General features: G+C 44.1%; 56 protein-coding genes, 1 tRNA gene, 1 other RNA gene and 4 pseudogenes (1 of these 62 only partly in view). 5 read left to right on the top strand and 57 right to left on the bottom strand.

Going from position 1 to position 57,671, the window contains the following annotated elements; translation table 11 throughout:
* From CK1_RS07755 to CK1_RS07660, 24 genes and pseudogenes are all read right to left on the bottom strand, one after another.
* On the bottom strand, positions 1-1,075 hold the 5' portion of the coding sequence (locus tag CK1_RS07755) for an LCP family glycopolymer transferase (RefSeq protein WP_015525708.1). 551 nt of this gene lie to the left of the window's left edge; only the first 1,075 of its 1,626 coding nucleotides appear in the window; its start codon is at positions 1,073-1,075; the stop codon falls past the left edge of the window.
* A 219-nt stretch (positions 1,076-1,294) separates the two neighbouring features.
* Positions 1,295-3,133, bottom strand: a complete 1,839-nt coding sequence (gene glmS / locus CK1_RS07750) for a glutamine--fructose-6-phosphate transaminase (isomerizing) (protein ID WP_015525707.1) — start codon at positions 3,131-3,133, stop codon at positions 1,295-1,297.
* An 80-nt stretch (positions 3,134-3,213) separates the two neighbouring features.
* On the bottom strand, positions 3,214-4,602 hold the full coding sequence (glmM, locus tag CK1_RS07745; protein WP_015525706.1) for a phosphoglucosamine mutase: 1,389 nt from the start codon (positions 4,600-4,602) through the stop codon (positions 3,214-3,216).
* Positions 4,603-4,730: 128 nt separating this feature from the next.
* Positions 4,731-6,431 (bottom strand): AAA family ATPase, encoded by a 1,701-nt coding sequence (locus tag CK1_RS07740; RefSeq protein ID WP_015525705.1) that lies wholly within the window; start codon positions 6,429-6,431, stop codon positions 4,731-4,733.
* Positions 6,432-7,260: 829 nt separating this feature from the next.
* Positions 7,261-8,646, bottom strand: coding sequence for a flippase (locus CK1_RS07735; protein WP_353611229.1), 1,386 nt, complete (start codon positions 8,644-8,646; stop codon positions 7,261-7,263).
* A gap of 73 nt (positions 8,647-8,719) precedes the next feature.
* Positions 8,720-8,848 (bottom strand): annotated as a pseudogene (locus CK1_RS18135) (oligosaccharide flippase family protein); the annotation flags it as partial.
* Positions 8,849-8,905: 57 nt separating this feature from the next.
* Positions 8,906-9,921: pseudogene (locus tag CK1_RS07730) on the bottom strand (O-antigen polysaccharide polymerase Wzy family protein).
* Positions 9,922-9,943: 22 nt separating this feature from the next.
* On the bottom strand, positions 9,944-10,243 hold the full coding sequence (gene wzy, locus CK1_RS18130; protein ID WP_015525703.1) for an O-antigen polysaccharide polymerase Wzy: 300 nt from the start codon (positions 10,241-10,243) through the stop codon (positions 9,944-9,946).
* A 522-nt stretch (positions 10,244-10,765) separates the two neighbouring features.
* Positions 10,766-11,401, bottom strand: a complete 636-nt coding sequence (locus CK1_RS07725) for a glycosyltransferase family 2 protein (RefSeq protein ID WP_015525701.1) — start codon at positions 11,399-11,401, stop codon at positions 10,766-10,768.
* Between the two features lie 133 nt (positions 11,402-11,534).
* Positions 11,535-11,810, bottom strand: a complete 276-nt coding sequence (locus tag CK1_RS07720) for a glycosyltransferase (RefSeq protein WP_015525700.1) — start codon at positions 11,808-11,810, stop codon at positions 11,535-11,537.
* Positions 11,792-12,637, bottom strand: coding sequence for a glycosyltransferase family protein (locus CK1_RS07715; protein ID WP_015525699.1), 846 nt, complete (start codon positions 12,635-12,637; stop codon positions 11,792-11,794). Before CK1_RS07715 ends, CK1_RS07720 begins: the two co-directional genes overlap by 19 nt.
* 86 nt (positions 12,638-12,723) lie before the next feature.
* Positions 12,724-13,929, bottom strand: coding sequence for an ATP-grasp domain-containing protein (locus CK1_RS07710; RefSeq protein WP_015525698.1), 1,206 nt, complete (start codon positions 13,927-13,929; stop codon positions 12,724-12,726).
* A gap of 15 nt (positions 13,930-13,944) precedes the next feature.
* The gene (locus CK1_RS07705) at positions 13,945-14,535 is read right to left on the bottom strand and encodes a sugar transferase (RefSeq protein WP_015525697.1); all 591 of its coding nucleotides are present in this window, start codon (positions 14,533-14,535) and stop codon (positions 13,945-13,947) included.
* Positions 14,536-14,550: 15 nt separating this feature from the next.
* On the bottom strand, positions 14,551-15,750 hold the full coding sequence (locus tag CK1_RS07700; protein WP_015525696.1) for an ATP-grasp domain-containing protein: 1,200 nt from the start codon (positions 15,748-15,750) through the stop codon (positions 14,551-14,553).
* Positions 15,747-16,952 (bottom strand): DegT/DnrJ/EryC1/StrS family aminotransferase, encoded by a 1,206-nt coding sequence (locus tag CK1_RS07695; protein ID WP_015525695.1) that lies wholly within the window; start codon positions 16,950-16,952, stop codon positions 15,747-15,749. The genes CK1_RS07700 and CK1_RS07695 overlap by 4 nt, the downstream gene beginning before the upstream one ends.
* 50 nt (positions 16,953-17,002) lie before the next feature.
* A pseudogene (locus CK1_RS07690) lies at positions 17,003-18,973 on the bottom strand (polysaccharide biosynthesis protein); the annotation flags it as partial.
* On the bottom strand, positions 18,955-19,212 hold the full coding sequence (locus CK1_RS18125; protein WP_015525693.1) for a hypothetical protein: 258 nt from the start codon (positions 19,210-19,212) through the stop codon (positions 18,955-18,957). The gene CK1_RS18125 and the pseudogene CK1_RS07690, both read right to left, overlap by 19 nt.
* Positions 19,213-19,315: 103 nt before the next feature.
* Positions 19,316-19,786, bottom strand: coding sequence for a sugar transferase (locus CK1_RS18120; protein ID WP_353611140.1), 471 nt, complete (start codon positions 19,784-19,786; stop codon positions 19,316-19,318).
* A complete protein-coding gene (locus tag CK1_RS07685) occupies positions 19,705-20,733 on the bottom strand; it encodes a Rossmann-fold NAD(P)-binding domain-containing protein (protein WP_015525691.1) in 1,029 nt (342 codons plus the stop codon). The genes CK1_RS18120 and CK1_RS07685 overlap by 82 nt, the downstream gene beginning before the upstream one ends.
* An 87-nt stretch (positions 20,734-20,820) precedes the next feature.
* Positions 20,821-21,303, bottom strand: a complete 483-nt coding sequence (locus CK1_RS07680) for an immunoglobulin-like domain-containing protein (protein ID WP_015525690.1) — start codon at positions 21,301-21,303, stop codon at positions 20,821-20,823.
* Positions 21,258-21,614, bottom strand: coding sequence for a hypothetical protein (locus CK1_RS07675; RefSeq protein WP_015525689.1), 357 nt, complete (start codon positions 21,612-21,614; stop codon positions 21,258-21,260). Before CK1_RS07675 ends, CK1_RS07680 begins: the two co-directional genes overlap by 46 nt.
* A gap of 51 nt (positions 21,615-21,665) precedes the next feature.
* Positions 21,666-22,400, bottom strand: a complete 735-nt coding sequence (locus CK1_RS07670; protein ID WP_015525688.1) for a YveK family protein — start codon at positions 22,398-22,400, stop codon at positions 21,666-21,668.
* Positions 22,401-22,412: 12 nt separating this feature from the next.
* Complete coding sequence (locus CK1_RS07665; RefSeq protein WP_015525687.1) at positions 22,413-23,129, bottom strand: CpsB/CapC family capsule biosynthesis tyrosine phosphatase; 717 nt, start codon at positions 23,127-23,129, stop codon at positions 22,413-22,415.
* 36 nt (positions 23,130-23,165) lie between these two features.
* A complete protein-coding gene (locus CK1_RS07660; RefSeq protein WP_015525686.1) occupies positions 23,166-23,891 on the bottom strand; it encodes a polysaccharide biosynthesis tyrosine autokinase in 726 nt (241 codons plus the stop codon).
* 298 nt (positions 23,892-24,189) lie between these two features.
* On the opposite strand from CK1_RS07660, the gene CK1_RS07655 reads away from it, so the two are divergent.
* On the top strand, positions 24,190-25,068 hold the full coding sequence (locus CK1_RS07655) for a homocysteine S-methyltransferase family protein (protein ID WP_015525685.1): 879 nt from the start codon (positions 24,190-24,192) through the stop codon (positions 25,066-25,068).
* A 156-nt stretch (positions 25,069-25,224) separates the two neighbouring features.
* Here CK1_RS07655 and ptsP read toward each other — a convergent pair whose 3' ends face one another.
* From ptsP to CK1_RS07575, 16 genes are all read right to left on the bottom strand, one after another.
* Positions 25,225-26,664 carry a phosphoenolpyruvate--protein phosphotransferase gene (ptsP, locus tag CK1_RS07650; RefSeq protein ID WP_306288840.1) on the bottom strand — a complete coding sequence of 480 codons (1,440 nt, stop codon included), beginning with the start codon at positions 26,662-26,664 and terminating at the stop codon, positions 25,225-25,227.
* Positions 26,665-26,666: 2 nt separating this feature from the next.
* Positions 26,667-26,876 carry a phosphoenolpyruvate-utilizing N-terminal domain-containing protein gene (locus tag CK1_RS07645; protein WP_306288839.1) on the bottom strand — a complete coding sequence of 70 codons (210 nt, stop codon included), beginning with the start codon at positions 26,874-26,876 and terminating at the stop codon, positions 26,667-26,669.
* 29 nt (positions 26,877-26,905) lie between these two features.
* Positions 26,906-27,946, bottom strand: coding sequence for a polyamine ABC transporter substrate-binding protein (locus tag CK1_RS07640; protein WP_015525684.1), 1,041 nt, complete (start codon positions 27,944-27,946; stop codon positions 26,906-26,908).
* A gap of 33 nt (positions 27,947-27,979) precedes the next feature.
* Positions 27,980-29,167 (bottom strand): ABC transporter substrate-binding protein, encoded by a 1,188-nt coding sequence (locus tag CK1_RS07635; protein ID WP_015525683.1) that lies wholly within the window; start codon positions 29,165-29,167, stop codon positions 27,980-27,982.
* Positions 29,164-29,787, bottom strand: coding sequence for an ABC transporter permease (locus CK1_RS07630; protein ID WP_306288838.1), 624 nt, complete (start codon positions 29,785-29,787; stop codon positions 29,164-29,166). The genes CK1_RS07635 and CK1_RS07630 overlap by 4 nt, the downstream gene beginning before the upstream one ends.
* A 55-nt stretch (positions 29,788-29,842) precedes the next feature.
* A complete protein-coding gene (locus tag CK1_RS07625; protein ID WP_015525682.1) occupies positions 29,843-30,661 on the bottom strand; it encodes an ABC transporter permease in 819 nt (272 codons plus the stop codon).
* Complete coding sequence (gene potA, locus CK1_RS07620; protein WP_015525681.1) at positions 30,661-31,707, bottom strand: spermidine/putrescine ABC transporter ATP-binding protein; 1,047 nt, start codon at positions 31,705-31,707, stop codon at positions 30,661-30,663. The genes CK1_RS07625 and potA overlap by 1 nt, the downstream gene beginning before the upstream one ends.
* Positions 31,697-32,491 (bottom strand): ABC transporter permease, encoded by a 795-nt coding sequence (locus CK1_RS07615; RefSeq protein ID WP_015525680.1) that lies wholly within the window; start codon positions 32,489-32,491, stop codon positions 31,697-31,699. The genes potA and CK1_RS07615 overlap by 11 nt, the downstream gene beginning before the upstream one ends.
* Positions 32,488-33,342 carry an ABC transporter permease gene (locus CK1_RS07610; protein WP_015525679.1) on the bottom strand — a complete coding sequence of 285 codons (855 nt, stop codon included), beginning with the start codon at positions 33,340-33,342 and terminating at the stop codon, positions 32,488-32,490. Before CK1_RS07610 ends, CK1_RS07615 begins: the two co-directional genes overlap by 4 nt.
* Positions 33,335-33,559 (bottom strand): hypothetical protein, encoded by a 225-nt coding sequence (locus CK1_RS07605; protein ID WP_306289079.1) that lies wholly within the window; start codon positions 33,557-33,559, stop codon positions 33,335-33,337. The genes CK1_RS07610 and CK1_RS07605 overlap by 8 nt, the downstream gene beginning before the upstream one ends.
* 11 nt (positions 33,560-33,570) lie before the next feature.
* A complete protein-coding gene (locus CK1_RS07600) occupies positions 33,571-34,596 on the bottom strand; it encodes an ABC transporter ATP-binding protein (RefSeq protein ID WP_015525678.1) in 1,026 nt (341 codons plus the stop codon).
* A 104-nt stretch (positions 34,597-34,700) separates the two neighbouring features.
* On the bottom strand, positions 34,701-36,011 hold the full coding sequence (locus CK1_RS07595) for an amidohydrolase (protein WP_015525677.1): 1,311 nt from the start codon (positions 36,009-36,011) through the stop codon (positions 34,701-34,703).
* 325 nt (positions 36,012-36,336) lie between these two features.
* Positions 36,337-37,479 (bottom strand): tyrosine-type recombinase/integrase, encoded by a 1,143-nt coding sequence (locus CK1_RS07590; protein ID WP_015525675.1) that lies wholly within the window; start codon positions 37,477-37,479, stop codon positions 36,337-36,339.
* A 458-nt stretch (positions 37,480-37,937) separates the two neighbouring features.
* Complete coding sequence (locus CK1_RS07585; protein WP_015525674.1) at positions 37,938-38,645, bottom strand: CvpA family protein; 708 nt, start codon at positions 38,643-38,645, stop codon at positions 37,938-37,940.
* A gap of 10 nt (positions 38,646-38,655) precedes the next feature.
* Positions 38,656-39,840, bottom strand: a complete 1,185-nt coding sequence (locus tag CK1_RS07580; protein ID WP_015525673.1) for a DUF5711 family protein — start codon at positions 39,838-39,840, stop codon at positions 38,656-38,658.
* Between the two features lie 112 nt (positions 39,841-39,952).
* Positions 39,953-41,233, bottom strand: coding sequence for a LysM peptidoglycan-binding domain-containing protein (locus tag CK1_RS07575; RefSeq protein WP_015525672.1), 1,281 nt, complete (start codon positions 41,231-41,233; stop codon positions 39,953-39,955).
* 256 nt (positions 41,234-41,489) lie between these two features.
* On the opposite strand from CK1_RS07575, the gene yyaC reads away from it, so the two are divergent.
* Complete coding sequence (yyaC, locus tag CK1_RS07570) at positions 41,490-41,975, top strand: spore protease YyaC (RefSeq protein WP_306288837.1); 486 nt, start codon at positions 41,490-41,492, stop codon at positions 41,973-41,975.
* Here the strand turns inward: yyaC and CK1_RS07565 are convergent.
* The 8 genes from CK1_RS07565 to CK1_RS07530 all read right to left on the bottom strand — a co-directional run bounded on the left by CK1_RS07565 (position 41,948) and on the right by CK1_RS07530 (position 49,669).
* Positions 41,948-42,886, bottom strand: coding sequence for a transketolase family protein (locus CK1_RS07565; protein ID WP_015525670.1), 939 nt, complete (start codon positions 42,884-42,886; stop codon positions 41,948-41,950). The two genes, yyaC and CK1_RS07565, sit on opposite strands and share 28 nt — an antisense overlap.
* Positions 42,874-43,713 (bottom strand): transketolase, encoded by an 840-nt coding sequence (locus CK1_RS07560; RefSeq protein ID WP_015525669.1) that lies wholly within the window; start codon positions 43,711-43,713, stop codon positions 42,874-42,876. The genes CK1_RS07565 and CK1_RS07560 overlap by 13 nt, the downstream gene beginning before the upstream one ends.
* A gap of 66 nt (positions 43,714-43,779) precedes the next feature.
* The gene (gene fsa, locus CK1_RS07555; RefSeq protein ID WP_015525668.1) at positions 43,780-44,433 is read right to left on the bottom strand and encodes a fructose-6-phosphate aldolase; all 654 of its coding nucleotides are present in this window, start codon (positions 44,431-44,433) and stop codon (positions 43,780-43,782) included.
* A 274-nt stretch (positions 44,434-44,707) separates the two neighbouring features.
* Positions 44,708-45,826: a LacI family DNA-binding transcriptional regulator gene (locus CK1_RS07550; RefSeq protein WP_059086187.1), complete on the bottom strand. Its 1,119-nt coding sequence runs from the start codon at positions 45,824-45,826 to the stop codon at positions 44,708-44,710.
* A gap of 87 nt (positions 45,827-45,913) precedes the next feature.
* Positions 45,914-46,510: a recombination mediator RecR gene (gene recR / locus CK1_RS07545; RefSeq protein WP_015525667.1), complete on the bottom strand. Its 597-nt coding sequence runs from the start codon at positions 46,508-46,510 to the stop codon at positions 45,914-45,916.
* Complete coding sequence (locus tag CK1_RS07540) at positions 46,510-46,866, bottom strand: YbaB/EbfC family nucleoid-associated protein (protein WP_015525666.1); 357 nt, start codon at positions 46,864-46,866, stop codon at positions 46,510-46,512. The genes recR and CK1_RS07540 overlap by 1 nt, the downstream gene beginning before the upstream one ends.
* A gap of 30 nt (positions 46,867-46,896) precedes the next feature.
* A complete protein-coding gene (dnaX, locus tag CK1_RS07535) occupies positions 46,897-48,519 on the bottom strand; it encodes a DNA polymerase III subunit gamma/tau (protein ID WP_015525665.1) in 1,623 nt (540 codons plus the stop codon).
* A gap of 70 nt (positions 48,520-48,589) precedes the next feature.
* Entirely contained in the window at positions 48,590-49,669 is a 1,080-nt protein-coding gene (locus tag CK1_RS07530) for a 6-phosphofructokinase (RefSeq protein WP_353611228.1), read from the bottom strand.
* A 293-nt stretch (positions 49,670-49,962) separates the two neighbouring features.
* Between CK1_RS07530 and CK1_RS07525 the strand changes: the two genes are divergently transcribed.
* Positions 49,963-50,724 carry a hypothetical protein gene (locus CK1_RS07525; protein WP_015525663.1) on the top strand — a complete coding sequence of 254 codons (762 nt, stop codon included), beginning with the start codon at positions 49,963-49,965 and terminating at the stop codon, positions 50,722-50,724.
* 53 nt (positions 50,725-50,777) lie between these two features.
* Positions 50,778-51,039: signal recognition particle sRNA large type (gene ffs / locus CK1_RS07520), an RNA gene on the top strand.
* A 94-nt stretch (positions 51,040-51,133) separates the two neighbouring features.
* Here the strand turns inward: ffs and CK1_RS07515 are convergent.
* The 3 genes and pseudogenes from CK1_RS07515 to CK1_RS07505 form a co-directional block, all read right to left on the bottom strand.
* Complete coding sequence (locus CK1_RS07515; protein ID WP_015525662.1) at positions 51,134-51,571, bottom strand: GatB/YqeY domain-containing protein; 438 nt, start codon at positions 51,569-51,571, stop codon at positions 51,134-51,136.
* Positions 51,572-51,723: 152 nt separating this feature from the next.
* Entirely contained in the window at positions 51,724-52,254 is a 531-nt protein-coding gene (gene tadA / locus CK1_RS07510) for a tRNA adenosine(34) deaminase TadA (RefSeq protein WP_114001486.1), read from the bottom strand.
* A gap of 245 nt (positions 52,255-52,499) precedes the next feature.
* A pseudogene (locus tag CK1_RS07505) lies at positions 52,500-52,688 on the bottom strand (family 1 glycosylhydrolase); the annotation flags it as partial.
* 350 nt (positions 52,689-53,038) lie between these two features.
* On the opposite strand from CK1_RS07505, the gene CK1_RS07500 reads away from it, so the two are divergent.
* Positions 53,039-53,545 (top strand): radical SAM protein, encoded by a 507-nt coding sequence (locus CK1_RS07500; RefSeq protein ID WP_353611227.1) that lies wholly within the window; start codon positions 53,039-53,041, stop codon positions 53,543-53,545.
* A gap of 55 nt (positions 53,546-53,600) precedes the next feature.
* Here CK1_RS07500 and CK1_RS07495 read toward each other — a convergent pair whose 3' ends face one another.
* From CK1_RS07495 to CK1_RS07470, 6 genes are all read right to left on the bottom strand, one after another.
* Positions 53,601-54,605, bottom strand: coding sequence for a DUF6128 domain-containing protein (locus CK1_RS07495; RefSeq protein WP_306288836.1), 1,005 nt, complete (start codon positions 54,603-54,605; stop codon positions 53,601-53,603).
* A 242-nt stretch (positions 54,606-54,847) separates the two neighbouring features.
* A tRNA-Pro gene (locus tag CK1_RS07490) sits at positions 54,848-54,921 on the bottom strand.
* A gap of 209 nt (positions 54,922-55,130) precedes the next feature.
* On the bottom strand, positions 55,131-55,400 hold the full coding sequence (locus CK1_RS07485; protein WP_015525659.1) for an Ig-like domain-containing protein: 270 nt from the start codon (positions 55,398-55,400) through the stop codon (positions 55,131-55,133).
* Positions 55,349-55,462, bottom strand: a complete 114-nt coding sequence (locus tag CK1_RS07480) for a hypothetical protein (protein ID WP_306288835.1) — start codon at positions 55,460-55,462, stop codon at positions 55,349-55,351. Before CK1_RS07480 ends, CK1_RS07485 begins: the two co-directional genes overlap by 52 nt.
* Positions 55,456-57,411 carry an Ig-like domain-containing protein gene (locus CK1_RS07475; protein ID WP_015525658.1) on the bottom strand — a complete coding sequence of 652 codons (1,956 nt, stop codon included), beginning with the start codon at positions 57,409-57,411 and terminating at the stop codon, positions 55,456-55,458. The genes CK1_RS07480 and CK1_RS07475 overlap by 7 nt, the downstream gene beginning before the upstream one ends.
* Positions 57,408-57,671: hypothetical protein (locus tag CK1_RS07470; RefSeq protein ID WP_353611139.1), on the bottom strand; the 264-nt coding region annotated here is incomplete at its 5' end. The genes CK1_RS07470 and CK1_RS07475, both read right to left, overlap by 4 nt.

Below are 57,671 nucleotides of genomic sequence, written 5' to 3'. Positions count from 1 at the left end.
CGTTCAGGTAGTTCTCTCCCTGATTGAAGTGATATCCTGTCTCATTCTTGGAATCAAAGTCATAGTCAGAATAAACAGTAACTCCGCCAAGCGCATTGATCAGCTGCTCAAATCCCGCAAAGTTGATACGGAAATAATAGTTAATATCCTCATTATAAAGCATTCCCAGAGTATCCATACATACATTGATACCATAGATACCTGCATGTGTCAGCTTATCTCTCTGTCCGCCTGAAATAGAAAGCGGTACAAAATAATCACGAGGTGTGGAAACCAGAAGCACCTGTCTGGTAGCTGTATTTACCGTAGCAATGATATTGGAATCGCTTCGGCTCTTTGCAACAAGGCCGCTGCGGCTGTCGATACCACTGATAAAGATGGTATATATAGAACCGTCATTGGTATTCTCTTCAGCCTTCGCCTCTGTCTCCTGGGGCTCAATGGTAGTCTCCACCTTCTTCACAGTCAGCTCTTTGATCCTGGAAGAAATATCGGAATATCCATCCATCTCTTCAATAACGCTTAAATATGCGCTGTTCAGCACGATCGCACCTGTCTGTCCGTTCAGAAGACCGTCAACCAGCTCTGTAAGTCCTGCATACTCCTGGACCTGCACAGTCTTGCATGTCTCGGAATCCACTTCCTGAATAGCCTTGTCCGAATTGGCTCTGTCAAGATCTGTCAGCACACCATACACATAATCTGCTGTAGCCTCTATGGAATCTGCAGAATCATCTGCACGGACATAAATACCGACCTCCGTAACCTCTGTGTTCACACCGGAGATCCCTGCCAGTGTGGAATGTGTCTTATAAACATACATACTTCCGAGAATGAATACTGCTGCAAAAACTGCTGCCAGGATCACTCCCACTACAAATCTTATCTTACCATCCGTACTCCATACAAGCGCTCCGACGATCACGATCAGGACCAGCATTACCAGTCCGATCACTGCAATGAACTTCGTCGGGATCACCTTCATATTCAGAAGCATGACCGCAAATACGATTGCTGTGATCAGAACCACAAGCGTCACGATCAGCCCTGGGATATGTTTTCCCATTTTTCTCATATGCAATCCTCCATTTTTGATGGTACAGAGAATATTACATATGGACACTCTCTGTACAGATTCAAATATCCTAATCATTTTACGCTTTTTTACTGATAAAAGCAAGAAATATCGTAAATCGCCAAATGCAAAAACAGTTCCGTGATATCATGATCCTTTTATGCTCTCACGATGTCACGGAACTGCCGCTAAAATGTTCCTTCTGTGAAATGGATCTCCTTATTCCACGGTAACACTCTTGGCAAGATTTCTCGGCTTATCCACATCCAGACCTTTATTTACACTGACATAGTAACCCAGAAGCTGCAGCGGGATCACTGCCAGAGAAGTTGCAAAATGCGGATCTGTTTTCGGGATATAAACCGTAAAATCTACAGTATCCTCGATATTATAGTTTCCAAACGTAGTAAGCCCCATCAGATACGCCCCACGGCTTCTGCACTCCACCATGTTGCTGACTGTTTTCTCATAAAGCTCCGGCTGTGTCAGGACACCGATCACAAGAGTGCCGTCCTCGATCAGGGAAATGGTGCCATGCTTCAGCTCACCAGCTGCATATGCCTCAGAATGGATGTAGCTGATCTCCTTCATCTTAAGGCTGCCCTCAAGGCTGATGGCATAATCGATCCCTCTTCCGATAAAAAAGATATCCTTTGCATTGGCCTGCTTGGAGGCAAACCACTGAAGCCTTTCCTTATCCTCGATGATCCTGCCGATCTTGTCCGGAAGTGTCTTCAGTTCCTTAATGTAGGACTCACACTGCTCCTCTGAGATCTTTCCGCGGACCAGTGCCATCTGCAATGCCAGCACATAGGAAGCGATCAGCTGTGTACTGTACGCCTTGGTGGTAGCGACCGAAATCTCCGGTCCTGCAAGTGTGTAGAATACATGATCCGCCTCTCTTGCAATGGAAGAGCCGACCACATTGACAATAGCCAGCGTGCGGATCCCCTTCTCCTTACATTCCCGAAGTGCAGCCAGACTGTCCGCAGTCTCACCGGACTGACTGATGATCACTGCCAGGCCATCAGGATCCAGAAGCGGCTTCCGGTAACGGAACTCCGAAGCAAGCTCCACACGCACCGGAAGACCTGCAAGATCCTCGATCACATACTGTGCAGCCATTCCCACATGGTAAGCAGAGCCGCAGGCCACGATATAAACCTGGCTGATGCTGCGGATTCTCTCATCATCCAGACCGATCTCCGTCAGATCCAGCTTGTCCTCCCGGATAACGGAATTCAGTGTATCTGCGACTGCCTTCGGCTGCTCATGGATCTCCTTCATCATGAAATGCTCAAAACCGGCTTTCTCCGCTGCCTCTGCATCCCACTCAATGATCTTAGGCTCCTTCTCGATCTCCTCACCATCCAGATTGTAAAAAGTGATCTCACCCGGTTTTACACATGCCAGCTCCAGATTTCCGATATAATAAACATTTCTTGTATACTTCAGGATCGCAGGAACATCCGATGCGATATAGGATTCTCCATTCTCCACACCCAGGATCATAGGGCTGTCTTTTCTCGCTACAAAGATCTCTTCCGGATAATCACGGAACATCATTGCCAGCGCATAGGAACCACGGATACGCACCATGGCATGACGCACTGCCTCAACCGGAGATCCGCCGTATTTCTGGTAGTAATAATCCACCAGCTTCACAGCAACCTCCGTATCTGTGGAAGAATAAAAAGAATATCCCCTGCGGAGAAGCTTCTCCTTCAGCTCCTGGTAATTCTCGATAATGCCGTTATGCACAGCTGCCACATTTCCGTTATCACTGACATGAGGATGGGCATTGACCTCTGATGGTTCTCCGTGAGTTGCCCAGCGGGTATGACCGATCCCGCACATACCCGGAACAGATTCACCTGCGTTTGTTTTCTCCAGAAGGACCTTCAGACGGCCCTTCGCCTTAATGATCTCGATATCCTTTTCCCCGTCACGCACTGCGATGCCGGCGGAATCATATCCCCTGTATTCCAGTTTGGAAAGCCCGTCCAGAAGGATGGGTGCTGCCTGATGCCTGCCTGTAAAACCTACAATTCCACACATGATTTTTTCTCCTCTTATTGCATTTTTATATTCTTCTGACTGCTCCGTTCTTCAGACACCTGCGGTCTGCATCCAGGACATCACTCTGCCACATGCCCCTTCTTACGGACGATCTCAACCACCTGGTCCACATATTTTCTGCAAAGCTCCTCACTCTCTGCCTCTACCATAACACGAAGCAGAGGTTCTGTGCCGGATTCTCTCACCAGGATCCTTCCGGTGTCTCCAAGCGCCTCAGCCACACTCTCTACTGCTGCCTGCACATCCACATCTGCCTGCGCTGCTGCCTTGTCATGGACACGCACGTTCTCAAGAACCTGGGGATAGATCGCCAGATCAGCAGTAAGCTCACTGAGCTTTTTCTTCCTTGCCATTATAACTTCCATCATCTTCAGACTTGTAAGGATGCCATCCCCGGTAGATGCATACTTGGAAAAAATAATGTGCCCGGACTGCTCACCACCAATACGGCAGCCATTCTGCATCATATATTCATAAACATATTTATCCCCTACTGCAGTCTTCGCATACTCGATATCAAGAGCATCAAAAGCCTTGTAAAGGCCAAAATTGGACATTACCGTAGTCACAACCGTATTGGTGAGAAGCTTTCCGCGCTCCTTCATATAACGGCCGTACACATAAAGGATCGCATCCCCGCTAACCACATTTCCCTTCTCATCCACACAGAGACAGCGGTCCGCATCTCCGTCGTAGGCAAAGCCAACATCCAGTCCCTTCTCCACTACAAGCTTCTGGAGACCCTCGATATGGGTGGAACCGGCATTGTTATTGATATTGGTACCATCCGGCTCAGCATTGATCACATAAGTCTTCGCTCCCAGCGCATCAAAAACCGCCTTTGCGATATTCCATGCACTTCCGTTGGCACAGTCCAGTCCAATCCGCATTCCCTTAAAGGAATATACTCCCAAGGAGATCAGATATCCTATGTAACGGTTCCGGCCTGCCGAATAATCCACCGTCCTGCCGATCTCACCGCCCTTTGTAAAAGGAATCTCATGCCATTTCTCTCCGAACAGCTGAAGACGGTCATCCAGATAATCCTCCACCAGAGCGATGATCTCCTCCTCCATCTTCTCACCCTGGCCGTTGATCAGCTTGATCCCGTTATCATAATAAGGATTATGGCTGGCAGAGATCATGATACCGCAGTCAAAGCCATCGGTACGGGCAACATAAGCCACAGACGGCGTTGTTGTCACGTGGAGAAGATAAGCATCCGCTCCGGACGCCACCAGTCCGCCAACCAGCGAATACTCAAACATATAGCTGGAACGTCGGGTATCCTTGCCGATCACGATCCTGGCCGCAGCCGTCTCCCCCGCTCTTCTGCGCAGCTCATTATAATACCATCCCAGAAAACGCCCGATCTTAAATGCATGATCCGCCGTCAAAGAAACACCCGCCTCCCCACGGAAACCATCTGTACCAAAATATTTTCCCATTTCTAGCTCTCCTTTGTGTGTTAATATTTATAACTTATCTTATATATTGATGTGTCATACAGATCGATCAGAATTGTTCTTATCTTTCTGTATGAACATCAATAATATTATCTATATTTCCAGCAGATTTACAGCCTCTGAACAGCCACTTTACATCGCTTCTTACAAAAAGCAACTCCATACGCCAGAATATTATTTCTTCCTTCATTACGTAACCGTTCATCGTACCGCTTTTCTCTGATCTGTGCCAGCGCTCTTTCACATGCATTTTGCAATCCTGAAAAAGTCTGAGAATATTTCAACTCGATAACGATCCCGGCATCCGGATCTTCCGGTTCTGCCAGAATATCTGCAAAACCATCTCCAGATTCCGCATTAGACTGAACAAGCCAGTTTGGATCACTACGCAAAAGCCCCAACAAAAGTCCATGATAAAAAATTTCTTTTTCTTCATTTCGTCCTTTTGTATCAAAAATACTAATCGTATTTCCCAGAATCTTTGTAAGGCGTTCCTCAATCTCACCTGCATTCCCTTCATTTATTGCTTTCAGCAGATTTTTCGTCGGCTCCGCCTCTTTCAGCACTGCGCGGTCAAACCATTCCTTTATCTGAAGCACATAAACTTCTCTTATCTCCCTGTTCGGAATGGTCAGACGATACACTCCCCGTTCGGTCTTCCCTGCCTGTGTAAGATATCCTGTAGTAAATAATACACTCCAGAGATTATCCAGACTGTTATCGATTTCATCATAGGTCAACTCCATACGGACCGTTTTCTCAATAGACTCACCTGCGATCAGACGCTCTATCTCATCTCTTGTAGTCTTATCTGCCCTGTCAATAAATCTCCTTACCAGTTCATTCCCACTGGTATTGATCCAGTAAGACAGCGGCTCCGCATCCGGATTCCCACGCAGACAATCTACATGATTGATCACATCCCATGGGCAGTACACATCCGTATTTCCAAAATGATATCCATCATACCATTCCTTTGTTTCGGAAAGATGATCCTCCATGCCATATGCTGTAAGCAATCTGAAGACCTCATCATCTGTGAAACCAAAATGCTCATCAAATCGATGATCCGTGATCGAAAGCACTTTGAAGTTATTAAGTCCTGTAAAAATACTCTCTTTAGACACGCGAAGACACCCTGTTAATACTGCAAAATACAGAGAATCGTTAGTCTTAAGTGCCTGTCCGAACACACCGCGTATCATGAGCACCATTTCTTTATAATATCCATGCTGAAAAGCCTTATCCAGAGGAACATCATATTCATCTATAAGAATGATCGTCTTCTGCCCATAATGCTTATGCAACAGCTGAGACAATATCTGCAACGCAGAAGAAAGAATATTTTCATCCATAGAATATCGGCCATTCTCCACAGAGATCAATGTACGATATATATCTTTATCCGTTTCTGTCAGTCTGTCACTCTCCAATAAAAACAGAAAACGACTGGCCTCTCTGCCTACCAGTTCTGTCAGCTGATAGCGTGCATTCTCAAAGGTAAGTCCATCAACATTCTTCAGTGATAAAAACACTACCGGAAATTTCCCCATATACTGTTCACACAGTTCTTGTTTCCGGGAAATATAAAGACCTTCAAACAGCGCTTCATCTGCCCCGATCTCGAAGAAACAACGAAGCATACTCATATTCAATGTTTTCCCAAAACGCCGAGGTCTTGTAAAAAGATTTACTTTCCCCCACTGATCGACCAGTTGTTCGATAAGCCTGGTCTTATCTACATAATAAAAATCCGCCTGACGAATTTCCTGAAAATTCTCAATTCCCACCGGTAGCTTCGGTCTCTTCATATTCCGCGTTCCACTCCCTTTCAATGCGAAAAAATCACATACAAATATGCCAATTGCCACGTGATTCGTGCTTTCAGAGTAGCACAATACGCTCTTTTTGTCTATTGATTTATTTCGACTCCGTTCGACAAACATATCCGCTTTACCTGCGCAGCTCTGAAGCTTTTTCACAAAATCCTCTTTCCAAAAGGGAAAGCAACAAACTATGTTACCCTGAAAATGGATCAGATGATAAAATAACTCTGATCACATAGCAAGATCGAAGGTGGTGAAACCTATGGGTACAAAGGATACCATCACCAAAGATTACATGGCTGACAACCCACAGAGAAGCAAAACAATGTTCCTCCACATCCGGAAAATATCTCACCGGCTTCTACAAAGATGACCGGCTGATTCCGGTCATCACCGTAGTCGTATACTTCGGCTCCGATACCTAGAACGCTCCCAGAAGCCTCCACGAAATGCTCTCTGTCCGGGACCCCGAGATTCTTTCTCTGGTCCCGGATTACCGGATCAATCTCTTCTCACCTGCCGAGATAAAGGATGAAAAACTTGATAAACTCCAGAGCAATCTCAAAGAAGTCATGCTCTTCATCAAATACTCCAAAGATAAACGAAAGCTTCAGGAGCTCACATCAAAGAACTCCGGCTTCCAGTCACTCGAGCTCAAGGCAGCCCGGGTCATTGACTCCATAACCGGTATCAATTTACGTTTCACAGAAACAGAAGGGAGTGTTAATATGTATCAGGCTGTTCAGGAAATGTGCGATGATGCACGCGCCGAAGGCCTATCCCAAGGTCGCGCCCAGGGTCTATCCCAAGGTCTTCAGGAACATGCTTTACTTACTGCACAGCGCATGCTAGAGGATCCCAGGTTCTCACCCGAGGATATCAGCAGATTTTCAGGGCTGCCACTTGAGGATGTTCTGAAATTGCGGGAGAAATGATGATTTGAGAAAATGCTCAGGAAGTACCTTGCTTCCTGAGCATTTTCATACTCTATTCTAATGTAATTCACTTTTATTTTTTTCTTAAAAAATGCCCATATAACTTTATTTCTCATCAATATAAGACACATTCCATATACAATACACGATAATAATATAGATAATACTAATGTTGCAATACTTGAAAGAGAAAAATGTTTTACAAATTTACAGCTCATCCATATACCAATGCATCCGGCACAAACCGTACAAATATTATATGCTACGCCTGCATTAAGTCGAACAATTTTCCGTCCAACATAAACACAAACAAGCATCATTATAGCTTCTGCAACTATAGTTGAAAAAGCCACTGCATTTTCTCTCCAAAATGGAATACAAACAAAATTTATTGCAATATTTGCTAATGCACTAACCAAGGTTGCTATAAGCACGATTTTTTCCTTACGCGCCGGAATTAATACACACTGATTATATATCCATCCAAAAATACAAAATATAAGCGCTATACTTAATAATTTCAATGAACCTGTAGCTTTTATATATTCTTTTCCAGAAATCAATAATACGACTTCTTTGCTTAATAATATCAATCCGGTAACCGATGGAAACACCAACATAACCAGGACATTAAAAATCTGAGTTAAAATATTTTTATATTCTTCTATCCTTTTTTGTCCCATTAACAATGATAACCGCGGAATTGTAACAATCAAAATAGCCGCCAACATCTGTTTTACGATCCTATATATTTTTGAGGAAACAGAATATATGCCTACTTCGAAATCTGTTCCCATAAATCCTAACATGGTCGTATCGGAATTAATATAAATAGTTGTTGCAACTGTAGATGCAAAAATAATCATAATAGGTTTCAGATGTCTCTTTAATGCCAAACCTATATCAAATTTTAACGAACAATACTTTTTAGCATGAATAAAATTCAATATATTAGATCCTGCATTTGCAAATACTGTTATTCCTGCATATACAATATAGTCATCAGGTTTTTTAACAAGCAAAAACAGCAAGATAATTGAAATTACTTTAAATATAATACTTCGAATCGTTATGTACGCGTATTCCTCATATATAGAGTAAATCCATTCTGTTCCGATCGTTGTAAAAAGAATTTCAATACTAAACACAGCAATTATCACCGCATAATCTTTAAATTTAGGAACAGCTGCAACTGTAAACACTAATAAAATATAAGCTATTATTGTTGATATAATATTAATTGTAAATATTTCATTAGCAAATATACTGAACTTTTTTTATCATCCCGAAATTTTGTTCCTTCTCTAACTGCATATGTCGATATCCCCAATGCGGCAATCAGTAAAAATATTGAATAACTGATAATGCAAAATTATATTTCCCTACATTTTCAACAGAAAGAACTCTGGAAATATATGGAAACGTAATTAATGGAAATAATGTATTCAAAACTGTTCTTATACCATTTAATAATGCATTTAGACCAAGTGACTTTTTTCATATTTCTAACTATTCCTCTTAATTTTAAATTACAATTTTATGCTTCGATTTGGAAGTCAAATAAGCTAATCCCCAAATTATTATTATCGGAGCCCAAAATTCTGGATATAACAATCTTCCAACAAATGCATCAAATGTTGATCGCGGTGCCTGAAATAAAGAATTTAACATAAAAAGACCAACTGCTATCTTCCAAACATTTTTGCCATCAGATATAATTTTGGATAATAATCTAAAAGTCAAGCCGTAAATAATATTTCCTATAAATACACCTATATATCCATAATCAATATACAGTTCTTCAAAGTAACATGAACCGTATCCAGTACCAACTGCATACCCATATGAATTTGCATAGTAGGAAACAAAATCCGCTAAATATGTTCCATGTAAAGCAGTACTTAATGATTGATTTCCAAAAGAAAAATCTAAATTCAAATTAAATAAGCTATTAAATGGACTATTTTGTAGCCATCTCAATATATTATATAAAGAATAGTGTGCTTCAGAATCTAAATTATTTTTATATAACTCAGCATACTTTACTGCATTTACAGATGTACCTTGTCTTACAAAAAAGCCTACAATAGGAGAATAATCATTTGCATGCCCTACATAATTATTAGATCTAATATATTCAAATAAATACATTGCTCCCATAAGTATTGGAACACATAAACATATTGCCCAAATACCTTTTTTCCAATCCACGGTTTTTCACCTGGTTTTATTTTATTTCTACACATTGCATATGCAAAAATTATAAGTAAACTTGTAATAAAATTTACTCTTCGTCCCGTTCCTAAAGATAAAAATGCATATAAAATATATAACATTATTGGAACTTTAGCATCCTTTTTTTCTGGTAATGTTGACAAAAATATATAAAATGCTGTCGGCGCAAAATATCCAATCTGTCGTACATACCATGGTATTCTACTTGAATATGAAATGTAATACGATGTATAACCATAATGTCTTACATATAAAACAACATCTATAACTGTTAATATCCAAAACACATAACAGCCATAATACATTCCTTTGCTGATTTGGATTATATTATTCATATAACCTTTTTATTTTTATATTCAATTTTAGGTATATTATTTTTATTTTAATTCTTTTTCTTGTTACGCCAAAATATCCTATACATAGTCCTACAAGACTAATAAAAATACATACATCCACATGTTTCTCTATTACATCTGGAAAATTATAATAATAAACTTTCATAAAACGATTCAATATCTGTCCACATAATAAAAATGTAAAAAAGCATACAAGAAATGAAAACATAAATATATTTTCATCTATATTTTTTACAGTAAGATAAAAAAAAGCAAATAAAAATAACCGCATTTAATGCTAATATTCCATTTGTATTTCCTATTCCAAAAACAATAACAGATATAATAGAAAATATAATCAATAGTATTATATTATAATATACTTTGTTGCCTGTTTTTGAAGCCATCTTTATTTTCCTTTCCTTTTATATAATTCACATATTTGTTTAATATGTATAATTCCAAAATAAACTCTATATTGATATAAAATACTCTTCATTTTATTTCTATTACTCATATATTTTCTATTTTCTCTATTGCCTGCGAATATCCAGGGTTTCTCCGAATATAATTTTTTCTTGATTATCTTTTTTCTTTTCTACTCAAATCACACTGTGTATTTCCAATATAACAATCGTTAAATTTTTTAGTTCATCCAGAATATGAATACTAAATGCAGATTTCATTGGTTCACTTTCAAAATTTATTTGTTTTCTAATACAAGGCAGCTCTTTTTCTATATTATAAAGCATTTTGGAATTGTACTTATGATTTGCTGAATTGTTATTCACATAATATAAATACCATATTCTTTCTACAAGCATTGTTTTTTACACTTATCTAACAGTTGGAGATTCCATACTATGTCTTCTCCCATTTTTAACTCAGTATTAAATAAAGTATTTTCAGCTATCTCTCTTTTTATCAATCTTGTCCACGGTCCTCGTCCATAATATCCTTTCATATTTCCAAAATATTTTAACTCTCCAACTGAATTACATTTAAAACTTTCTTTTTCTATATCTGATATAATTCTATAATTTATAGGAATCTGTTTTTGCTTTTCTTCATTGAATTCTTCATTATCTAATAACGTATTACCTCCAATAAGAAAATCTACATTTTCTTTTTCACATAAATGTACCGCTTCTGAAAAAAAATATGGCACTAATACATCATCCGCATCTACAAATGTAAGGTATTTTCCTTTAGAATGTTTAATGCCTTCATTCCTTGCAGCGGATACTCCTAAATTGCTTTGTGTTATAACTTTTATTCGTTCATCAAGTCGAGCAATGTCTCTTATTTCGCTTCGAAACGACTCTTCGCTTCCATCATCAATTAAGAGTATCTCATAGTTCATATATTCTTGATTTAATACACTTAAAATGCATCTCTGCAAGATTTCTTTTTCTACGTTATAGCATGGAACAATTACACTTAAAAACATTTTTTTACCTCAATTGCTTATTTCATTTATAAATTTCTGATAGTTGTAGTCTGCATTAAATTTTTTATTCCAAAAATATCTAGCATCATTTCTATTTTTTTATATTGGTATGAATCTAATTTGCAAAAATCTGTTATTTTTTAGTCAATTCATTTGCTGTTATATTCTGAGATAAAAGAACCCCATTTTCTTTATCCCTAATTATCTCCTTCGTTCCCCCTGCATCTGTTGCGATGCACGGAATTCCAAAAGATGTTGCTTCCATAATTGATACAGGAATCCCTTCTGATGAACTTACATTCACGAATACATAGTAATTTTTATCCTGATATTGTTTCATTAATTCTGTGTTACTGACATTTCCTTTAAATTCATACTGAATATTGTCTCTCAGTTTGTCTTTTGCCATTTTTTTATTTCATCCATTAAAATTCCATCCCCATAATGTGTCCACTTAATCGGGATAGCTTTAATTTGGGATAATGCATTTATCAATAAATCTAGTCTTTTTACCTTTGTCACTGTAGAACAGCTGACAATTTCATAACATTTATCATTGAAAAGATACTCCTTTTCTCCATGATCTATTGTTCCTAAGAATCTGGTATGCACTTTCTGTTTATATTGAGGAAATCTTTTTCTCAGATAATCGGTACCATGATCTGAACATGGATATATATTATCAATTTTTGAAAGAATTCCCTCTCTCATTGGTATATAATTCCCTTTATGTTCTTCTTCATAAAGATCATACCGATGTGCCCTGCTTACAATCTTACTGTTCAATTCCCATTTCTTTTTTAATAACATTGCCACATATGGCTGATATTCAAAACGATATGAATAAAATATTGACTCTTTATTCACATGTCCTTTCATTTTTTTATCTATTAGATCTGCTTCATAATGAGAACGACTGAAATAAACAAACATGTTTACAAAATTTCGCACAGATAATCTACGTGATTTCACCAAGCGTGCAAATTCTTTATATAAATTAATATCTGTCAGAGTCCTGAAACTATATAATAAATAGGTCTTATTTGACGCTTTCATAATTGGAATTACTTTCACATTGTTTCCAACAGTTCTTTTTCTTTTTAAGTGTTCTTTTCTGATCTGCAATGCAAAAATATATACTTCATCAAAGTTATCATAATATTTTATTTCTGTTTCCAAATAAGGCTCCCAATCTCCATAAGGAAAGGAATTTGTAAGCAAATACAGCGTTTTCATTAATCTTCCTCTTCTATCTTTTCTTAAAATCGTATACAGCTGGCCATTTATAATTTTTATAAACAGCCAGCTATACTGCAGTTCTCCTATTTGAGTTTTATTTCAATATTACTCATGATTTTATTGATTTTTGCTCTACACTCATCCAATGTAGAGTCTTTTACAATAATCTGGCCAATACAATCTGCTGAAAATACAAATTTTCGAATCTGATCTCCTGGTTTTTTAAAGAATGTTATTTCCAGAATATCTTCATCCATTTCTCCGGTATATTTGATATCTTCTAGGGTTCCACTTTCTTCTGTTGAAAGAATCATTCGTGCCAGTCCTGCCGTTGTTTTGGAATTTTTCTTTCTCCAATACTCCAACGGATTTTCTCCAACAGCCATTGCTGCGATCATTTTGTAATATTCGATTCCAAAGTTTATCTCCACCAGCTCTGGAAGACAGTTGGCGCCTACACGTCCGGTAAGCTCTATGACGTAGACTTTATTATCCCGGAGAATCAGATCCACATTTACTGCACAGTTATTTAATCCCAATGCCTTGATTGCGCTTTTTACTGCTATTTCTGTCTGTTTGTAAACATCTTCATCACAGTCAAGCGGAACATAATGGCCTACCGGTACTGCCGTATGACTCATATAAGTTTCGTCACCATGTGGCATAACAAAAAGCACCTCATTGTTATATACAAATGCCTGCGCACCAAATTCCCATCCTTCTATGAACTCTTCTACAATACAGTAAGATCTTTTTGTTAATCCCATTGCTGCATGAAATCCGTCATAGGCATCTTTTTCTGTTTTTGCTATGTAAATTCCATTGCTTCCTTGTAAATCCGTTGCTTTAATGATCACCGGTAATTTAATCTTATTCAGTGCGTTTTCTAATTCCTCTTCATTGGAAATTTCAAAATACTGTGCTGTACTTACACCATATTCCATAAAAGCTTTTTTCATTTTGGATTTATCATTACACATAATTGCTGCTTTTTCCGGAAGTCCTGTTAAGCCCAAAGAATCACAAGTTTTTCCAAGAGCTGAAATTCCTGTATCCAGACAGCAAGTAGCCACTCCGTCCAATTTAAGATTCGCTGCTTTTTTAGCAACCTCATCAGGATTTGCAATATTCATAAAGCACACTTCATCTGCCAGAGGAATTCCTGGAGGATTATTATCAGGCATGGTTCCTGCAATTGTTGTGATTCCCATCTCTTTTGCTGCTTTATACAGTCCGATCTGTCCTCTTCCAGCACCTAATACTAAAAGTCTTTTTCCTTCAACACCCATTTTTTCTTCTCCCTTCTAATTTGTATAAACATTTTTTCTGCATACTACAGTTTCAATTGTTTTAAAGAAAATCTTCAGATCACCCAGAAATGTTACTTTCTGTGCATATTTTGCATCCAGAGCCAGTTTGTCTTCCTGTGAAATATTATTTCGATAATAGGCCTGTGTATACCCTGTAATGCCTGGTTTTACTTTTAAACGATCTTTTCTTTTCTGGTCATACTCGGACAATGGTCTGTCTGTTGTTACTGGCCTTGGTCCGATCCAGCTCATGTCTCCTTTCAGAATATTAAATACCTGCGGTAGCTCATCAACTGAAATTTTTCTCATTAGCTTTCCGATTTTTGTTACTCTTGGATCATCTGCACTGTTAAAAGTTGAATTATCCTTATTTCTAATATCTGGCGCATTTACCTTCATGGAACGAAGCTTATACATATTAAAGATTGTCCCGTCTTTTCCCCTTCTCTTTGCCAGATAAAAAATCGTTCCCCTGTCCTCTAGCCAGATCAATGTCCCAAAAATAATACAGACTACTAATACGATCGGCAGTGCAATGACTGCAAATATAACATCCAAACCTCTTTTTATGTATCTTTCGTACATGAATTTATACTTCCCTTACTCCATTTCTATTTCTATTAAATCCAGCGCTTTTTCACATATTTCTACAGCCTTTTCAGCTGTATCTGCCTGCGCGATTACAAAGCCGCTACGATCTCCACTACTCTTTATGCCATTCATTTTTTCCCCGATCCCATGTACAACATAAATCTGTTTTACACCTGGAATCCTTCTGGCTTCTTCAAGTCCCCTGATATCTCTGATGAAACCTTGCTCAACTCTAAAATATCTTATAGCAGATGCTTTATGAAATTTAGGCTCTAAGTCTGCAGTTTCACCAAGTGCAATTCGTATACAACTTTCAACCATATCTACACCTGTGGAAAGAGGCGTAAGATAAGTCGTAATATTATCTCCTCCCAGCCGTGCTCCAAGCTCTACAACTTTAGGTCCATCCTTCGTTATTTTGATTTCTGTATGGGATGGTCCATTTGAAATACCAATTGCGTGATTCGCTGCAATAGCCACCTCCGCTATCTGCTTTTTTATTTCTTCTGTATGACCTGATGGCTGTGAATGTCCCATTTCTACAAAATATGGTGCATCTGTTGTCAGCTTATCTGTAATCTGAATAACATGGCATACGCCGTTGACACTTAAAGTTTCTACACTTACCTCTGGCCCTTCCATATACTCTTCAACCATGAGATCTCCGGACCTTGAAGATTCCTTACTGTAGTTATAAGCCTTTTCCACAGTTTCACTGTCATAATCTTTAAGCAGATTGATTCCCCGGCTTCCCGAATTATCTGCCGGTTTTATAATACATCGATAACCTGCTTCTTTTATTTTTCCTACTGCTTCCAAATATTCTTCTTTAGTAGATACTTTGTAAAATACAGGAATCGGAACACCTGCTTTTTTCAGTGCCTTCCGCATTTCCGCTTTATTTGTTGCTTTCACAGCTGTATCTGCACTAATTCCAATCAAATTCATTTCCCTTGCCACTGCTGCCACTGCTCTCATTGGCATATCTGTAGCAAGTGTCATGATTCCATCAATAGAATGTCTTTTTGCAGCTTTCACTATCTCAGGTATATCAATCGTGCTTATGATTTCTTTTTCGATTCCTTCTGTCTGAAAGCCTACTGCGTCGGGATTCATATCGACAACTACAACTTCCAGCCCCATTTCCTTTGCCTTTTTTATCGCTGGAAGCTGTAATATACTTGCTCCCAAAATCATGATTTTTTTCATTTAATATATTCCTTCACAATCCCCAAAAACATCTCAATCACATACTCCACTTCCTCATCCGTCAACTTCGTATGCAGCGGCAATGTGATCTCATTTTCAAATCGCTTATAAGCATTCGGGTAATCCTTGATATCAAATCCCATATTTTTATAAGCAGTCATCATTGGCAGTGGTTTGTAATGTACGTTGCAGGCAACCCCTTTTTCTGCCATTTTGACGATGATCTCGTGTCTCTGCTCCAGAGTGATTCCCGGGATTCTGGTGATGTACAGGTGTCCGGAAGACTGATGCTCTTCGTTGTAATGATCCAGCACTTCGATGTCGAGTGGTTTAAATGCTGCATCATATCTGCTGATGATTTCTTTTCTTCTTGCAAGCAAAGCTTTATACCGTTTCATCTGCGCCAGTCCAATCCCGGCAACTACATCGGTCATATTGCATTTAAACCAAGGTCCGATGATGTCATACTCCCAGGCGCCAAGCTGTGTTTTTGCAAGGGCATCCTTTGACTGACCATGAAGTGATAACAGCTGATACTGATGATAGATTTCTTCATTATCAATTCCTTCGATATCTCTCCATGCCACAGCGCCGCCTTCTGCTGTTGTAAAGTTTTTCACTGCATGGAAGCTGAAGTTTGAAAAATCCGCAATGCTGCCCACTGGTTTTCCATGCCAGGTCGCACCAAATGCATGGGCTGCATCTGCCATTACGATAACTCTTCCGATTGCTTCCTGAAGCTTATTGACTGGATGGAAAAGCTTCTTTTTCTCTTCTACGATAGAGAAGATCCTGTCATAGTCGCATGGCACTCCGCCAAGATCCACCGGAATGATCACTTTTGTTTTCTCTGTAATAGCTTCTGCCAGCTTGTCATAATCCATTTCCAGAGAATCTTCCTGTGTATCAATAAGAACCAGCTTTGCCCCGACATGACACACCACCGATGCACTTGCGGTATAGGTATAAGCGCAAGTGATCACTTCATCGCCTTCGTGGATTCCCAGAAGACGAAGTGTCATTTCCGCACATGCAGTCTGCGAATTCAGGCATACAGCTCTATTGGTGCCGCATAAATCCGCAACTTCTCTTTCCAGTTCTTTTGTTTTCGGTCCTGTTGTGATCCATCCGGATCTTAAAGCTTCTGCTACCTGTTCGATTTCTGCCTCTGTAATATCTGGCGGTGAAAATGGGATTTTCATTTTTTCAACACTCCTTCGTTTTCGTATATATGTAAATTATTGACCAGTTATCAGTTCTTCTCCGCAGCCACAGCCGCCTCACTCATCAGTTCCTCATACACCTTCTTATGCAGCTTCAGGTCGGAATCCGCAGAGTGATAGGTCGGTACGATCGCGGCTACAATGTCGCGGATCTTTTCGCTGTTGGCATAGCCGTATGCTGCCAGGACTTCCAGCTGTTTGAAGAATTCCTGTACGTCCATTTCGATGGGTTTGCCGATGTGGATGAGGTCGTTTGGAGTTTTCTCCATGCCTTCCTCGGCCATCAGCTTTTCTTCGTAGAGCTTTTCGCCCGGGCGGAGACCGGTGTAGGTGACTTTGATGTCTACATCCGGTGTGTAGCCGGAAAGCTTGATCAGGTTTCGGGCAAGGGTGTCGATCTTTACCGGGGCTCCCATGTCCAGGACGAAGATCTCGCCGCCTTTGGCGTAGGTTCCTGCCTGAAGGACAAGGCTTACGGCCTCCGGGATAGTCATAAAGTAGCGGATGATGTCCGGATGTGTGACGGTGACAGGGCCGCCTTTTTCAATCTGGCGCTTGAACAGCGGGATCACGCTTCCGTTGCTGCCGAGAACGTTTCCGAATCGTACAGCTACGAATTCTGTGCCGGTTCCTGTTTTCGATGTATGGTTTGCACTTACATATGCCTGACCTTCGTTGTCGTGAAGTGCATCCAGGGTATCCTTTCTGTGTCCACCAAGTCGTGGCAGCCAGTCGGTGTGTCCGTTGTGGCTGACCATGTTCATGCTCTGGACTACCATTTCGCAGAGTCGTTTGCTGGCGCCCATGATGTTGGTCGGGTTTACAGCCTTATCGGTACTGATCAGCACAAAGCGCTGGCAGCCGTTCATCATTGCCGCATATGCAGTCTTATAGGTTCCTACCACATTGTTCTTGATTGCCTCACAGGGGCTGTTCTCCATCAGCGGTACGTGCTTATGTGCGGCTGCATGATATACGATCTCCGGCTTATAGGTTTCAAATACCCAGTTGATCCTTTTGCTGTCACGGACGGAGCCGATCAGTACCTTCAGGTTCAGGTTCGGATAACTGGCCTTCAGCTCCTGCTCAATGTCATAAGCGTTATTTTCATAAATGTCGAAGATCACCAGAAGCTCCGGCTCATGACCTGCGATCTGACGGCAGAGCTCGCTTCCGATAGAACCGCCGCCTCCTGTTACCAGGATTCTTTTTCCCTTCAGATACTGAAAGATCTCGGACATGTTAACTTTGATGGTGTCTCGTCCGAGAAGATCCTCCACTGCTACTTTTTTCATCTTGCTCAGGGATACTTCTCCGTTTACAAGCTGATATACACCAGGAAGCTGCTTCAGCTCGCAGCCGGTTTCCTTGCAGATGTTCAGGATATCCCGCTTCTGATGCGGTGTTGCCGTCGGGATCGCAAGAAGGATCTGATTGATATGATACTTGTCCACATTGAGAAAAATATCGTCTCTTCCGCCTACCACCGGAACGCCTTCCATGTATCTTCCCCATTTATTCGGATTGTCATCGATCAGGCAGCGTACTCTGGAATTGGTTTCCTTTGCATTCTGAAGCTCCCGGACAATGGTCCTGCCCGCTTCTCCTGCACCGATGATCATCACGTTTTTGCTCCGCTCCTCACGCTCGCTCTTTTCTCTGCGGTTCCGCTCAAGAAGTACAAAACGATAGGAGAAACGTACGCCTACAGTCAGGAAAAACTGCAGCATGATACCGATCAGATAATAGGAAGCCGGCATCCGTCCCCAGAAGATCGTGATACCCACAATATGCAGAACGCCAGTGATCACACTTGCTACCGTGATCTTGATCAGCTCATGGAAGCTTGCGAAACGCCATACACTGTTATACAGATGCATGCATCCGAACACTGCCAGGGTGATAATGGTATAGATTGGTGCAAAACTCCTCCATGCGGCAAAATAGTCTGTGGGGATCGAGGAATACCGAAAATCGAATCTCACCAGCAGCGCCATAAAATAAGAAAATTAACAGCTATCATGTCATAGATGATCAGATATATCGCAATTACTTTCCAATGTTCTAACTTCTTCATACTTCCTCCGGTCTGTCTTACTGTTTCTGCATAATCCCTGATGTATTCTTCCTGCTCTTTGTCTTCTGTCTGCTTTTCCCTGGGACTTTGTTTTGCCAGTGCCAGAAGCAGGACCGAGAATGCAAGAAGCACTACGATCAGCATGATCAATAAAATCTGCATTTTTACTTCCTCTTTTATATTTATAACTTATCTAATTTATTTTTATCCCCGAACTGCGTCTCCGCAGCCCGGGTCATTATATTCGAATCTCAATATGTATGAATCATTTGGCGCCGCTTCCGCGGAAAACGACCATAACTGTCTTAACCAGGATCTCAATATCCAGTTTCAGACACCATTCGGCAATGTACTTTGTGTCAAGCTCTACGACTTCCTCGAAATCCGTAATATCACTTCGACCGCTTACCTGCCACATACCGGTAAGTCCCGGCTTGATGGCCAGACGTTTGCGATGGTGAAGCTCATACTTCTCCCACTCATCCATTGTCGGCGGTCTGGTTCCTACAAGACTCATATCTCCTTTCAGAATATTCCAGAACTGTGGAAATTCATCCAGGGATGTCTTTCGGATAAAATGTCCTACTCCTTTGATGATTCGTGGATCATCATCCATTTTGAACATCATTCCATCTTTTACGTTATTCTGTTTCATCAGTTCTTTTTTGCGTTCTTCTGCATCCATATACATGGAGCGGAATTTATAGATCTTGAACGGACGACCGTTCTTTCCCATTCGGACCTGTGAAAAAATGCAGGACCCGGAGATTTGATCTTGATGGCCGGAACCAGAAAGATCGCTGCGATTCCTGTAAAAAGACAACCTACCAGACCGCCTGCGATATCCATAGCTCGTTTCACAAACATCTGGCGCGGTGTCACAATGTGGATACTGCTGGAAAGCACAGTGTATCCGCCAAGCTCCTCCACCACCTGGTTCTTGCCAAGGGATTTCATAGTTGCCAGTCTCATATGGATGACAACTCCCATTGCAGAGCAATCCTTGATCATCTGCTCCGGGATTGGAATCTCCTTTGGCACTGCAAAAAATACTTCGTCGATCCAATTCTTATGGATATAGGAGATCATATCCTCCCTCCCGGCTACTACCGGTACTCCACAGACGGATGCACCCTTCTTGTCACAATCCATAAAGACGATTCCTGCCAGATGATAGGTTCCGTAATTATTCTTGCGGATGGTTTCCACCACATTGTCTGCATTTTCACTGACTGTAACGATCAGCAGGGATCGCTTCTCGCTTTCTTCGTATCTGTGATCCTTCAGGAATTTCTTCAGTGCCTGTCTGCCGCAGTAGCTGAAGCAGGTATAAAGCACATAGGTGATCAGCAGGATCATTCTGGAATAATTGTTTCCAATTCTTAAAAGAAACATATATGCCAGGACCAGAAGGCAGACCAGTGTACACTGTTCAAAGGTTTTCTTCAGTTCCACCAGCATTCCTCTTCGCAGAACTCCGCTGAAGCTTTCATTAAAAAATGTGACCATCAGCTGGATAAGAAACATCACCACTGCCACATTTCGATACAGCTCTGTCTCGTATGGCTGACCGATCCCGTTTCGGATCCAGTATGCAAGTACAAACGCAAGCTGCAGACACAACATATCGCAAATCGCAAAATCTGCATGTTTTACCCAGCTGCTGTTTTCTTTTTGATACATATTCTTTTCTACGCCTTCCCTCGCTTACATTTTTTGTTGCTTTTATCCCCTCTCCGGTATCTCAGGCACCTAGAGAGGGGATGATATTTATTTCACGACAATGGTAAGTACGGCTCCGTTGGAGCTGTTTCCACTGTTGTCGACTACATAATATGTAAGCTCGTAAGTTCCCGGTACATTTGTATTTACATTACCGTCAATCTGGATAACTCTAAAAAGATCACTTCTTGATTGTGTATCATCCTGGATATCCTTTACATAGCTTAATTTATCCAGCGTAGTTCCTACCGGTACCTCTACGTAATATGTAGTCAGATACATCTTTGGATCCTGCGGAGAAAGCTGCTCGATCTTGTCTTCCTGTGTCTTCTGCGCCTGTTCCTCCGGAGTCAGTTCTCCTTCTGCGGAATCTCCGCTTTCAGCATCTGTGCTGTCTGCTTCTGTCCCATCCTGCATATCTGTCTCTTCTGCAGGCTCTGTGGTGTCTGTGGAATCTCCATCCTCTGTGAGACCGTCATTATCGATCAGTCCCAGCTGCGGATTTTCGGCACTGCCGTCCTGAGCTTCCATGGTAAATTCTTTTTTGTTACATTGTTGTTTTTGTCCTTTGCAACAAAGATAACAGAAACCTGTTTTCCGTCATTCTTCGGATATATGGTTTCTACAGTAAGAGACTCTGTAACATCTCCATCTCTGTCATCCTGTGCCTTTACATCCTTCAGAAGATCCTCTTCTGTCATATCGGATGTATAATTCGTATCTTTTCCCTCTTCAAATGTGATCTTCGGTCCTTCATTATCCTCGGAGCTCTTCATGTATACTACACCGGCTCCCATACCAAGGCAGATGACCACTAATAAAAACACAAAAAATTTCTTCATATTTTTGCTGCTCCCGGCCTTTCCCAACACTTTGATCCGTTGTTGTTATTTTTATGCGTGACGTTTCTTTTTCTTTTTGGATTTCTTGCCCATTTTGGAAGAGTATGGGATTGTACCAAGTACGCTTAATCCAAGATATTTCTCTACGTCTTCCGGTGTCTTTACAGTATCGTTTGTCAGATATACGATGAGCACAACGGCTGCTGCCAGAAGGATACCCAGAAGTCCACCGATCACACCGTTTTTCGGTACGCTTGGGCTTGACGGCTCATCCGGGATGTTTGCTGTCTCTACCACATTTACTGCCTTGATATCCATAACCTGCTGGATATGCTTGGAAGCAATATCTCTTACTGCGTTTGCGATCTGTGCCGCTGTATAAGGATCGGTATCTGTAACTGTGATGGATACTACTCGTGTATCCGTTGGTGTATCTACGGAAAGCTTCTTAAGAAGCTCCTCATGTGTCATATCCAGTTTCAGCTGTGCGATCACACCCTCAGTAACTGTACGGCTCTTGATCAGCTCCGCATAGTCCTTGGTCAGTGATGTACTTGTCTGGATATCCTGATTGGTCAGTGTGCTGCTGTCCTGCTTGGACAGTACCACGATCTTGGTTGTGGATTCATACTTCGGTGTGATCAGAAGCATGGTTCCCATAACAGCTGCCAGGCAGAAAACAATACCGGATAAAATGATAACACCCAGCTTGCTCAGTAACAGGTGAAATACCTCACCAAGATCGATCTCTACTTCGTCGTTGTTGTTAACAGTCTGATTTTCCATTTCTTTTCTCCATTACCCTGTGATTTTCCGGGGATTTTTGATAAAGATCTTCTTTACATATTCGCTCCCCATTGTTTTTTCCATTTTGGCGACACATTTGCCGATCTCCGGGATACGCTCCGTCTTACGGTGTCCGTCAGAACCGACAAAATCCAGAAGCCCATGCTTCATGACTTTCCGTGCAAAGGTTTTTGCCCCGAATCCGTCCTGACCGCTGATGGTATCTGCATTGACCTGGATATGTGCTCCCATATCCTTCAGCTCTGTCAAAAATCCAATATCGTTCCGGGTAGCCTTATAACGTTCCACATGAGCGATGATCGGGATAAAACCATTCATCAGAAGACTTCTGACCCGTTCTTCAATATAATTTTTCTCATCTCCGTTGCTGAATTCCACAAGCACATATCTGGAACCTGCAAGGGTAAGCCGCCGTCCCTTCTTAAGGCATTCCACCATATCCATACTGGAATGGAGTTCACAGCCCAGATAAAGTCTCATGCCTTCATCACCAATATTCATGGCTGCTCTACGCAGCTGCATGAACTGTCTTGTCACAATGTTCATATGCGGCTCAAACATATCGTACCGGAAATGTGGTGTCAGGATCACATGACGTACGCCCTCCTGATACTCCTTATTGAGCATCCAGAGTGATTCTTCCATGTTTCTTGCACCGTCATCCACCCCGGGGAGGATATGACAATGAATATCATAAAGTCCCTTCATTAAAATAACCCACTCATTTCTGTTGTCAATGTTTTTTTATTTACTGCTGCTCTCACCATAATCTCCGTAGGAACCATACTTACCGTACTTGCCGTATTTACCATACTTGCCATAGTGACCGTAATTGCCGGCCTTGCTGTAGTCCACCTTGTTCAGGATGGTTCCCAGGATCGGGCAGTTGCTCTTGGCAAGCTGATCTCTTACTTCCTGTACAAAACGGTAGCTGATGGTACCGGATTCAACGACGATTACAGATCCGTCGCAGGAATCTGCTATGATAGCACTGTCGATGATCAGTCCAAGCGGCGGTGTATCTACAATAACGTAATCATAAACATCTCTTACCACGCGGATCATATCCTTGAAGAGTCTGTTTCCGAGAAGCTCTGCCGGGTTCGGAGGTACGATACCGGAGAAGATAATATGGAACTTCGGAAGTGTAGTGGCACAGATCACGTCAGAAAGCTTGGCCTGCTTGGAAAGATAATGAGCAAGTCCCATTACCTCCTGGTCTACTGTCACACGTCCCATCAAAACGGATTTACGCAGATCGGCATCGATCAGAAGCACTGATTTGCCGCTCTCAGCAAGAGAGGCAGCAAGATTAAATGCCACACTGCTCTTTCCCTCATTAGGAGTACAGCTGGTAAGTGCGATCACTTTCTTATCTGCTCCGCAGAACTGGATATTTGTTCGCAGAGCTTTATAAGCCTCATCCATCTGGTGATCAGACTTCCAGTTGCTCAGTTTAACTTTAATCATAATTCCTTTTCACCTTTACCTTTATGTTCTATCTGATGACAGTCTTGCCCTTTGGGCATGTCTATAGGTTATTATACAATCCTATTTTCTAATACGCAAGTTCTTTATTCGACAGAAAAGTCGTTAAATATGTACAATTTGCCTAATTTTTATTATTTTTATTTCCCGTCCCAGAAACAGGATAGATTATTTTTATTCCCTGTGTTAAAATAAACCCACGGCAATGAGTGCAGCGGTTACAGGAGGAGCCCTATTTTTTGCCAACCGTGATTGGCTGCCATAAGGAGGATATAAACATATGACAAAACAGGAATTTCAGAAACTGACCGAAGATCATGTCCTGCTGCTGGATGGTGCTACCGGCTCCAACCTGATGAAGGCCGGCATGCCGCGTGGTGTCTGCACAGAGAGCTGGGTGCTTGAGCACAAGGATGTGATCCAGTCTCTGCAGAAGGCATACATCGAGGCGGGAAGCCATATCATCTATGCGCCTACCTTCGGAGGAAACCGCATTAACCTCACTATGCACGGACTTGAGGATCAGATTGAACAGATCAATCATACCCTGGCCGGCTATTCAAAGGAGATCGCACCGGAGGGTGTTTTCGTAGCAGGTGATATCACCACCACAGGCAAGATGATGTCACCGGCCGGTGACATGACTTACGAAAAAGCCTTCGAAGTCTATCAGGAACAGATCGGCTATCTCCGTGATGCAGGTGTGGACCTGATCGTAGCGGAAACCATGATCAATATCGAGGAGACACTGGCTGCTGTAGACGCCTGCCAGAGTGTCTGCGAGCTTCCTATCATCTGTACCGTGACTGTAGAAGCAGACGGAAGTATCTTCAGCGGCGGAAATGCCATAGAGGCTGCCATGTCCCTGGAAGCTGCAGGTGCAGACGCTGTCGGCATCAACTGCTCAGTTGGCCCGGATCAGCTGGTATCGGTTATCCGCAATATCAAGGAGAACGTTTCCATTCCGGTCATTGCCAAACCCAATGCGGGAATGCCCCAGATCGATGATCTTGGAAATGCAGTTTACAGCATGACCCCTGCGGATTTTGCAGGTTATATGAAGGTGCTGGTGGACAACGGTGCTTCCGTGATCGGCGGATGCTGTGGTACCACACCGGAGTTTATTTCGGAAACCGCCCAGGTGCTTGGACTTCGATAACTTTAACCGGAACAGATATGCTTCCACGCACTGCTTCAATTTAGAACAGCAATAAGCCGTGAGTGAAAGATTCCGTCAAAAAATTCCTGAGGATCCTATGTGAGATATCAACAGATATCAACATAGAAATTCTCAGGATTTTTATTTTTCCGGATATTATTTCTCTTTTACTGCTTCTTCCGGCCGGTTTGCCTCATCCGCATAGGAGCTGCGGATTGCTTTTCGCACTGGAAGTACACAGGCAGGAACAACGGAAAGGCCGTCCACTCCCATCTGGATAAAAGCTTCTGTAAGATTGGAATCTGCTGCCAGCTCTCCGCATATGTAAACTTCACATCCTGACTTATGTCCTGCCTCTGTTACCATGCGGATCATCTTTACAAGCGCCGGATGATGATCATTGTATTTATCCTTCAAAAGAAGATTCTGCCGGTCCATAGCCAGGGTATACTGGGTCAGGTCATTGGTTCCTAGGCTCAGAAAATCCACACGTTTTCCAAGTTCTTCACTGATCATGACCGCTGCCGGTGTCTCGATCATAATTCCGGTACGGATGTTTTTGTAAGGAATGTTCTTCTCATCCAGGCCCTTTTTTACCTCACGGATCAGCTTCTCGATCTCATCCAGTTCATCCTCGGACGTGATCATCGGATACATCAGGTTGATATTTCCATAGGCACTTGCACGGTAAATAGCCCGAAGCTGCGCTTTGAACATTTTTTTGCGATCAAGGCAGAGGCGGATGCCGCGGTTTCCCATCATAGGATTGACCTCATCAGGAATTGCCATATATTCTGCCTGACGGTCTGCCCCCAGGTCCACGGTACGGATCACTGCCGGACGTTCATCCATATCCTCGGCTACTTTTTTATAGGCACGGAACAGCTCATTCTCTCTTGGATAATTCTCTCTTCCGAGATACTGGAATTCACTTCGAAGAAGGCCGATACCTGCTGCTCCGTAATAAAGAACCGTATTCAGATCATCCAGATTTCCGATGTTTGCCAGAAGCTTGATCTCCTTGCCATCGGCTGTGATATCCTTCTGGTTCCGAAGTCTCAAAAGTTCTTCCCGCTCTTCCTTATCTGCTGCATGACGGATCTCATATTCCTTAAGAAGCTCCGGCTCCGGATCGATATACAGTGTTCCTGTATACCCATCTACAATAGCCATATGGCCATCCCATTCTTTCTGTATCTCCACCTCGACCAGGGTGGGGACTTCCATGGATTTTGCCATGATCGATACATGGGAAATAACAGACCCCTGATGCATGACTACCGCCAGAAGACTGGCTTTGTTCATCTCCAGAAGTTCATTGGGGGAAAGCTGCTCTGCTGCAAGGATCACCGGCTCATCTCCCAGATTGATCCGTGCATGGGAGCCACCCATGGCGCCGATCAGCAGCTCGGAGATCTCCCTGATATTTTCGATCTGTTCTTTGACAGCCTCGTCCTCCAGCTTGCGGAACACATTTGCAAGCTCATCCCTGGTTGTCTGGACTGCGTAAGCTGCACTGACCTTTTCTGTCGTGATCATGCTTTCCACGGCCCGCTGAAAGCTGCCGCCACTTAAGAGCTTCAGCTGACGTTTCAAGGTCAGCTCCTGCTCTTTTGGGAGGGGTGCTCCGTTTTATACATATGCTGGATCTGGTTCTTTACCGCTGTTCTTGCATTATCCAGACGATCCAGCTCCTTTTTTACATTGTCTACCATGGACTGACGGATCTGATATTCGCCTCTGTGGTAATACAGTATTTTTCCAATGGCTATTCCGGAAAAAGCGGATGTGCCTTTGTATATCTCCACCTGAAAAACCCCCTTACTGGTTCGTCTGCTTAATCGCAGGCAGCTTTAAACTCTGTCCAGATCTTATTGTATTCCTGCTCTGCTTCCTGGCTTACATTCTGTACGATCTCACCCTTTGTCACGCTGTCCGGAACAACCAGGCTCTCGTCTACCAGATCATCTGCTGCCTTGTTTGTATTGTAGTATCCGATATAGTTGATGCACTGTGCAGATACTTCCGGCTCTAGGATATAATTGATAAATTCATTGGCAGCCTTCGCATTCGGTGCTTCACTTGGCACAAACATTCCCATAATACCAAATCCAAGACCTTCCTCCGGATAAACCACCTTAAGATCCGGATTATCCTTCAGTGCCTGTGTTACCTGTGATGTATAAAGAAATGCCACGCTTGCCTCTCCGTTGAGAAGGGCATTCTGTGTATTGTCATCCTGGATCATACGAATGTTCGGTGCCAGCTCTTTCAGCTTCTCACCGGTCTTGTCGATCACGGCTACATCTTCTTCGTTCATGCTCTCCCCCATGGAAAGCTGTGTGATGCCACAGATCACGCGGTAATTACCTACGATGGCAATGCTGTCCTCCAGAGACTTATCCCAGAGATCCTTGTATCCTTTAATGTCGATATCTACCTGCTCCGGATCATAAACGATCAGTGGGATTCCTGCTCCGTAAGGTACTGTATATTCGTCATCCGGATCATAAAACTGTCCCTGATAAAGGGGGTTGATGTTCTTAAAATTGGAAACGGTATCCTTGTCGATCTTCTGGACAAGTCCCTCTTTTACCGCACTGTCGATAATGTAATCATCTGCAATTACCACATCGTAATCGCCGCCCTTTGCCTGGGAAAGCTTCTCAAGCATGGTCTCATCGGTATCAAAGTTGGAATATACCACCTTGGTCCCTGTTTCTTTTTCAAAATCATCCAGCACTTCCTGCGGAAACATTCCGTCCCATGTATAAAGTACCAGTTCATCCTTATCCTTTGCACTGACACTGACACCTGTTATCATAGATGTTCCAAGTACCGCACATAACATGATCGCTGCTGCTTTTTTTGATTTCATAGAACCTCCTTCATGTCTCTCTCTGACGTCTTGTTATTTTGCTTTTACCTTTGTCCAAAGCTCTGCGAATTTCTGCTTGATCTTTGGCTTCTGGTATCCGAAGATCTCATTCTTTGGATTGTCGATCTGCGGAATATAGGAAGAAATTCCCTCATAAGTTCCGTTCTTCATCTCCTCGAATGCACTCTTTACAGTAGAAGTATATCCTACTTCTTCGGTATTGGAAAGAGCATTTTCATCATCCAACATAAAATTGATGAACTCATGAGCCAGATCTACTTCATTACAGTCCTTGGTGATGACCATGGCATCATACCAGGTATTGGTTCCCTGCTGCGGAGTATAATAGCCAAGCTCCGGATTTTCGCTGATGATATAGGAAGCATCTCCGGAATAAACAACCGCCATTGCCTTGTTTCCTGAGATCATGTTGTCGATCACATCATCACCTGCATAGATCGGATCCATGGTATCTCTCTGCCGGATCAGCCACTCATAAGCCTGCTGGATCTCATCAAGATTTTTTGTGTTCATGGAATACCCCAGCGCTTTCAGGGCGATCATAAAGGAATCCCTTTCGGAATCATACATATAAAGATCTCCCTTATATTTTTCATCGCAGAGAATATTCCAGCCCTCTTTGTCAAGATCCTCCTGAGAGACTACATTCTTATTATAAAGGATTCCTACAGTTCCCCAGAAATACGGACAGGAATAACGATTTCCCGGATCATAGTCCTTATTCTGTACCTCGGGAAGAAGATTTTTGCTGTTTGGGATCTTTTTCCAGTCAAGGGCCTGAAGATATTCCTCCTTGATCAGTCTTTCGATCATATAATCTGATGGAACCAGAACATCGTAGGTTTCACCACTGGCCAGCTTGGTGTACATCATCTCGTTGGACTCGAAGGTTTCATATACAACAGTACAGTTATACTGCCTCTCAAATTTGTCTAGAAGACTCAGGTCCATATATTCTCCGGCATTATATACACGAAGCACGTGGTTTCCCTGGCTTACGAGCGTCCACTTTCCCAATACCAGAACAACCGCAGCAGCTGTGATAACCGCAACGATCCTTCTTTTTTTCGGATCCATTTTTTTCACGGTGGAGGCCTGAAGCTTCGGCATGATCAGATTTGCAAAAAGAAGCACCAGTACAATGACCACGATCACAATAGTAGAAAGGGCGTTGATGGTGGGATTGATGCGCTTTGTCATATTATATACAACAATGGATATATTTTTACTCCGTTTCCGGAAACAAAGTAGGAAATTACGAAATCGTCAAAGGACATGGTAAAGGCCAGGAGCGCTCCCGCAAAAATCCCTTCTTTGATCATGGGCACGATAACCTTGGTAAGTGCCTGATATGGCGTTGCACCAAGATCCATGGCTGCATTGGCAAGGTTCGGATCCAGGCTTCGTACCTTCGGATATACACTGGTGATCACATAGGGCGTACAGAATGCGATATGTGCCAGCAGCATGGTCAGATAGCCTTTCGTCATTCCCAGCGAAGAAAACAGCAGCATCAGACCAATCGCGGTTACGATCTCCGGATTCAGAATTGGAAAGTTATTGATGGTAAGGACCATCTCCTTCAGCACCTTTCTGGATTTTGAAAGTCCGATGGCTGTGATGGTTCCCAGCACTGTGGAAATAACAGTTGCCAGAATTGCCACTGTGACCGAAACATAAACTGCCTTACTGATCTCCATGTTGTTTATCAGCTCTCCGTACCAGCGCAGGGAAAATCCTGTAAATCTGGTCAGGGACTTGGATGAGTTAAAGGAAAAGATCATGGTCACAAGGATCGGCAGGTAAAAAATGCCAGACACAGCACTACATATAATTTTGAAAATATGGTATTTTTCTTTTCATCTCCTGCCTCCTTTAATCGTCCTGAGTATCCATCTTCTTCATCAGGCTCATAAAGATCAGGATGATCACTGCCAGGATCAGAGAGATGGCACTTCCGAAGTTCCAGTCACCTACAGAAATAAACTGTGACTCGATGAGATTACCGATCAGCATGTACTGGCCGCCACCGAGAAGCTTCGGAATAACGAAGGTTGATATGGACAGAAGGAATACCATCATGATACCATTGACCACACCTGGCATGGAAAGCTTCCAGGTAATCCTCCAGAAGGTCTGGAAGGGATTGGCACCAAGGTCGTTGGCCGCTTCGATCAGTGACTTGTCCATTTTACTTAAGGATGTATGGATCGGAATGATCATAAAGGGCATAAAGTTACAAACAAGGCCCACGATAACGGAAAAATCTGTATACATCATGGTGATCGGTGAGATTCCCAGCATTTTCAGAAGGTTGTTCACCAGACCATTGTCAGAAAGAATGTTCATCCATGCATAGGTACGGAGAAGCATGTTGATCCACATGGGAATGGTGACCATAAGGATCAGAAAGCTCTGCACCTTTTCGGAATATTTGGAGATAATGTATGCCAGCGGATATCCGCAGACCAGGCAGATCAGTGTGGTCAGGATACCCAAGCGGAAGGATTTTAGGATAACACTTAAATATGTAGCTTCCAGAAATTTTGCAAAATTCGCCCATGTAAAATGCAGGGTCAGAACTTCATTTCCATCTGAGGTAAATGCATAAAGCACGATCAGGATCAATGGTACCACGATCAGGATCGAAGCCCAGATGATATACGGCTTGATCAGATGCTTGAACTGTTTCATTAGTATCCTCCCATTCTGCACATAACATGGATATCCTCAGGACCAAACTTCAGTCCCACTTCACGTCCCACTTCTGCATAATCGGTAGTGTGCACCATGTATGTGCGAAGCTCCGTCTCAACCAGGATCTCATAATGCACGCCCTTGAACGTAATGTTCCGTACCGTTCCTCTGATCTTGGCCTGATCCGGTTCCACAATATCCAGGTCCTCCGGGCGGAGAACAACCTCAATGGCTTCGTTGTCCTCAAATCCCTTGTCTACACATTCAAAACGGAAGCCATCAAACTCCACAAGGAAATCCCTGATCATTGTTCCTTCTATAATATTGGACTCTCCGATAAAGCCGGCAACAAAACGGTTCTCTGGCTCATTATAGATATCTGTCGGGCTGCCGATCTGCTGAATCTCACCATTGTTCATGACTACTACCGTATCAGACATGGAAAGTGCCTCCTCCTGGTCATGGGTAACATAGATAAAGGTGATCCCTACCTCTCTCTGGATCTTTTTCAGCTCGATCTGCATCTGCTTACGGATCTTGGCATCCAGTGCGCCGAGTGGCTCATCCAGCAGAAGAACCTTCGGCTCATTGACAAGAGCTCTGGCAATGGCAACTCGCTGCTGCTGTCCACCGGAAAGAAGCGTAACATCTCTTTTTTCGAAGCCTTCCAGCCCTACCATTTTCAGCATTCTTTTTACCTTCTGCTCAATAACAGATTTATCTACCTTTTTCAGATTCAGGCCGAAACCGATATTGTCCATAACATTGAGATGCGGAAACAATGCATATTTCTGGAATACCGTGTTGATCTCTCTTTTATATGGAGGCAGCTTGGAGATCTCAATTCCGTTAAACAGTACCTCTCCGCCGCTTGGCTCCTCAAAGCCGGCAATGATCCTTAAGGTTGTTGTCTTTCCACAGCCGCTGGGTCCCAGAAGCGTAAGGAATTCGTTTTCGTGAATGTCCAGATTAATGCCCCGGAGCACCTGCTGGTCATCAAAGTTTTTTGTGAGATTTTTTAACTCGATCAGTTTATTGCTCATCTTTTATATTCCCCTTCCCGCGTTTTCCTGCGATCAGATATACTGCCAGTACCAGAAGGATCACTCCCAGCATTATGGTACAAAGTGCATTGATCTCCGGCGTAACGCCTGTTTTCATCTGTGTGTAAACTTTTATCGGCAGCGTGGATACACGTGGCCCGGTTACAAAAATACTGATCACCACATCGTCCATGGACATGGCAAAGGCCAACAGAGAGCCGGATATAACAGCCGGCATGATCAGCGGCAGGGTAATGTCCCAGAAGGCCCGAAAGGAACCGGCACCAAGATCTCTGGCTGCCTCTTCCAGGGACGGATCCATTCCCACAAGCCTTGCTTTTACCTCCATCAAAATATAGGGCACGCAGAAAACCGTGTGTCCGATCAGAAGTGTCAGCATTCCAAATGGCAGGTTCAGCATATAGAAAAATGCCATCAGTACCATTCCCAGAATGATCTCCGGGATCATCAGAGGCAGAATAGAAATATACTCCATCACCCCTTTTGTTTTCCAGTGGATCCTGGAAAGTCCTACAGCCCCCAGTGTTCCGATCACTGCAGATACCCCACAGCTGGACACCGCCAGGATCAGACTGTTTTTCAATGCCTGGATCAGATCCCTGTCCTGAAACAGTTCCTGATACCATTTCAGGGAAAAACCGGTAAAGCGTACCGGAAGTCTTGCTTCATTAAACGAAAATACCACTACCACACCAATGGGCAGATACATGAGGAAAAACAGGATCCCCAGATACAGTCCTGAAAACTTTGAGTTCTTTTTCATCCGATTCCCTCCAGTTCCTTCACATTGGTAAGCTTCCGATATAATACGATCATCAGAGTTGTCAGTATCATCAGTACCACAGCCAGTGCTGCGGCAAAGGGCCAGTTATTGCCTCTTGTCATCTGCTCCTGGATCAGACTTCCCACAAGTACGATCTTGTTTCCGCCCAGGATATCCGCAATAAAAAACAGACCCATAGACGGAATAAAGGTAAGTATCACTCCGGAAAGAAGTCCCGGCAAAGTCAGCTTAAAGGTGACGCTCCAAAAAGCCTTCCATCTGCTGGCTCCAAGGTCTCTGGCAGCTTCCACAAGGGACCAGTCCAGCTTTTCCGCACTGGAATATACGGACAGTGCCATAAACGGCAGCAATACATAGATCATACCGATCACGATCGCCGGATAGCTGTACAGGATTTTTAAGGGCTCCTGGATGATGCCAAGCTTCATCAGCAGATAATTCAGAAGGCCCTTTTTCTGGAGAATGATGATCCAGCCATAAAGACGGATCAGGGAATTCACCCAGAAAGGCAGCATCAGGAAAAGCATGGCCAGCTTCTTTTTGCCCTCGGAAAGCTTTGCCATAAAGTATCCGAAGGGGTAGCCCACCAGACAGATGATCAAAGTGCTGGTGAGCGCAAGGCGGAAGGATCCCGTAAAGGTCTGCAGGTATACAGGCTCCAGGATCTGCTTGTAATTATCCAGAGTAAATTTCCAGTTCACGCCGTAGCCGCCGTCTGCTGTGGAAAAGCTCAGTGCAACTACATACAGAAGAGGCAGTGCAACGAAGATCAGTGTAAAAAGATACAGCGGCAGGATCATCCATACGGAGCCTGCTCTGTGCTTACGCATGGGTACCTCCTGCACAGGGACCTGACTGATCCGGCAATACTTCTTCTGATCTTTCTTCCCGATCTACCAGCACTGCATCTGTAGGAAGAAAACAGCAGCGCACCTTTTCTCCTACACTGACATTTGTATCAATGCCGTAACGGCTTGCCACGATTTCCTGACCTTCCGAAGTTTTCAAAACAACACGGAGCTGGCCGCCGGCGAAGGTTTTTTCAATGACTTCGGCGGTTAAGCCATCGCAGCTGTCATCTGTGTTTTTTTCTGCGGGCTCCTGTACACTCTTTTGTGTGTTTTCTGATGTGCAATTCGGCGTGCTTTGTTGTGCATTTTTTTATTTTCCTCAAACCGGATATTTTCGCTTCTTACTGCGATGGTAACCTTTTCTCCTTTTTGTGGGAAATATCCTCTGTCAGATGTAGCTGCGGTATCCATTGATACTTCTACTTTTCCGGCATCAGTTCTTACGGTGATCTGAGCGGAAGTACCGTCAATCTCCTCTTCCGCAATGCTTTCCACAATACCGGTCAGGATATTGGCATTTCCAACAAAGGTTGCCACATAGCTGGTCTTCGGATGATTATAGATCTCATCCGGCGTCCCAATCTGCTCAAAGCGACCGTGGTTCATCACAGCGATCGTATCAGACATGTTGATGGCTTCTTCCTGATCGTGAGTGATATAGATAAAGGTGATCCCCAGCTTCTTCTGCAGGCGCTTCAGCTCGTGCTGCATGGCACGCCTCAGCTGCAGATCCAGTGCACCAAGGGGTTCGTCCAGAAGAAGTACCTCCGGATTGTTCACAAGTGCTCTGGCTATGGCCACACGCTGGCGCTGACCGCCGGAAAGCTCTGACGGCTTACGCCTCTCAAAGCCCGGAAGCTGAACAAGCTCCAGCATTTCTTTGACTCTTCTGCTGATCTCCGCTTTCGATGTTTTTTTCAATTTCAGCCCATATCCAATGTTATCTGCTACATTCATATGGGGAAAAAGTGCATAATTCTGGAACACTGTGTTCACATTGCGCTGATTCGGTTCCAGGGATGTCACATCCTTTCCATCCAGAAAAACCTGGCCGGAATCTGGTTGTTCCAGGCCTGCAATGATCCGCAGTGTGGTGGTTTTTCCACAGCCGGAAGACCCCAGCAGAGTGACAAATTCTCCTTTTTTTGCTGTAAGACAGATGCTTTCCAGGACGTCCTCACCTTCCTGGAAGCTCTTTTTTATGTTTTTCAGTTCTAATGAAATTTCGGACATTTCGTTCTCCTTCTGTTTGCTATGATATCCGCACCCTGCATGGGATTTTCCTGATATAAGATTGCTTATTTTACTCTCGCAGGGGATTCTCCTGATTCGGTTAACTACTCATTTTCATGAAAATTATCTCGTATATACTGACAATAAGTTTCTTTATTAAATACAGGTTTAAATTCCTGACAGATTTTTTTTGCTTCTTTTGCCTGATCACAGAGAAGACGATACGTAGTCAGTGCCAGAAGCTTGGCTGGTTTGATATAAGCCAGTTCTTCATCCATGATCTTAAAATCTGCTCCGTGAAGTTTTCCCGCAAATCCTCCGAATGTAAAATTCAGCACTGGAAACAGATGGGTCAGGTCTCCTACGTCGGTACAGGCGTTGTTAAAATCTGCCGGCTTTGAGCACCGGTACGTAGCGTCCAGAAGCTTTACAGATTCCTCCATCACTTTATCCGCACCTCTGTGCAGGATCGGCATATATCCCTGAAGCGGTTCTCTTTCGATCGTACCACCGAATGCATAGGCAGCTCCGTCATAGGCACGATCCATTTTTTCCTGTGTTGCCCGGATCGCATCCAGAGACGCTGCACGGACTTTTGTTTCGATCACCGCTTCGTCCGGAACTGCATTGATCACATCCCCGGCTTTTCGGATCACGTTGTGAAGACGCACATGGTCTTCCTCCCGGAAGGTTTCCCGCATCAGTCCCATCATCTGGATGGCACTGGAAGTAATACTTAATGCATTGACACCATCCCATGGATCAATGGCTGCATGAGCGGCTTTTCCTCTTACTGTCACTCGTTCTGCGGAAAATCCGTTGCAAGCTGCATTTCCCAGGTAGAAGTCTTCCTCCACCTGCATCATGTGCACATGTGTTGTCATAATAATATCAGAATGGTCAAATTCTCCAAGACGGATCAGCTCGCTTTTTCCGGATGCAGGAAAGCCGATTCCCTCTTTACGAAGCCATGCACGTTTATCTGCATCGATGTATTCTTCCGCCGGAACGGCAAAAAAAGATACGGACCCAGACAGAGAGGCTTGAACCTCCTCATTGGTCAGTGCCAATGCTGCGCCGATCATGGCTGCAATCTGTGCGTGGTGTCCGCATGCATGTGCTGTCCCGTTAACGGGATCAGCCATCGGATGCGACTTACATCCGATGGCGTCAAGTTCTCCGATAATCGTAATGTTCGGTCCGTCCTGTTCCATCCACTCAGCGCGGACTCCTGTGCGTGCAAGTCCTCCATGCACACGAAGTCCCAGGCCACGCAAAAAAGCCGCAACATGTGCGGCTGTTCTCTCCTCGTAAAATCCCGGCTCCGGATGGCTCTGGATATCCTTCGCAAAGGCTATGATCTCATCTCTGTGTTCATCTATAGTCTGAATGATCTTTTCTTCAATATGATTCATGTCTTATAACCTCCATTTTCCGCAGGTTAAGCTATATGATATCATAAAACAGTTGATTTGGAAATAGATATTTTTGGGAGATACTTCCATCACCAAAAACAACTAATCTGTCACATTCCAGTTTTTGTTTTAGCTGCAAAGCAGCCTGCGCTTTGGATGCTTTTTGCGGCATGATCTCCAGCCACTGCTCTCCTGTGTAGATGTCCTTCTGATAAACAACATGATATTTATTTTTATATTTATGTTTGAAAGATTCCCTGCGATCCGTGTAAATTTAACGGTTCTTTCTTCTCTGACGGCGGTTTTTGACGGTTTATAAAAAAACTCAGGCTCCCGGAAATTCTTTTTCCACGGTATCTGCGATCTTTAGTTTTTCCATATTTTTACGTTTCAGATTCATGGATGAATGTACATAACATTCCAGTGTGATCCGTGTGCTGGAGTGCCCCAGGATCTCCGAAAGACTGCGGATCTCAAATCCGGCCTCCACACACCGTGTCGCAAAACTATGCCGCAAAGTATGGAAATGAACATTTTTCAGATTACAATCTTTCGTATATTGCCTCATGCGATACTGCAGGGTTCTGGGCTCCAGGAAATACCCTGCTTTTCCGGTCAGAACATATGCTTCCAGATCATCTGCTCTCCATTTGTTACAGAGCTTTTCAATATCCTGGTTCATGGGGATTATCCTTACCGACCTTCCACTTTTAGGAACCCCGGTTATGATCCGGGTCCTTTCTTCACTTGCAGGATTGAGATTTTTCAGGCGCTGCATGGTATGACGTACAAAGATGACTTTATTTTCCAGAGAAATATCTTCCCATTTCAGAGCACATACTTCTCCGATCCGCAATCCTGTCAACAATGCCAGCAAAACCCCAAATTTACACGGATCCATGTCCTGTAAAAGATATTCCGTAAACCTTTTCTGTTCTTCACAGGTCAGCACACGCATTTCTTTTCGATCCTGCCTGGGGTATACGATATCCACCGGTTTTGCCAGTGGATTCTGCTTTGTTGTATAATTCAGAATGGAATGCAGCACGGAAAGGATATCCCGCACTGTTTTTGGTGACAATCCTCTTTCATGGATAAGCCTGTAGCTGAATTGTTCTACAAGTATTTCTGAAACAGCCTCGGAAAAATACTGCCCGAGATCAGGCTTGATATATTTTTCCAGGATCGTTGTATATTTTACAAAAGTGGATGGTTTCACGCTGCTTCGTTTCAGATACAGCCATTCATTACAGTAATCTGCAAAGCGATTCCGTTTTCCTCTCACGGGCAGAAGCTGATCATTCATCAGCGCATAACGTGCCTGATTGACCTTATCTCTGGCTTCATGATATGTTTTTCCGTAACAGTAGCCATAGTGTATCCTTCCGTTTATCCGATGCTCTTTGATATATCTGGCTTCCCATCGTCCGTCTTTTCTTTTGTAAATGTTTTCTCCTTTTCTGCTCATTGATCTTTCCTCCTGTTATGCTGAATCTTATAGTCTGTTCACAAATAAGAGTTTTTATCCGCCGGTCTTTTATCCTCTGACGATGACACTGACGGCGAATAGTGTCCTTTTTCGGACACCACAATATTTGCGCCCTATATTATCCGTAAAATATGGCGAAAAACCACGATAAAAAAGCCGGTTTTCAGGAACTTGCACCTTGAATTTCCGAAAAATTTATGGTATTTTTATAGAAAACTTTTTATTTTTCTGAAAGCAGATGTATTTATCTGTTTCTTAAAAACAATTTGTTCCTAACAACTCTGATAGAATATCATTTTTTCCATTACCTGTCAACATGTTTTTTACATAAATTTCATTTTTTCTAAAAAACGTATTTTTTCGCCAAAAACCGCATTTCACAGACATGGTCACCACCTGTATCCTGGTGCTTTTCCGTCTGCAAAATGCGGTTTCTTTTACCCACCATAAAATATTCCTGTAAAAATACGGATAAAAATATTTTTATCATAAAGAAAATCCAGTACTGTATCACCCCGGATCAGTCCCAGACCCTTTTGCCCTATTTCCGTGTTGCATAAAATCGTAAGTACCAGCATTCCGACCCATACAAAAACAATACACTTCATGCCTCCTACTACGGCGCCGGCTATTTTGTTGATCCCACGGATGACCGGCAATCTTGCTAGGAGATCCATGGCATACGCCAGCACATGGATCAGGATTGAGGAAAGTATGTATGATACCAAAAAAGAAAGACAGTTCACTGCTACATTGGCCAGATATCCGGAAATATACCCTGCAAATGTATTAACCGCCAGATATTGATACACCAATGCCGTATTATTTTCTGTTATTCCCTTCTGGAGGAGATCCGGAATATCCATGCTGCTGATCAGCTCCTTCTGTTCCTCCTCATCCATGGTTTCTTTTCCATCTGCCAGAGAATCCACAAATGATCCGCTGGCAGTCTGGATTTTTTCATAAACAGACGTATTCTCACGTATGAACTGATTCACATAAGGATTGATCAGCCATACCAGAGCAACGGAGATCAGAACAAGCAATGCAGATACTACTTCTTTTACAAAGCCATGCCTGTATCCATCCACCATGGAAAAGGCAAGCAGGACCAGCACAGCCAGTCCAAGCCATGTCCAGTTCATATCTGCCCCCTTAACTGAATTTTATGGTGCTGACGCCTGTATCCAGTACCATAAGATATTTATTCCATCCGATCTTAAAGAAATCCCGGATCGTTCCATCTACATTTCCGGCATATTTCTGTACGCCACGGTTGTTCATCACGCAGATCTGCGAGCTGTTATACATGATGATATTATCTCCGCTCATTTTTATAGTCGTATATGGAATATTGAAATTTTTACGGAATTTCAGCTGTCCGCTCATACTATAGACTTCCATTGTATACAGATCATCTTTATTATTGTTTTTAAATACCAGGCCAATCCTGTCATCACTGAAAAATGTACTTACGATCTCCTGTTTTACATTGACTGTTTTGCTTTCTTTGGGAATCTGGCTTCCCTGGTAAGTAGAAAATCCATCATCTCGCAAAGCAATATACTTACTGTCACTGATACATTCCACCTGCGGGATCACTACATTCTCATAGGTATAACCACTTACGATCCGATCATCCTCATTCTGCCCTACATCCCCATAATTATAAAATGCCACATAGCTGGTAGTCTTGCTTCCATCAACATACTGGAATGTTACCATCATCACTCCGTTATCAGACACTGCTACATCCATGGGATATCCCGGATCATCGATCTTAGTCAGATTTTCCGCGACCAGACTGCCATCCGGATTATAAAAATTGATCCAGGTATTATCATCATTGTCCAGGATCACTGCAACCATTCCATTCGATGCGATCCGCACTTTTACAATAGCATAAGATGTTGTTACAGTTCCGGTCACACCTTTTTTGTCGCAGATATAAAGCGATGTTCCCTCGCTGTCTGCAACAACCGCCCTGCTTCCATTCACATCTGCAATAGGATTCTGCATTGTATAGGTTTCATTCCAGATCGTATTCATGCTGTTGTCCACAACAGATACTCCATCCGGACTGTATCTCAGGATATCTCCATCCATGTCCACATACTGTGTGGACACAACATCTTCCTGTTCGCTTGTATTTAATACTTTATAGCTGTGATAGCTTCTTTTTTCTGCATAGAGAAAAACCAGGCAGACTGCAGCAGCGATCACTGCCGCTGTGATCACCTTTTTTCCCTTTCTTGAAATCCTTCGGCGATGAGAAGTTCTCCTGTAGTAAGCGCCTTCCTGCGCAGCCTGTTCCTGTGCAAGCCTGGCTTTTTGCCTCATCAGCTTTTTACGCTTTTGTTTTTCTGTATTTTTTTATGATATTCACAACCGTATCCCTTACCTTAAGTATTTTATTTTGTAATTGGTTTTCCAGTTATTATAGCACACTCCATCAGGGTAGTACAATTACCTGCCCGGGATAAATGATCTCATTGGCAGAAATTCCGTTTAATGCACAGATCTGCTCCATCGCCGCTACAGTACCATAGCGGTTGAGACTGATCTGATACAAGGTGTCTCCCGGGCGGATCACATAAGTTTCTCCAGGATTTCCTGCAGCCACTGAAGTCTCTTCTGTTTTTTTCTCTTCTGTTTTATTATCTTTTTTTTGCGTTGCTTCTGAAACAGACTGTTTTTTTGAACTTCGAGGTTCCGGTGTTATTGAGATTTTTTCTCTTTTCTGCGTGGTTTCCGTCGGGACCGGAGTTCCCCGCACAGCTTCCTGCGTCTGTACCGGTTTTTGTGTCTGCACCGGTTTTTGTGTCTGCACCGGTTTCTGCGTCTGCACCGCCTTTGGCGAAATCGATACACTCTGCACCGGTTCTGTTACTGCAGGTGTTATCTGCACCACCGAAGCAGAAGCGGCGCGATAATCTTCCGGAACCTCTGTTTTTTCCTGCTGATTCCGATAAAAGCCCACTCCAGCCACAAGAACTGCCAGTGCCAGACACACCGTAGCCGCATAAGAAAAAACAGAAGTTTTCTCTTCTCCCCGTTCCTCCGGATTTTTACTGTCTATGATCTTTCTGAAATTTCTGACAGCCCTGTCCTCCACTTTCTCGGATGCTTCTCCGCCCTCTTTCTGGCTGCGTTCGATCATATACGTCTGCATCTGAGAATTTTTCTCATAATAAATATAATACCCGCTCAGTTTTGCCATCATGCCGCCATCATAACGGAAAAAGGCATCCTCCCGTTCTCCAGGATCCATCAGCATCAGGATCTTTTCCCCTCCGAAATGTCTGAGATGTACTTTCACAAAAAGCTCCGTGATCTCCATTGCTATCTGAGGCTGTGCAAAAAACCATCCCACGATCTCCTGCTCCGGAAAATACTGATCCTTATCCTCCTGCAGTTTCTGCCAGAGTTTTTCCGAAAAGTCAATATGTTCTGCCGCAGCCTCCATGCCGTCTGCTGCAATGGCACCTTTTATAAAAATACAGGTCATATCTGCAGTCCATTGAATTTCACCTGTAAGTACCGCCACACTTCCCTGGCCTTCCGGCTTTTCATCTTCTGCCAGGCTGCAGAGAAATGTGTATACATAATCTTCTATATAAATCCTGTAATCTCCGTTCGCCAGCCCGATCTGCCTTACATTTCTAGGCATGGAAAACGATTCCTGTGCGGCTTCCTGTTCTGTTGTGTCCTCCTTATAAATGACTTCTATCATCTCATATCACTCCTTCTGTCCAAGCATAGCACAGTAAAAATGCGGATTTTAGCAGAATGTAAGAGTCTGTCCACAGAATTTAGCGACAGATTCCGCACCATGCATATTTTCCTTTTTCAGGATATGATAGAGTGAAAAAAGAATCGAGGTTTCTCATGGCTTTTTACATTGATGCCGGAAAAAGCGGTTCATCCGGCGAGATTGCTTATCTTCTGAAAAATGCATTCTTCACTGTCCCAAGAAATGGACTGAGATCGTGTTTTTATGCATTGGTAGTGATCGTGTTACCGGAGATTGTTTAGGCCCATATATCGGACACCTTCTTCATCCTCATGAAACCGGACATATTTTTGTCTACGGCACTCTTTCCTGCCCGGTCCATGCCCTGAACCTGGAAAAAACTTCATCGCTTATCACAAGGCTTCATCCACACGCCCTCGTGATCGCCATAGACGCTTCTCTTGGACAAAAAAAACACCTGGGCTATGTGACCATTGGAAATGGTGCACTTTACCCAGGTGCTGGTGTTCAGAAAGATCTTCCACCTGTAGGGGACATCCATATCACCGGCATTGTAAATACTGCCGGAATCATGGAGCAGCTTACCCTGCAGACTACCCGGCTCTCCACCGTGGTAGCACTTGCAGATGTGATCGCCTGCGGGATCCTTAAGATACTTCCTGCAGAAACAGACTTATCCCCTGTTGATCTTGATTATGCGAACTCCTTGATCTGCTTATAGATACCCTCTGCATCGAGACCGTATTTATGAAGAAGCTCTAATGCCGGACCGGACTCACCGAATACATCATGGATTCCGATACGTTTAACCGGTACCGGTGCCTTCTCAGCCAGGCACTCGCATACAGCTCCGCCAAGACCGCCGATGATGGAATGCTCCTCAACAGTTACAACCTTGCCGGTTTCTTTGGCAGCTGCAACAACAAGGTCCTCATCCAGAGGCTTGATGGTATGGATATTGATCACTTTTGCATCGATTCCGTCTGCTGCAAGCTTCTCAGCTGCTTCAAGAGCCGGTGCAACGCAAAGTCCGTTTGCGATGATGGTAAGATCTTTTCCCTCGCGGAGAACGATGCCCTTACCAAGCTCAAATTTATAATCCGGTCTGTCATTGATAACCGGAACAGCAAGACGTCCGAATCTCATGTATACCGGTCCCTGATGCTCGTAAGCAGCAGCAACCATAGCTTTTGCTTCGATATCATCAGAAGGACTTGCAACGACCATGCCCGGAATCACTCTCATCAGGGCAAAATCCTCCAGGCACTGATGTGTGGCGCCGTCTTCACCTACAGAAATACCGCCGTGAGTTGCTCCGATCTTTACATTCAGCTTCGGATATCCGATGGAGTTACGAACCTGCTCATAAGCACGTCCTGCTGCAAACATTGCAAAAGTACTTGCAAAGGGAACCTTACCTGTGGAAGCGATTCCTGCTGCAATACCCATCATGTTGCACTCTGCGATACCGCAGTCAATGTGACGCTCCGGGAATTCTTTTTTAAACATACCTGTCTGTGTAGCTGCAGCAAGGTCAGCGTCAAGAACGATAAGATCCTCGTGTTTTTTTCCTAATTCTATGAGGGCACTGCCGTAGCTTGCTCTCGTTGCGATTTTCTTTACTTCTGACATAATGCTTCACCTACCTTCTCCAGATCTTCCATTGCCTGTGCATACTGCTCATCATTCGGAGCTTTTCCGTGCCAGCCTACTGCGTTCTCCATGTAGGAAACGCCTTTACCTTTTACTGTTTTCATGATGATAGCTGTCGGCATACCCTTTGTAGCTCTTGCCTCATCAAAAGCAGCCTTCAGCTGATCCATATCGTTGCCGTCCGCAACATTGATCACATGGAAATTGAAAGCTTCAAATTTCTTGTCGATCGGATACGGGGAGCATACATCTGCAATGTCACCATCGATCTGAAGTCCATTGTTATCTACGATCACAACCAGGTTGTCCAGTTTACGGAAGCCTGCGAACATAGCTGCCTCCCACACCTGGCCTTCCTCGATCTCACCATCACCCAGCAGAGTATATACTCGATAGTCATCATTACTGAGTTTGGCAGAAAGAGCCATACCTGCTGCTGCAGAGATTCCCTGACCAAGAGAACCACTGGACATATCAACGCCCGGAATATGCTTCATATCCGGATGTCCCTGAAGATAGGAGCCCAGATGACGAAGTGTTTTCAGATCCTCTTTTGGAAAATATCCTCTCTCTGCAAGTACAGAATAGAGTCCCGGTGCTGTATGTCCTTTGGAAAGGACAAAGCGGTCACGGTCTGCCTTCTTAGGATCCTTCGGATCGATGTTCATCTCTTCAAAATATAAATAGGTGAACACGTCTGCTGCAGAAAGGGATCCGCCCGGATGGCCGGCCTTTGCTGCATGGACTGCTGTTACGATATCCTTGCGGACTTCGTTGGCAACTTTCTGAAGTTCTAACTTATCCATGTTATAAATGTCTCCTTTTTAGTGCCCTGCTGTTCACAGGGAATTTGTATATAAAAGAGGTTTCGATCACTCACCGAATACTGCCTTGTAATCAGCCTGGAATTTAGCGATACCTGCATCTGTCAGCGGATGATGTGTCATCTGCTCAATTACCTTGAACGGTACCGTAGCGATATCTGCGCCTGCAAGTGCACATGCAGTTACATGCATTGGATGACGAACGCTTGCTGCGATGATCTCTGTCGGGATATCTGCAACTGCAAACATCTCAGCGATCTGCTGGATCAGCTCAACGCCATCTGTGGAGATGTCATCCAGTCTTCCAAGGAACGGAGATACATATGTAGCACCTGCTCTTGCTGCAAGAAGTGCCTGGTTAGCAGAAAAGATCAGAGTAACGTTTGTCTTGATCCCCTCAGAGGAAAGAACCTTAACTGCCTTCAGTCCCTCTGTTGTCATAGGAATCTTAACAACCATGTTCGGATGGATCGCTGCGATCTCACGTCCCTCACGGATCATTCCCTCAGCATCTGTTGTGGTAGCTTTAACCTCACCACTGATCGGTCCGTCAACGATCGTTGTGATCTCTTTGATCACCTCGTTGAAGTCTCTTCCTTCTTTGGCGATCAGAGACGGGTTTGTTGTAACTCCACAGATAACTCCCATGTCATTTGCTTCTCTGATATCCTCTACTTTAGCTGTGTCGATAAAAAATTTCATTGTTTTTTCCTCCTGTTTACGTTCGTTCTTTTTCTTGATGATTCCATTATAACAAACTCATTGCGGGGGTCAAGGCACCTGCTTTTTATTAATAAATCTTTTATTAATAAAATAACATTTTATTAATAATGCCTGTCAATTTTTTCACCCAAAACAGCTTCTTTCCATTTTCCTCAATTCGAATATCGCCGTAATTATCGTAGCTAACAAGGTTTCTATTCAAATGTGTCATGGAAACTCTCTCTATATATTATTATTAATAATTTTTGCGCTATTATTTATTTTTCTGTTCATCAGACTGGTTTCTGTCCAGTCTTGCATACCCCGTCGTGCGGCGCGTGATCAGCTTCGGGGTATATTCGATATTATACAGGCTGGCAGGTCTTTCATCCAGGTAAAATTTATCATTCATGTCGATCTTACGGATGATGATGTCACAGGCATCTCTTCCCTTCAGCGCAACAAAATGATCAATGGTTGTCAGGGAGATCCTGCGGATGCCGGAATAAAAAATATTGTCGCACCCTATGACAGAAACATCCTTCGGAACGTGTATCCTCATTTCATGCAGCGCATCAATGGCGCCTATGGCCATCATGTCATTCTGTCCTGCGATAGCCGTAAATTTCTGTCCTTCCTGGAGAAGCTCCATGGTCAGCTCGTAGCCCATGGCATACTCGGAATCCATCCGCGGGATTTTTCTGTCATTGGACTCATCTGCCGCCTTGATGAGCACATGATCCTTTTTTCCCTCTTTTTCAAACTCGCGAACAAAGCCCTCCACACGCTTGGATCGCTGCCACTGCCGTCTGGTAAGTGGCGGCGTGATAAATGCCACATCCGTGTGCCCCAGATCAAGAAGATGTCTGGCCATCAGCCTTCCTACCACTGTGTTGTCCTGATTGATAGCATCTACCGTGGTTGTTTTTTCCTTGTTGCTGATGATGACCAGTGGTGTTTCTTTTGCGATCTTTTCTACCTGATGCTGGAAATCCGGATGAGGATTGCAGGTATAGATGATCCCTGCCGGCCGCATGGTCTGCATCATACGGAGATATTTTTCTTCCAACCCCGCATCGCGCTGGGTGTTGCAGATAAATACCCCATATCCCTGCTCATTGGCCACAGCCTCGATCCCCTGAAGCAGCAGTACATAATAGGGACTGGTGAGTGTGGGGCAGAAAACAACGATCAGCTTTTCTTTTCTGTCAGCTTTGTGTTTCCGACGTCCGGGAAGCTCATAGCCAAGCTCTCTGGCCGCCTGCTCCACCCGCTCCACAGTTTCTCTCGAAAAAGAAACATTATATTTCCGGTTCAGCACCATGGATACCGTTGCCTGGGAAACTCCTGCGCGTGCTGCCACATCCGATGAGGTTGCTTTCTTTTTTGCCACCAGTCTCACCTCCTTTATAATCTGGGGAAATTTCCTGGCTGCTTATCACTTTTTGCAATCCCTCAGGGAATTTTTCACCTGATCCGGTTATAGTTCCACTCTTCCTTCCAGTGCCCGGAGAAGTGTCACCTCATCAATATACTCCAGATCACCGCCCACCGGAACTCCGCTGGCGATACGGCTTACTTTGATCCCGGTCGGTTTGATCAGCTTACTGATGTACATAGCTGTCGTTTCGCCTTCAAGACTGGAATTGGTTGCCACAATAACTTCCTTTACATCCCCCTGAAGGCGCTTCATCAGTTCCTTCAGTTTGATATCATCCGGCCCGATCCCAAGCATCGGGGAGATCGCACCATGAAGTACATGATATACACCGTCAAATTTACCTGTTTTCTCATATGCTGCCAGATCCCTGGTATTCTCAACCACCATGATCGTGCTGTGATCCCTTTTGGGATTGGCGCAGATCGGACAAAGCTCCTGATCTGTCAGCGTGTAACAGCACTTACAGTACTGAACATTCTGCCTTGCATCGGTAATGGAGGCGGTCAGCTGCTCCACCTGGTCCTTCGGCATATTCATGATATGAAATGCAAGACGCTGGGCAGATTTGGCTCCGATCCCCGGAAGATGGGAAAGCTGCTCAATAAGTTTATTGATATGGCTGCTGTAATATTCCATCAGAAAGGAAGACCTCCGCCAAGACCGCCAAGGCCGCCTGTGAGTTTGGACATCACTGCTGCTGACTCGGACTCAACCTGACGGAGCGCCTCATTTGTTGCTGCCGCGATCATGTCCTCAAGCATCTCGATATCATCCGGATCTACCGCTTCCTCGGAAAGTGTGACCTTTGTTATTTCACGTTTACCGGAAACTGTAACGGAAACAGCTCCGCCGCCTACTGTTGCTGTAAACTCTTTTTCCTCAAGAGCTTTCTGGTTTTCTTCCATCTGACGCTGCATTTTCTGCGCCTGTTTCATAAGATTATTCATGTTTCCCGGCATACCCATGCCAGGAAATCCACCTCTTTTTGCCATAATACTTTCCTCCTGTTTTTGTTTACGGATTTATGACTCCTCATCCGGGTCTTCTTCCACTACGATATCCATGTGGATATTCTCCCGAAGTGCATCGTCTACTGTGATCTGCGCGAGATTGGTGTGCTGATGTTTGTTGGCTACCAGCATATGTATCTCCACGCTCTTGCCTGTCCGGGCAGCAATAATGTCCTGAAGCTCTTTCTTCGCCTCCGGATTGTCTACATAATTCATCCCCAGAAAATCCTGGAATTCCACATAAAGGATGGGATCTCCTGTTTCTCCGTTATACTTGGGGACTGCACGCTGCAGGGACTGCTTGAAAAGTCCGGTAGTCTGACCCACGATGGCACGCCAGCCTGCCACGATCTTCTGAAGATCCTCAGGAGCTGCCTTCTGTGGTTTCTGCTGCTGTACCGTTGCTGTACCGGTCACTGCCGCCCCCGGTTCCCCGGTTCCACCGGCCTCGCTCTCCCGAACGATCACCTGCTGCACAGGCCGTTCCTCCATCTGCTTTTCCAGGACACGAAGCCTGTCAAGAACAGAGTCTAGATTTGTCTCCATGGCCGGTCTGCACAGCTTGATCAGTGCGATTTCCACCAATACACGCTTCTGGCTTGCAAAACGGATCTGATTGGACAGATCGGAAAAAATACGAATGTAACGCATCAGCGTCTCCACATCTGTCATCCCGCTCTCTTCCTTCAGAAGCTTCAGATTCTCAGAAGAAACATCAATGGCTTCCTCCGGATTTTCGGAAGTCTTCACAAGCAGAAGATTTCGCATATACCAGGTAAAATCTGATACAAACTGTCCCAGCTCCCGGCCGCCTGTGATCAGGTCCTCCAACACATGGATGGAACCTGTCACATCGCCGGAAAGAACCTTTCGGAGAAGTCTGCTGAATACCTCTGTATCCACAGCTCCCAGAACATCCAGGACTTTATCATAAGTAAGCACCTGTCCCAGATAAAAGGAAATACACTGATCCAGAAGACTCAGGGCATCTCGCATGGACCCGTCGCCTTTTTTTGCCACATAGCGTACAGCCTTCTCCTCTGCTTCCACCCCTTCTGCTGTCAGAAGCTCGGAAAGTCTGGCAGCAATGGTATCAATGGATATCCGGTGAAAGTCATAGCGCTGACATCTGGACAGTATTGTGATCGGTATCTTGTGGGCCTCTGTAGTCGCCAGGATAAAAATAACATAAGAAGGCGGCTCCTCCAATGTTTTCAGAAGAGCATTAAATGCACCTGTTGAGAGCATATGCACCTCATCGATGATATAAACCTTGTATTTACCCTCTGTTGGACGATAAGCCACTTCCTCACGGATCTCACGGATGTTATCAACACCGTTGTTAGAGGCTGCATCGATTTCGATCACATTCATGGCAGTTCCCGCCTGAATGGCCTTGCACATGGCACATTCATTGCAGGGGCTGCCATTTACAGGATGTTCACAGTTTACTGCCTTCGCCAGGATCTTTGCAACCGTAGTTTTTCCGGTACCACGCGTTCCGCAGAACAGGTATGCGTGTCCGATACGGTTCGCCTTGATCTGGTTTGTCAGTGTTGTCACAATATGATCCTGTCCTTTTACATCGTCAAAATTGTCGGGACGAAATTTACGGTAAAGAGCAGTATAACTCATAAAACTCTCCTTCTCTTCGCCACAGTCGCCGCGGAAAGACTCCCGCGGCGGCCAGATGACTCATAATTCATTAATCGCCAAAACTGATTCCGATCTGTTTGGCTGCTTTTACAAGCTGATCCTTTGGAGATACCATCTTCAACTTGCCTGCGCATTCAGCAAGAGGAACCCTCTTGATCTTGCCGTTGATGACACCGATCATAACACCGTATTCCTCATCCATGATCGCCTGCGCTGCACCGGCACCGATCCTTGTGGAAAGAACGCGGTCATATGCACATGGCTCTCCGCCTCGCTGCATATGTCCCGGAACTGTGATACGTACCTCACTTCCGGTCACCTGCTGGATCTGGTCTGCGATCTCATAGGATACAGACGGATATTTCTTCGCTCTTTCCGCAAGCTTTTCTTTGTATTTTTTCTTCGGAAGCTCTGCATCTTCTTTTGAGATAGCTCCCTCAGCTACTGCAAGAATGGTAAAACGCTTGCCTGCCTTGTTACGCTTCTGGATGGCTTCTACAACCTTATTGATATCGTATGGGATCTCCGGGATCAGGATCACATCTGCTCCGCCTGCAACACCGGCATTCAGTGTAAGGCTTCCGACCTTATGTCCCATGATCTCAACAATAAATACACGTCCATGAGATGCAGCTGTTGTATGGATGCAGTCAATGGCATTTGTTGCGATCTCCAGAGCGCTCTGGAAGCCAAAGGTCATATCTGTACCCCAGATATCATTATCAATGGTCTTCGGAAGATGGATGATATTCAGGCCTTCCTCGCGGAGAAGATTGGCGGTTTTCTGCGTTCCGTTTCCGCCGAGGATCACAAGACAGTCAAGACAGAGCTTATAGTAAGTCTGTTTCATGGCCTCAACCTTATCCAGTCCCTTCTCATCCGGAACCCGCATCAGTTTGAATGGCTGTCTGGATGTTCCGAGAATAGTTCCGCCCTGAGTCAGGATTCCGGAAAAGTCCCTGGCTGTAAGCATACGGTATTTCCCGTAGATCAGTCCCTTATATCCGTCATCAAATCCATAAACCTCAAGGTTCTCAACGCTGTTGCTCAGACCCTTTACAACGCCTCTCATGGTTGCGTTCAGTGCCTGACAGTCACCACCGCTTGTCAGCAGACCGATTCTTTTAATCATAGCGTCCTCCATTCTATGCCCTCTTATGTGCACATTTTATTTGTTGCTGTCTGCATATAAGACAGATATTCCACCTGACGTATTTCTGCAGAACAACTACTGTATCCTCTCTTTTCACAGAGTTTTACACAATATAATATTATAAAGCATTTTCAGGCAGTGTACAATAGCCAAAAAAGCACGAAAACAGCGAGTGTATTGATTGACTTTACCTGTATCTCATCGTAAAATAAAATTATCAGTAACTTTCGTATGTTTACAGAAAATTTTCGTCTAGAAAGGAGAGTCCTATGAAAAAATTTCTCAAAAAACTATCCTGCGCTTTATTAGCCGCAGCCATGGTATGCGCCATGACTCCTCTCGCCGCCAGTGCAGCGATCAATTATTCCAAAACCCGGATCGTTTATATGCCCACATCCGGAAAGGACCTGGGATACGATGAGATCTCGATCAGCAATATTCCTGCTAAACAGAACATTCTCAAATCCAATGTTAAAGTAGTCAGCGGAGGATCTGTGATCGCACTGGATTACTTCGGTTCCAGCAGCTTCAAAAGTACCACGGAGGCTTTCCGCAAGGGTGCAAAACCGTACACTCACTCCGATCATTTCTACAATATCGGTTTTGCCGTTAAAAAGCCCGGAACCGGAAAGATTTCCTTCAAGGTCGGAAACAAAACCTATACTTCCACCATCAAGGTTCTTCGTTATGTCAACCCGTTGAAATCCGTCTCCATCACAGGTGTAAAAGGCAATCTTGCCGGAAAATTCAAAAGCTCCGGCCATAACGCCTTTCGTTACGCCAACAAGGCACAGAAGAATGCTGTCATGAAATGCACCGCTGCAAATGGCTGGAAGATCACGGGCGTTTCTTTCAACAACAACCGGACCCATACACAGTATAGTACCAATTACAACGCCCCTAACAGCGGGGCTTCTTCTTCCACGCTCCGTATCGGAAACCTTTCCGCGAAGCAGTCCGCCTATATCAGCTTCACCCTTCGCAACACCAAAAACGGGGCGGTACAGTACTGTACACTTAATATGAACTGATTTATTTCGGTCTGTACCTTGACAAATCTGGTTTCAGAGTCTATAATTAAATTCCGCGCAGCCGGGGAGATAGCGGTGCCCTGTACCTGCAATCCGCTACAGCAGGGGTGATGCCAATCTGAGGCTTGTATCTTGCAGAGCAGCCCTTTATAAGTGGCGTTGACGTCTGGGTCTTACGCAACAGGAATCTGTGAACCGTGTCAGGGCAGGAATGCAGCAGCACTAAGCAGAAGCTCTTGTGTGCCGTGAGGGTGCCTGGGCTGAGTTAACTGTAAAGGTAACGTCTGTGAGACCATTCCGAGGTGCGGCGCGCGTAAAAAAGGTTATAATATATGATCTCTATATAAACAGCATTCCCGCCGGGTCCGTCATTTATGACTGATCCGGCGGGATTTTTTGTACTATTATTTTATTTACAATATCCGGCAACTACCTGATTGATCAGCTTGCCGTCTGCCTTTCCCTTCAGATCTCCCATAACTGCCTTCATGATCTGGCCTTTATTTCCTGTTGCCAGAACATCTGCAAATTTCTTCTCGATATAAGCCTTGATCTCTGCTTCATCCATCTGCTTCGGAGCATATTTCGCAATGATATCATATCTTGCCTGATACTCCTCTTTCAGATCTGTACGTTCTGCAGGGCAGGTGTCGATCTGCTCTTTTGCTGTTTTCAGCTCTTTCAGGATAACTTTGTCTACAAGCTCTCCTTTGATGTCATCACGGCATCCCTCATCAATGGCAGCTTTTTTTACTGCTGCGATCAGTGCGGAAACTGCTTCCTTTGTTACCTTATCTTTGGCCTTCATTGCTGCTACCATGTCTTTTCTTAAAGCTTCAAGTTCCATTTTTTGTTCCTCCATTTTCTGTCGTTCCTGTATCAACGACTTTCGCTTGGTCTGAATGGATTTTCTGTCTGTAATAGTGAAATCCATTTATGATTTTATTTTGATATTTTCACAGGATTCTGTCAAGAGTAAATCTCCCGGGATTTTTCGTTCTATTCCGCTCTCTCTGACTGTGTCTGTCCGGCAAGGCGCTCTGCTTCCTGCTTCTTCAGGATTTTTGCCTGCTTCTTTTTCTCCCGCAGTTCCCTGAAAAATGTGGAAAGCATTTCGGAGCATTCCTCTTCCAATACCCCTTCTGTGATCTTTACCTGATGATTAAAGCCTTCGATCTGAAGAAGATTCATCACAGATCCGGCACAGCCTGCTTTCGGGTTCATACAGCCGATCACCACCTCATCGATCCTAGATTGTACCAGTGCACCGGAACACATCTGACAAGGCTCCAGTGTTACATACATGGTGCATCCCTCCAGACGCCAGTCTCCCAGCTTTTTACTGGCCTTTCGGATAGCATTAAGCTCTGCATGAGATAAGGTATTTTTATCTGTATTGCGGCGATTGTAGCCTCTGGCTATGATCTTTCCCTCATGCACGATCACGCAGCCGATCGGCACTTCCTCCAATGCACGGGCCTTTTTTGCCTGGCGGATTGCCTCTTTCATAAAACGTTCCTGATCTGTCACGTTTTTACTCCTCCTGTAACTTCACATTCCGGAAAAAGCTCCGGGATTCTATCTGTTCATACTAAGACTGCTCTCAGCCTTCTGTCCGTTCGATTATAACTTTTCAAATATTCCATGTCAATCTGCTGCAAAACAGATATTCGCACACAGCCAAAAACGCAGACAACGGAAGCTCTCGCGAACTCCATTGTCTGCGTCAATGAATGCATTATATCTGCTTTTTTCCGGAAAGTCAAGCAGCCAGATTATTTGTGAAGTGACTCACCATTGGTAGCGATCACATCTTTATACCAGTAGAAGGATTTCTTCTTATAACGGTTCAGTGTACCTGTTCCATCGTCGTTGCGGTCCACGTAGATGTAGCCGTAGCGTTTTTTCAGCTCTGCTGTAGATGCACTGACAAGGTCAATGCAGCCCCAGGAGGTGTAGCCCATAAATTATATGTTTTTTTCTTCCATGAGCAAGTCCCCATCTCTGCTTACTGCTTTTCGCAACTCCGCAGGAAACTTACTTGATTCGGTTAAAAAGGCTTGCAGCTTTTTTCGGGGGAGAGTATGCTTGTAGTATCATAAATAAGAGAAACAAGGGGATTTTCCTATGAAAATATGTGGATTTAACAAAACAACCCTGCTGGATTATCCGGGAAGGGTAGCCTGTACCATATTCTTAGGCGGTTGCAACTTCCGCTGCCCATTCTGCCAGAATGGAGCTCTTGTCGTGGAGCCTGACACCCAGCCTGAATATTCCCAGGAGGAAATCCTGGCTTTTCTAAAAAAGAAAGGGGATTCTCGATGGCGTCTGCATTTCCGGCGGTGAACCCACACTTGCACCGGAGCTGCCGGAATTTCTCAGCAGGATCAGGGAGCTGGGCTATGATGTGAAGCTCGATACCAACGGTTCCCGCCCCTCCGTGGTAAAAAATCTCGCAGCAGCTGACCTGATCAACAAGGTTGCCATGGATATCAAGGCCTGTCCTTCCAACTATCATGCGCTTACCGGTGTACATGCCGATCTGGATGGGATCCGGGAAACTGCCGGATGGCTGCTGGACGGACACCTTGATTATGAATTTCGTACAACAGTTGTGAGGGAACTTCATTCCGAAAAAGATTTTCAGGAGATCAGCCGGTGGTTAAGCGGTGCAAAAGCTTATTATCTCCAGGCTTACCGGGATTCCGACGGAGTTCTGATACCGGGATTCTCTGCCTGCTCCGAGGAAGAAATGAAAAACTACCGGGATATCCTGTCTCAGACGATCCCGGTAGTAGAAATTCGTGGTATGGAGCTGTGATCTGCGGATTTGCAAAACTGTTTGCTTATCTGCATGGATGCCGAAATTTTTCTGATCAGATGTTAATAAAACAGTACCAGTATCCTCCCTTTCCGCCTGGGATATGAATATCCGGACATTCCTTAAAGTAGGGAAAGCCAAACATATTGGCTATAAACCGTTCCTGCTGGCTGTATCCACCGGGTACCCCCAGTATGTACTGTCCCCGGGGATTTCTGCACAGCAGAAGATGGCCGAAATTCTGATGTCCGTACATGACAAAACGGTTGCTGCAGAAGCAGCCGTTTTTTCTGCATAAGGCACTGCAGTCCGATGGTCTGATCTTGCGGCAGTCTGTGAAATAGCCGTCGTTAAAGGGATCATCACAGGGTATTCCCGGAAGTGGACGAGATGGCTCCGGTCGCGATGGTTTCGGCGAATGCGGTGACGGCTGGCCTGGCCGTGGTAGTTCCGGCGGATGCGGTGACGGCTGGCCTGGTCGTGGTGGTTCCGGCGGATGCGGTGATGACTGGCCTGGTCGCAGTGGCTCCGGCGGATGCGGACTGGGAGCCTGATATGAATTTCCGGTTTCCGATGTCTTTAATACATCCTCCTGAATCTCCTCCACCGTCATGATCCTGTCTGACTCCTTCTGATTTTCCTGCACTTCTGGCAAGGTTCCATCTTTTTGATTTTCTTCTTCCTTTTCTTCCCGCTCTCTGCCTGTTTTCTCCGCCGCCTTCTGATATTCCGTTCCTGTTTTCTCCGTTTCCTTCCGAGATTCCGTTTCTTTTTTCTTCCACTCGCGGAAATTCTCCGGCCGGATCGGCTGATCATCCCATTCCGTTCCCCAGAATCCGCCGGCATCGGAGATCAGAAGCAGTCCTCCAAGCTCCTGAAGACTTTTTCCCATGCCTCCAATATCCCCTGTATCCGTCTCCAGTGCGCACTCGATCCGCTCCCGCCCTGTAACACAGCTTCCGATCAAAATACCATCCATCAGCCCTTCCTGCCGCACAAACCCATACACTCTGCACCGACTTCCAGGCTCCAGTCCAACGCAGCGCAGATGAACCTCCACACGGCATTTCCTATCTCTGGCCTCCACCCTCACATAACCACTGCTGCCATCTTTTTTCCTTTCCGATACTCGTACACATACGCAACAAAACGCTGATATCCAGCCAACGCACGTCCCTCCGGTATTTCGGTTTCGTTAATATATATGAAGATCGAGAGAAATCATTCCATCAACTGAAAAAAGCTCCAGGATGTACAAACATAAAAAAGAACCCCTCAACCAAGGGATTCTCAAGCTGTTAGTCGAAGCGACAGGATTTGAACCTGCGACCTCTGCGTCCCGAACGCAGCGCTCTACCAAACTGAGCCACGCTTCGTTATTCTGTTTCAGTTGTTTGTGTTTTGCTCAACTGCAAGAGCTATTATATTAGAGTTTCTGTACTTTGTCAATAGAAAAAATTAAAATTTTTCAAAAAAATCGAATTTTTTCTTTTTTCCTGCTTCGGGCATACATTTTCGCAGACCCGAAGCAGTTTTGGGAAAGGTTCTTTATAACATATCAAGTATATTCAAGTGAAATATATGCTTATTTCACTGTAACTGTTACCTTTTTTGTGATTCCGTTGCTGCTTATATAGATAACAGCTTTTCCTTTTTTCACACCTTTAACAACACCTTTGCTGCTTACAGTAGCAACTTTTGTATTGCTGCTTCTGTAGGTGATCTTTGCCTTTGAAGTAGCAACTGCCTTGATGGCTGTTGTTTTCTTTGCTTTTACACTTACAGCTGTTTTGGATGTGATCTTCAGGCTACCTTTTTTACTGTGATCCTGCAGGTTGCTTTGTAGCTTCCGCATTTTACTGTAATTGTAGCTGTTCCTGCTTTTTTTGCTGTTACTTTTCCGCCTGCGCTTACCACTGCAACGGATTTATTACTGCTTGTATAAGTAACTTTTCCGCTAACGCCTGTTTTTTCACTTTGATCTGGCTTGTTCCACCCACAAATACAGTCTTCGCTGAAGCCGAAGCTTTTACAGACGGCTTCTTAACTGTGATCTTGCAGGTTGCTTTATAATTTCCGCATTTCGCTGTGATCACAGCTGTACCTGCCGCCTTTGCAGTTACCTTTCCATTTGCGGCTACAGCTACAACAGATGGTTTACTGCTTGTATAGGTTACTTTTCCGGTAACACCTGCGGTCGTTGCTTTCAGCGTCACTGTAGCTGGAGATCCTTTTACATAAAGCGTCTTCGCTGATGCATTCAGTTTTACAGATGGCGTTTTTACAGTAAGCTTGTACTGTGCAGTTTTTCCTGCTGCAGATGTTGCTGTGATCACGGCTGTTCCTGCTGCTTTCGCAGTTACTTTTCCGTTCTCGTCCACAGATGCAACCGTTTCATTATCGGAAGCGTATGTTACATCCTTGCAATTCTCGCCTGTTGCTTCAAGCTGTCTGGAGCTTCCGATATAAAGAACTCCTGAATTTTCTTTAAAAGCAATCGTTCCATACACCAGCTGAACAGAAACATCTGCATGACCATCACTGGAAACTCTTACTGTATAGGTTTCATTTTCCGGTCTCGCTACAGTGGAATCCAGAGCAACCACTCCATCTGTAGTTACTGCATCCTGTACAAGATATGTTGTCTCTGAAGCATGTCCGACACCTGTTGTATAGAAAACAGATACCTTCGGATTTTTGTATTTATCAAGATTTGCAAGCTTAACATGGGTGCTGTCCGTAAATTCCGGAGAAACAGCCATCTCTTCTGTTGCCTGCGGTTTAACATAAATACCATCTGCAAATTCATATACATACGCGCCGTCTGCCATAATGTACGTGATCTTGTTTACGGTTTTTCCCTCAAGACCTGTATCTTTTGCAAAGGCAACCTTATACACCTTCAGCCACATCTCGTTCATATGACGCATGCCATATTTTCCGCCGTCTGTTGTTTCCAGGATCATTCCCTGAATCCCGGAGTTAACTGCAAAATCGGAATCACTCTTTGTATTGCGGAGATATTTTGTGCTGGTTTCTTTTACATCAATCTCATAATCTCCCCAGCGAGAAGATGTTTTGAGTGTTGCCTCCGCATCTGTCACAGTTGCTTTTACATTAAATTTTGTAGCACTGTATGTTCCATCTGTATTCAGTGTTTTATACTGCCCAGGCTCTACCGTCGGAGTACGTCCCAGGGTGATCCCTGCTGCTTCTGTATATACTCCGCTTTCCGGAAGTTCTCCCGCTTCTGAAAGGATCTGCGCCTCTACATACGTTTTTGCATCTGTAGCTACATTAACCTTTTTTACTCCTGCGATCTCATAGCCATTTTCTGTCAGATTCTGAACATCTGCATTTCCGAAAACAGTACTTTTTCTGGTTGTGGCAGATGTAACGGAATCATACTTGCGGCTCGTTGCATCTCCCGCATAAAATTCCTCGTATGACAGAGATGCCGTACCGTAAAGTGTTCCTGTCAGTGCCTGATGTCCATTTGCCACCTTATAATAAATATCTGTTCCCGGAATCTGTGTATATCCATCCACCGCTCCCTTTACCCAGTAATAGGAAACATTGGAAACCGTGATCGGCTGGCCTGTCAGTGTGATATTTTTTGTCATATCCACATAATTGTCGCTTGAGATCATAACCGTGTAGATCTCATCCCCGGCCCTGGCTACACTGCTGTCAAAGGTTACCACCCCATTCTCTGCCACTGCATGATCTACAACATACGTTGTCTTTTTACCATGGCCACTTCCTGTTGTGTAGTATACGGAAACCTTAGGGTTTTCATATTTGTCAAGATCATCAACTTTAACCTGGGTTGTATTTTCTTTTACAAAAGCTGCCTGTACCTTCATTCCTGCTTCAGGCTGTTTTTTACAAGAGGAGCTTTGTCTCCGAACTCATATACATAGGAGCCGTCCGGAGTAATATAAGTCACCTTTGAAATTTTTTCCCCGATAAGCCCGGATCCTGCTGAAAACGCAAGTTCGTAGGGCTGTACCCAGATTTCATAGGTATGACGAAGTCCTACCTTCTTACCACTGGCAGTTTCAAGGATCACTCCCAGTGTATTTCCGCCTACAGCAAAATCACCCTGTCTGGAATTGCGGAGATA

This window comes from Ruminococcus sp. SR1/5 (assembly GCF_000209835.1).
GTDB classification, from domain to species: Bacteria; Bacillota; Clostridia; order Lachnospirales; family Lachnospiraceae; genus Blautia_A; species Blautia_A fusiformis.
This window is presented reverse-complemented; position numbering and strand designations above follow the sequence as displayed.

Bases quoted from the DNA above. Each gene is read 5' to 3' on its own strand.
- glmS (WP_015525707.1), bottom strand. From the start codon at position 3,133: ATGTGTGGAATTGTAGGTTTTACAGGCAGGCATCAGGCAGCACCCATC.
- glmM (WP_015525706.1), bottom strand. From the start codon at position 4,602: ATGGGAAAATATTTTGGTACAGATGGTTTCCGTGGGGAGGCGGGTGTT.
- CK1_RS07740 (WP_015525705.1), bottom strand. From the start codon at position 6,431: ATGAAGAGACCGAAGCTACCGGTGGGAATTGAGAATTTTCAGGAAATT.
- wzy (WP_015525703.1), bottom strand. From the start codon at position 10,243: ATGCGGTTATTTTTATTTGCTTTTTTTTATCTTACTGTAAAAAATATA.
- CK1_RS07725 (WP_015525701.1), bottom strand. From the start codon at position 11,401: ATGTTTTTAAGTGTAATTGTTCCATGCTATAACGTAGAAAAAGAAATC.
- CK1_RS07720 (WP_015525700.1), bottom strand. From the start codon at position 11,810: ATGGCAAAAGACAAACTGAGAGACAATATTCAGTATGAATTTAAAGGA.
- CK1_RS07715 (WP_015525699.1), bottom strand. From the start codon at position 12,637: ATGAAAACGCTGTATTTGCTTACAAATTCCTTTCCTTATGGAGATTGG.
- CK1_RS07710 (WP_015525698.1), bottom strand. From the start codon at position 13,929: ATGGGTGTTGAAGGAAAAAGACTTTTAGTATTAGGTGCTGGAAGAGGA.
- CK1_RS07705 (WP_015525697.1), bottom strand. From the start codon at position 14,535: ATGTACGAAAGATACATAAAAAGAGGTTTGGATGTTATATTTGCAGTC.
- CK1_RS07700 (WP_015525696.1), bottom strand. From the start codon at position 15,750: ATGAAAAAAATCATGATTTTGGGAGCAAGTATATTACAGCTTCCAGCG.
- CK1_RS07695 (WP_015525695.1), bottom strand. From the start codon at position 16,952: ATGAAAATCCCATTTTCACCGCCAGATATTACAGAGGCAGAAATCGAA.
- CK1_RS18125 (WP_015525693.1), bottom strand. From the start codon at position 19,212: ATGCAGATTTTATTGATCATGCTGATCGTAGTGCTTCTTGCATTCTCG.
- CK1_RS18120 (WP_353611140.1), bottom strand. From the start codon at position 19,786: ATGGGAAAGAACGGTCGTCCGTTCAAGATCTATAAATTCCGCTCCATG.
- CK1_RS07685 (WP_015525691.1), bottom strand. From the start codon at position 20,733: ATGTATCAAAAAGAAAACAGCAGCTGGGTAAAACATGCAGATTTTGCG.
- CK1_RS07680 (WP_015525690.1), bottom strand. From the start codon at position 21,303: ATGGAAGCTCAGGACGGCAGTGCCGAAAATCCGCAGCTGGGACTGATC.
- CK1_RS07675 (WP_015525689.1), bottom strand. From the start codon at position 21,614: ATGAAGAAATTTTTTGTGTTTTTATTAGTGGTCATCTGCCTTGGTATG.
- CK1_RS07670 (WP_015525688.1), bottom strand. From the start codon at position 22,400: ATGGAAAATCAGACTGTTAACAACAACGACGAAGTAGAGATCGATCTT.
- CK1_RS07665 (WP_015525687.1), bottom strand. From the start codon at position 23,129: ATGAAGGGACTTTATGATATTCATTGTCATATCCTCCCCGGGGTGGAT.
- CK1_RS07660 (WP_015525686.1), bottom strand. From the start codon at position 23,891: ATGATTAAAGTTAAACTGAGCAACTGGAAGTCTGATCACCAGATGGAT.
- CK1_RS07655 (WP_015525685.1), top strand. From the start codon at position 24,190: ATGACAAAACAGGAATTTCAGAAACTGACCGAAGATCATGTCCTGCTG.
- CK1_RS07640 (WP_015525684.1), bottom strand. From the start codon at position 27,946: ATGAAATCAAAAAAAGCAGCAGCGATCATGTTATGTGCGGTACTTGGA.
- CK1_RS07635 (WP_015525683.1), bottom strand. From the start codon at position 29,167: ATGACAAAGCGCATCAATCCCACCATCAACGCCCTTTCTACTATTGTG.
- CK1_RS07625 (WP_015525682.1), bottom strand. From the start codon at position 30,661: ATGAAACAGTTCAAGCATCTGATCAAGCCGTATATCATCTGGGCTTCG.
- potA (WP_015525681.1), bottom strand. From the start codon at position 31,707: ATGAGCAATAAACTGATCGAGTTAAAAAATCTCACAAAAAACTTTGAT.
- CK1_RS07615 (WP_015525680.1), bottom strand. From the start codon at position 32,491: ATGAAAAAGAACTCAAAGTTTTCAGGACTGTATCTGGGGATCCTGTTT.
- CK1_RS07610 (WP_015525679.1), bottom strand. From the start codon at position 33,342: ATGCGTAAGCACAGAGCAGGCTCCGTATGGATGATCCTGCCGCTGTAT.
- CK1_RS07600 (WP_015525678.1), bottom strand. From the start codon at position 34,596: ATGTCCGAAATTTCATTAGAACTGAAAAACATAAAAAAGAGCTTCCAG.
- CK1_RS07595 (WP_015525677.1), bottom strand. From the start codon at position 36,011: ATGAATCATATTGAAGAAAAGATCATTCAGACTATAGATGAACACAGA.
- CK1_RS07590 (WP_015525675.1), bottom strand. From the start codon at position 37,479: ATGAGCAGAAAAGGAGAAAACATTTACAAAAGAAAAGACGGACGATGG.
- CK1_RS07585 (WP_015525674.1), bottom strand. From the start codon at position 38,645: ATGAACTGGACATGGCTTGGACTGGCTGTGCTGGTCCTGCTTGCCTTT.
- CK1_RS07580 (WP_015525673.1), bottom strand. From the start codon at position 39,840: ATGAGGCAAAAAGCCAGGCTTGCACAGGAACAGGCTGCGCAGGAAGGC.
- CK1_RS07575 (WP_015525672.1), bottom strand. From the start codon at position 41,233: ATGATAGAAGTCATTTATAAGGAGGACACAACAGAACAGGAAGCCGCA.
- CK1_RS07565 (WP_015525670.1), bottom strand. From the start codon at position 42,886: ATGTCAGAAGTAAAGAAAATCGCAACGAGAGCAAGCTACGGCAGTGCC.
- CK1_RS07560 (WP_015525669.1), bottom strand. From the start codon at position 43,713: ATGGATAAGTTAGAACTTCAGAAAGTTGCCAACGAAGTCCGCAAGGAT.
- fsa (WP_015525668.1), bottom strand. From the start codon at position 44,433: ATGAAATTTTTTATCGACACAGCTAAAGTAGAGGATATCAGAGAAGCA.
- recR (WP_015525667.1), bottom strand. From the start codon at position 46,510: ATGGAATATTACAGCAGCCATATCAATAAACTTATTGAGCAGCTTTCC.
- CK1_RS07540 (WP_015525666.1), bottom strand. From the start codon at position 46,866: ATGGCAAAAAGAGGTGGATTTCCTGGCATGGGTATGCCGGGAAACATG.
- dnaX (WP_015525665.1), bottom strand. From the start codon at position 48,519: ATGAGTTATACTGCTCTTTACCGTAAATTTCGTCCCGACAATTTTGAC.
- CK1_RS07525 (WP_015525663.1), top strand. From the start codon at position 49,963: ATGAAAAAATTTCTCAAAAAACTATCCTGCGCTTTATTAGCCGCAGCC.
- CK1_RS07515 (WP_015525662.1), bottom strand. From the start codon at position 51,571: ATGGAACTTGAAGCTTTAAGAAAAGACATGGTAGCAGCAATGAAGGCC.
- CK1_RS07485 (WP_015525659.1), bottom strand. From the start codon at position 55,400: ATGCGGAAGCTACAAAGCAACCTGCAGGATCACAGTAAAAAAGGTAGC.
- CK1_RS07475 (WP_015525658.1), bottom strand. From the start codon at position 57,411: ATGAAGGTACAGGCAGCTTTTGTAAAAGAAAATACAACCCAGGTTAAA.